Annotated in this window: 58 protein-coding genes, 1 tRNA gene and 2 pseudogenes (2 of these 61 only partly in view); 36 read left to right on the top strand and 25 right to left on the bottom strand. The window is 54.9% G+C overall.

From position 1 onward, the window contains the following. From EXW94_RS23570 to EXW94_RS23525, 10 genes are all read left to right on the top strand, one after another. Positions 1–1,188: the 3' portion of a phage tail tape measure protein gene (locus tag EXW94_RS23570; protein WP_174341148.1), read on the top strand. The gene continues 1,179 nt to the left of window position 1, outside the view; the window shows 1,188 of its 2,367 coding nt (coding positions 1,180–2,367); the start codon falls outside the window, past its left edge; it ends in the stop codon at positions 1,186–1,188. Then, the gene (locus EXW94_RS23565; protein WP_174341147.1) at positions 1,188–2,540 is read left to right on the top strand and encodes a DNA circularization protein; all 1,353 of its coding nucleotides are present in this window, start codon (positions 1,188–1,190) and stop codon (positions 2,538–2,540) included. Before EXW94_RS23570 ends, EXW94_RS23565 begins: the two co-directional genes overlap by 1 nt. Next, positions 2,524–3,741, top strand: coding sequence for a phage baseplate assembly protein (locus EXW94_RS23560; RefSeq protein ID WP_174341146.1), 1,218 nt, complete (start codon positions 2,524–2,526; stop codon positions 3,739–3,741). The genes EXW94_RS23565 and EXW94_RS23560 overlap by 17 nt, the downstream gene beginning before the upstream one ends. Positions 3,742–3,752: 11 nt before the next feature. Further along, entirely contained in the window at positions 3,753–4,415 is a 663-nt protein-coding gene (locus EXW94_RS23555; protein WP_174341145.1) for a phage baseplate assembly protein V, read from the top strand. Between the two features lie 52 nt (positions 4,416–4,467). Beyond that, on the top strand, positions 4,468–4,818 hold the full coding sequence (locus EXW94_RS23550) for a phage GP46 family protein (protein ID WP_174341144.1): 351 nt from the start codon (positions 4,468–4,470) through the stop codon (positions 4,816–4,818). Then, positions 4,818–5,888, top strand: coding sequence for a baseplate J/gp47 family protein (locus EXW94_RS23545; RefSeq protein ID WP_174341143.1), 1,071 nt, complete (start codon positions 4,818–4,820; stop codon positions 5,886–5,888). Before EXW94_RS23550 ends, EXW94_RS23545 begins: the two co-directional genes overlap by 1 nt. Next, positions 5,885–6,457: a YmfQ family protein gene (locus EXW94_RS23540; protein ID WP_174341142.1), complete on the top strand. Its 573-nt coding sequence runs from the start codon at positions 5,885–5,887 to the stop codon at positions 6,455–6,457. Before EXW94_RS23545 ends, EXW94_RS23540 begins: the two co-directional genes overlap by 4 nt. Continuing rightward, a complete protein-coding gene (locus tag EXW94_RS23535) occupies positions 6,457–7,911 on the top strand; it encodes a hypothetical protein (protein WP_174341141.1) in 1,455 nt (484 codons plus the stop codon). Before EXW94_RS23540 ends, EXW94_RS23535 begins: the two co-directional genes overlap by 1 nt. Position 7,912: 1 nt before the next feature. Next, entirely contained in the window at positions 7,913–8,335 is a 423-nt protein-coding gene (locus EXW94_RS23530; RefSeq protein ID WP_174341140.1) for a tail fiber assembly protein, read from the top strand. Positions 8,336–8,438: 103 nt separating this feature from the next. Continuing rightward, a complete protein-coding gene (locus EXW94_RS23525; protein ID WP_174341139.1) occupies positions 8,439–8,588 on the top strand; it encodes a hypothetical protein in 150 nt (49 codons plus the stop codon). A 163-nt stretch (positions 8,589–8,751) separates the two neighbouring features. Here EXW94_RS23525 and EXW94_RS23520 read toward each other — a convergent pair whose 3' ends face one another. The 4 genes from EXW94_RS23520 to arcA form a co-directional block, all read right to left on the bottom strand. Then, the gene (locus EXW94_RS23520) at positions 8,752–10,155 is read right to left on the bottom strand and encodes a YfcC family protein (RefSeq protein ID WP_174341138.1); all 1,404 of its coding nucleotides are present in this window, start codon (positions 10,153–10,155) and stop codon (positions 8,752–8,754) included. 46 nt (positions 10,156–10,201) lie between these two features. Then, a complete protein-coding gene (gene argF / locus EXW94_RS23515; protein WP_100165603.1) occupies positions 10,202–11,206 on the bottom strand; it encodes an ornithine carbamoyltransferase in 1,005 nt (334 codons plus the stop codon). A gap of 115 nt (positions 11,207–11,321) precedes the next feature. Continuing rightward, positions 11,322–12,233, bottom strand: a complete 912-nt coding sequence (gene arcC, locus EXW94_RS23510) for a carbamate kinase (RefSeq protein ID WP_047346185.1) — start codon at positions 12,231–12,233, stop codon at positions 11,322–11,324. A gap of 10 nt (positions 12,234–12,243) precedes the next feature. Beyond that, positions 12,244–13,464, bottom strand: coding sequence for an arginine deiminase (gene arcA / locus EXW94_RS23505; RefSeq protein WP_174341137.1), 1,221 nt, complete (start codon positions 13,462–13,464; stop codon positions 12,244–12,246). A 675-nt stretch (positions 13,465–14,139) separates the two neighbouring features. On the opposite strand from arcA, the gene EXW94_RS23500 reads away from it, so the two are divergent. The 5 genes and pseudogenes from EXW94_RS23500 to EXW94_RS23480 all read left to right on the top strand — a co-directional run bounded on the left by EXW94_RS23500 (position 14,140) and on the right by EXW94_RS23480 (position 20,957). Continuing rightward, the gene (locus tag EXW94_RS23500) at positions 14,140–14,592 is read left to right on the top strand and encodes a YhcH/YjgK/YiaL family protein (RefSeq protein ID WP_174341136.1); all 453 of its coding nucleotides are present in this window, start codon (positions 14,140–14,142) and stop codon (positions 14,590–14,592) included. A gap of 242 nt (positions 14,593–14,834) precedes the next feature. Then, the gene (yagE, locus tag EXW94_RS23495) at positions 14,835–15,743 is read left to right on the top strand and encodes a 2-keto-3-deoxygluconate aldolase (RefSeq protein ID WP_174341135.1); all 909 of its coding nucleotides are present in this window, start codon (positions 14,835–14,837) and stop codon (positions 15,741–15,743) included. 14 nt (positions 15,744–15,757) lie between these two features. Continuing rightward, positions 15,758–17,726 (top strand): annotated as a pseudogene (gene yagF / locus EXW94_RS23490) (xylonate dehydratase YagF). A 226-nt stretch (positions 17,727–17,952) separates the two neighbouring features. Next, the gene (locus EXW94_RS23485; protein ID WP_134691260.1) at positions 17,953–19,335 is read left to right on the top strand and encodes an MFS transporter; all 1,383 of its coding nucleotides are present in this window, start codon (positions 17,953–17,955) and stop codon (positions 19,333–19,335) included. Between the two features lie 11 nt (positions 19,336–19,346). Next, on the top strand, positions 19,347–20,957 hold the full coding sequence (locus EXW94_RS23480; protein ID WP_174341249.1) for a glycoside hydrolase family 43 protein: 1,611 nt from the start codon (positions 19,347–19,349) through the stop codon (positions 20,955–20,957). A gap of 4 nt (positions 20,958–20,961) precedes the next feature. On the opposite strand, the gene xynR is transcribed toward EXW94_RS23480, so the two are convergent. The 5 genes from xynR to EXW94_RS28100 all read right to left on the bottom strand — a co-directional run bounded on the left by xynR (position 20,962) and on the right by EXW94_RS28100 (position 24,074). After that, complete coding sequence (gene xynR / locus EXW94_RS23475; RefSeq protein WP_174341134.1) at positions 20,962–21,720, bottom strand: DNA-binding transcriptional repressor XynR; 759 nt, start codon at positions 21,718–21,720, stop codon at positions 20,962–20,964. 208 nt (positions 21,721–21,928) lie between these two features. Next, on the bottom strand, positions 21,929–22,363 hold the full coding sequence (locus EXW94_RS23470) for a DUF3828 domain-containing protein (protein WP_023334327.1): 435 nt from the start codon (positions 22,361–22,363) through the stop codon (positions 21,929–21,931). 1 nt (position 22,364) lies between these two features. After that, positions 22,365–22,727 carry a CHAP domain-containing protein gene (locus tag EXW94_RS23465; protein WP_174341133.1) on the bottom strand — a complete coding sequence of 121 codons (363 nt, stop codon included), beginning with the start codon at positions 22,725–22,727 and terminating at the stop codon, positions 22,365–22,367. 277 nt (positions 22,728–23,004) lie between these two features. After that, entirely contained in the window at positions 23,005–24,009 is a 1,005-nt protein-coding gene (argF, locus tag EXW94_RS23460; RefSeq protein ID WP_174341132.1) for an ornithine carbamoyltransferase, read from the bottom strand. Continuing rightward, positions 23,979–24,074, bottom strand: a complete 96-nt coding sequence (locus EXW94_RS28100) for a hypothetical protein (protein WP_213014347.1) — start codon at positions 24,072–24,074, stop codon at positions 23,979–23,981. Before EXW94_RS28100 ends, argF (EXW94_RS23460) begins: the two co-directional genes overlap by 31 nt. Before the next feature lie 99 nt (positions 24,075–24,173). Between EXW94_RS28100 and rraB the strand changes: the two genes are divergently transcribed. From rraB to EXW94_RS23425, 7 genes are all read left to right on the top strand, one after another. Then, positions 24,174–24,599, top strand: a complete 426-nt coding sequence (gene rraB / locus EXW94_RS23455; protein ID WP_029739283.1) for a ribonuclease E inhibitor RraB — start codon at positions 24,174–24,176, stop codon at positions 24,597–24,599. Positions 24,600–24,645: 46 nt separating this feature from the next. Further along, positions 24,646–25,404 carry a tRNA isopentenyl-2-thiomethyl-A-37 hydroxylase MiaE gene (gene miaE / locus EXW94_RS23450; protein WP_023293401.1) on the top strand — a complete coding sequence of 253 codons (759 nt, stop codon included), beginning with the start codon at positions 24,646–24,648 and terminating at the stop codon, positions 25,402–25,404. Between the two features lie 30 nt (positions 25,405–25,434). Continuing rightward, positions 25,435–26,157: a topoisomerase II gene (locus EXW94_RS23445; RefSeq protein WP_174341131.1), complete on the top strand. Its 723-nt coding sequence runs from the start codon at positions 25,435–25,437 to the stop codon at positions 26,155–26,157. A 106-nt stretch (positions 26,158–26,263) separates the two neighbouring features. Beyond that, a tRNA-Leu gene (locus tag EXW94_RS23440) sits at positions 26,264–26,348 on the top strand. Between the two features lie 156 nt (positions 26,349–26,504). Next, positions 26,505–26,981: a hypothetical protein gene (locus EXW94_RS23435; RefSeq protein WP_174341130.1), complete on the top strand. Its 477-nt coding sequence runs from the start codon at positions 26,505–26,507 to the stop codon at positions 26,979–26,981. Between the two features lie 70 nt (positions 26,982–27,051). Beyond that, positions 27,052–27,630, top strand: a complete 579-nt coding sequence (locus tag EXW94_RS23430) for a hypothetical protein (protein ID WP_174341129.1) — start codon at positions 27,052–27,054, stop codon at positions 27,628–27,630. Between the two features lie 59 nt (positions 27,631–27,689). Further along, positions 27,690–28,534 (top strand): IS5 family transposase gene (locus EXW94_RS23425; protein WP_127353137.1). Its coding sequence is split into 2 segments (ribosomal slippage): positions 27,690–28,035 and positions 28,035–28,534, totalling 846 coding nucleotides; the frame shifts between segments, so codons are not numbered across the junction. A 10-nt stretch (positions 28,535–28,544) separates the two neighbouring features. Here the strand turns inward: EXW94_RS23425 and EXW94_RS23420 are convergent. Next, a protein-coding gene (locus tag EXW94_RS23420) for an IS1 family transposase (RefSeq protein ID WP_174340542.1) occupies positions 28,545–29,239 on the bottom strand; the annotation gives its coding sequence in 2 pieces (ribosomal slippage) (positions 28,545–28,993 and positions 28,993–29,239; 696 coding nt in all). 47 nt (positions 29,240–29,286) lie between these two features. Here EXW94_RS23420 and EXW94_RS23415 point away from each other — a divergent pair. Both EXW94_RS23415 and EXW94_RS23410 read left to right on the top strand, forming a co-directional pair. Then, positions 29,287–29,907 carry a hypothetical protein gene (locus tag EXW94_RS23415; protein ID WP_174341128.1) on the top strand — a complete coding sequence of 207 codons (621 nt, stop codon included), beginning with the start codon at positions 29,287–29,289 and terminating at the stop codon, positions 29,905–29,907. Next, a complete protein-coding gene (locus EXW94_RS23410) occupies positions 29,904–30,836 on the top strand; it encodes an HNH endonuclease domain-containing protein (RefSeq protein WP_174341127.1) in 933 nt (310 codons plus the stop codon). The genes EXW94_RS23415 and EXW94_RS23410 overlap by 4 nt, the downstream gene beginning before the upstream one ends. Here the strand turns inward: EXW94_RS23410 and dndE are convergent. From dndE to dndC, 4 genes are read right to left on the bottom strand one after another with little or no spacing between them, the layout of a single operon-like run. Next, on the bottom strand, positions 30,823–31,185 hold the full coding sequence (gene dndE / locus EXW94_RS23405; RefSeq protein WP_014068702.1) for a DNA sulfur modification protein DndE: 363 nt from the start codon (positions 31,183–31,185) through the stop codon (positions 30,823–30,825). The two genes, EXW94_RS23410 and dndE, sit on opposite strands and share 14 nt — an antisense overlap. A 1-nt stretch (position 31,186) precedes the next feature. Continuing rightward, positions 31,187–32,302, bottom strand: coding sequence for a DNA sulfur modification protein DndD (dndD, locus tag EXW94_RS28345; RefSeq protein ID WP_254797878.1), 1,116 nt, complete (start codon positions 32,300–32,302; stop codon positions 31,187–31,189). 32 nt (positions 32,303–32,334) lie between these two features. After that, on the bottom strand, positions 32,335–33,162 hold the full coding sequence (gene dndD, locus EXW94_RS28340) for a DNA sulfur modification protein DndD (RefSeq protein ID WP_254797877.1): 828 nt from the start codon (positions 33,160–33,162) through the stop codon (positions 32,335–32,337). 1 nt (position 33,163) lies between these two features. Then, complete coding sequence (gene dndC / locus EXW94_RS23395) at positions 33,164–34,819, bottom strand: DNA phosphorothioation system sulfurtransferase DndC (protein ID WP_174341126.1); 1,656 nt, start codon at positions 34,817–34,819, stop codon at positions 33,164–33,166. 388 nt (positions 34,820–35,207) lie between these two features. Between dndC and dndA the strand changes: the two are divergent. After that, positions 35,208–36,327: pseudogene (gene dndA, locus EXW94_RS23390) on the top strand (cysteine desulfurase DndA). Next, entirely contained in the window at positions 36,327–36,653 is a 327-nt protein-coding gene (locus EXW94_RS23385; RefSeq protein ID WP_174341125.1) for a hypothetical protein, read from the top strand. Before dndA ends, EXW94_RS23385 begins: the two are co-directional and overlap by 1 nt. A gap of 3 nt (positions 36,654–36,656) precedes the next feature. On the opposite strand, the gene EXW94_RS23380 is transcribed toward EXW94_RS23385, so the two are convergent. Then, positions 36,657–37,462, bottom strand: a protein-coding gene (locus EXW94_RS23380) for an IS5 family transposase (RefSeq protein WP_174339605.1) whose coding sequence is annotated in 2 segments (ribosomal slippage) — positions 36,657–37,109 and positions 37,112–37,462 — 804 coding nt in all. Because the reading frame shifts where the segments join, the coding sequence is not laid out codon by codon here. Between EXW94_RS23380 and EXW94_RS23375 the strand changes: the two genes are divergently transcribed. Together EXW94_RS23375 and EXW94_RS23370 are read left to right on the top strand one after the other, a co-directional pair. Next, positions 37,449–38,009, top strand: coding sequence for a restriction endonuclease (locus tag EXW94_RS23375; protein WP_254797876.1), 561 nt, complete (start codon positions 37,449–37,451; stop codon positions 38,007–38,009). The genes EXW94_RS23380 and EXW94_RS23375 overlap by 14 nt on opposite strands. A gap of 446 nt (positions 38,010–38,455) precedes the next feature. After that, positions 38,456–38,929: a SymE family type I addiction module toxin gene (locus EXW94_RS23370; protein ID WP_174341124.1), complete on the top strand. Its 474-nt coding sequence runs from the start codon at positions 38,456–38,458 to the stop codon at positions 38,927–38,929. 77 nt (positions 38,930–39,006) lie between these two features. Here the strand turns inward: EXW94_RS23370 and EXW94_RS23365 are convergent, their stop codons facing one another. The 5 genes from EXW94_RS23365 to trpS all read right to left on the bottom strand — a co-directional run bounded on the left by EXW94_RS23365 (position 39,007) and on the right by trpS (position 42,187). After that, positions 39,007–39,378, bottom strand: coding sequence for a hypothetical protein (locus tag EXW94_RS23365; RefSeq protein WP_174341123.1), 372 nt, complete (start codon positions 39,376–39,378; stop codon positions 39,007–39,009). Between the two features lie 115 nt (positions 39,379–39,493). Continuing rightward, positions 39,494–39,973 carry a type VI secretion system tube protein TssD gene (locus EXW94_RS23360; RefSeq protein ID WP_047726434.1) on the bottom strand — a complete coding sequence of 160 codons (480 nt, stop codon included), beginning with the start codon at positions 39,971–39,973 and terminating at the stop codon, positions 39,494–39,496. 2 nt (positions 39,974–39,975) lie between these two features. Then, on the bottom strand, positions 39,976–40,323 hold the full coding sequence (locus EXW94_RS23355; protein WP_174341122.1) for a hypothetical protein: 348 nt from the start codon (positions 40,321–40,323) through the stop codon (positions 39,976–39,978). Next, positions 40,316–40,999: a hypothetical protein gene (locus EXW94_RS23350; protein WP_063405459.1), complete on the bottom strand. Its 684-nt coding sequence runs from the start codon at positions 40,997–40,999 to the stop codon at positions 40,316–40,318. The genes EXW94_RS23355 and EXW94_RS23350 overlap by 8 nt, the downstream gene beginning before the upstream one ends. A gap of 186 nt (positions 41,000–41,185) precedes the next feature. Further along, positions 41,186–42,187 carry a tryptophan--tRNA ligase gene (gene trpS, locus EXW94_RS23345; protein WP_174341121.1) on the bottom strand — a complete coding sequence of 334 codons (1,002 nt, stop codon included), beginning with the start codon at positions 42,185–42,187 and terminating at the stop codon, positions 41,186–41,188. Positions 42,188–42,386: 199 nt separating this feature from the next. On the opposite strand from trpS, the gene fosA reads away from it, so the two are divergent. Further along, positions 42,387–42,812, top strand: coding sequence for a FosA/FosA2 family fosfomycin resistance glutathione transferase (fosA, locus tag EXW94_RS23340; protein WP_174341120.1), 426 nt, complete (start codon positions 42,387–42,389; stop codon positions 42,810–42,812). Here the strand turns inward: fosA and EXW94_RS23335 are convergent. Further along, positions 42,798–43,805 (bottom strand): LacI family DNA-binding transcriptional regulator, encoded by a 1,008-nt coding sequence (locus tag EXW94_RS23335; protein ID WP_050859706.1) that lies wholly within the window; start codon positions 43,803–43,805, stop codon positions 42,798–42,800. The genes fosA and EXW94_RS23335 overlap by 15 nt on opposite strands. A gap of 185 nt (positions 43,806–43,990) precedes the next feature. On the opposite strand from EXW94_RS23335, the gene EXW94_RS23330 reads away from it, so the two are divergent. Further along, positions 43,991–45,079 carry a cellulase family glycosylhydrolase gene (locus tag EXW94_RS23330; protein ID WP_174341119.1) on the top strand — a complete coding sequence of 363 codons (1,089 nt, stop codon included), beginning with the start codon at positions 43,991–43,993 and terminating at the stop codon, positions 45,077–45,079. 50 nt (positions 45,080–45,129) lie between these two features. Further along, on the top strand, positions 45,130–46,524 hold the full coding sequence (locus EXW94_RS23325) for an MFS transporter (RefSeq protein ID WP_063428687.1): 1,395 nt from the start codon (positions 45,130–45,132) through the stop codon (positions 46,522–46,524). Between the two features lie 41 nt (positions 46,525–46,565). Here the strand turns inward: EXW94_RS23325 and EXW94_RS23320 are convergent, their stop codons facing one another. The 4 genes from EXW94_RS23320 to EXW94_RS23305 are packed head-to-tail and all read right to left on the bottom strand — an operon-like array spanning position 46,566 to position 51,312. Beyond that, a complete protein-coding gene (locus EXW94_RS23320) occupies positions 46,566–47,387 on the bottom strand; it encodes an alpha/beta fold hydrolase (RefSeq protein ID WP_174341118.1) in 822 nt (273 codons plus the stop codon). Positions 47,388–47,417: 30 nt separating this feature from the next. Further along, a complete protein-coding gene (locus tag EXW94_RS23315; RefSeq protein WP_174341117.1) occupies positions 47,418–49,037 on the bottom strand; it encodes an MFS transporter in 1,620 nt (539 codons plus the stop codon). After that, the gene (locus EXW94_RS23310) at positions 49,034–49,441 is read right to left on the bottom strand and encodes a DoxX family protein (RefSeq protein WP_121424926.1); all 408 of its coding nucleotides are present in this window, start codon (positions 49,439–49,441) and stop codon (positions 49,034–49,036) included. Before EXW94_RS23310 ends, EXW94_RS23315 begins: the two co-directional genes overlap by 4 nt. Further along, entirely contained in the window at positions 49,441–51,312 is a 1,872-nt protein-coding gene (locus EXW94_RS23305) for an amidohydrolase (RefSeq protein ID WP_174341248.1), read from the bottom strand. Before EXW94_RS23305 ends, EXW94_RS23310 begins: the two co-directional genes overlap by 1 nt. 218 nt (positions 51,313–51,530) lie before the next feature. Here EXW94_RS23305 and EXW94_RS23300 point away from each other — a divergent pair, with 218 nt between their 5' ends. The 5 genes from EXW94_RS23300 to EXW94_RS23280 all read left to right on the top strand — a co-directional run. Beyond that, positions 51,531–52,217 (top strand): hydrolase, encoded by a 687-nt coding sequence (locus EXW94_RS23300; RefSeq protein ID WP_008501349.1) that lies wholly within the window; start codon positions 51,531–51,533, stop codon positions 52,215–52,217. A 61-nt stretch (positions 52,218–52,278) separates the two neighbouring features. Continuing rightward, positions 52,279–52,497 (top strand): DUF1427 family protein, encoded by a 219-nt coding sequence (locus EXW94_RS23295; protein WP_023334357.1) that lies wholly within the window; start codon positions 52,279–52,281, stop codon positions 52,495–52,497. Next, entirely contained in the window at positions 52,494–52,754 is a 261-nt protein-coding gene (locus tag EXW94_RS23290) for a XapX domain-containing protein (protein ID WP_023334358.1), read from the top strand. Before EXW94_RS23295 ends, EXW94_RS23290 begins: the two co-directional genes overlap by 4 nt. Positions 52,755–52,777: 23 nt before the next feature. Beyond that, positions 52,778–53,158 carry a response regulator transcription factor gene (locus tag EXW94_RS23285; protein ID WP_108417197.1) on the top strand — a complete coding sequence of 127 codons (381 nt, stop codon included), beginning with the start codon at positions 52,778–52,780 and terminating at the stop codon, positions 53,156–53,158. A 9-nt stretch (positions 53,159–53,167) separates the two neighbouring features. Beyond that, positions 53,168–56,265 carry the 5' portion of an ATP-binding protein gene (locus EXW94_RS23280; RefSeq protein WP_174341116.1) on the top strand. It continues 2,485 nt past the right edge of the window, so 3,098 of the gene's 5,583 nt are visible here — the first part of the coding sequence; the start codon lies at positions 53,168–53,170; its stop codon lies off the right edge, out of view.

The following is a 56,265-nucleotide window of genomic DNA, read 5'->3' as shown; positions in this document are numbered from 1 at the left end:
ACCGCAAGAAAAACGCAGTACAACGGCAAGGGGATCGACCTTCCCGGCAGCCTCGCCTCCGCCCGCGAGCGTAACATCGATCCGATTGAAGCCTTCTCCCGCATCGTGGACAAGGTTGCCTCCTCCAGTCCACAGTACCAGGCCATGCAGAAGCGTCTGAGCGAGGCTGAGGGGGATATTGAGAAACAGCGGATTCTGGAACAAATGGCGACAATTATTGAAGGGGGCACGGTCGGTAAAATCGTCCCGGACCGCCAGGCGCTGCTGGCGTTTCTGGGGTATCGCAACGCCCCGGAATACCGAAAGGAAGTCGAGGAGAAACTGAACCAGCAGAAAACCCTGCCGGAAGGTCAGCGCGAGGGCGATATTGACTATGAGTTCATGACTGGCTCGACAAAAGAAAAGCTCGCCAAAGCCAGCAACGCGCACGATTTTGCGCAAATCGACAGCGTCAGCAAACAAACGGTGATGGTCGGTAACATTGCCGAAAGCCTGGCAGAGCTGGAAACGCGCTTTCCGAAACTGGCCTCCGTCGCTGAAAGCGCCACCACGGCCATTCAGGCAATGACCGCCGCTGCGGTGGCGTTTGCGGGCATCAAATTTCTGACCAGCGGTGGCGCGGGTGCTGCCGCGTCGGCGGCCTCGGGGGCGACGGGGGCAGCCGGTGCCGCTGCGGGCGCGGCCGCAAAAGGCGGCGGCGTGTTAAGCGCGCTCGGCAGGCTCACGGGGATTGCAGGTGCTGCGACGGCGATGGCGACCTTCACCACGGATGAAGAAGATGAGGAGGTCATGAACGGCAAGGCCAGATGGAAGGCCATCCGGGAAAAATATCCGCAGCCGGTTATTGATGCCGCGCGTAAAAAATACCAGCCGTGGTATCAGTTCGGTGAGGGCTATTCAGGTGAGAACGAACGCTGGATAGCGCAGTATCTGGAAGACCAGAAAAAAAATGGCATCAGCAACGCGATGCCAGCCCCGGCTCAGGTTATGCCCGCCGTCACGCCGGGGGCGACGCCGTCAGGCGCACCGCAGCAGGACCTGACCGCACCGGCGTATCTGTCTGCGCCACAGCCTGCGCTCGCGCCCATCAATCTCACCACGCAGCTGGTGATTGACGGGCAGACGATTGCCGAGGTGGTGAACCAGCACAACGTGCTGGATGCTAACCGTGGTACGGGAGGTGGCTGATGGGCTGGGCTGAAAATCTTCAGGACGCGTCCTTCCGGGGCGTACGGTTTGACGTGCTGGCAACGCGCGAACAGGTGAGCCGCGACCACGCGGTCTATGAATACCCCAACGTTGACGGGGGCGACGTGCGGGATTTGGGGCGCAAGGCGCGCCCCTTCACGCTCACGGCGTTTTTATGGGGTCATACCTACGAATACCAGCTTCAGCAGCTGGTAGCCGCCCTCGACACGCCGGGTGACGGGGAGCTTATTCATCCGATTTACGGTTCAGTACCGTCCGTTATTGTGACGGGCTACAGCATCGGCCATGAAGCTGACAATATTGACAGCTGCACCGTTGAAATGAATTTCCTGGAGAACCGGCTGGGTACGGCGCTTTTCAGTAAGCCCCTGCCGGAGCTGTTCGGACAGGCGCTGTTTGACCGCCTGGATGAACTGACGCGCGAGGTGGCCGATTTCTTTGATTCGCTGACGGCGTATTTAAACACCGTTAATTCGCTGATTAAACAGATTAAAACCATCGAGTCAACGATGATTAACACGCTGCTGACGTTCAAAAGCGACGTGCTGTATACCGCTGAACAGCTGGCCGGACTCGCGGACGATCCTGCCGCGTTCATTTATGAACTCAGCGAGGTGCTGACCATTCACACCGCAAACGTTGCCAGTGCGATCCCCTCCCTGACGCTTGCAGAGTCCTCCACCACGCGCGGGCTTGCTCCCGCACCGGTGGAGGCCGCCAGTGCGACCACCGTCATTTCATCATGGGGTGAGATTGTGGCCGATATGGAGGAGCTTGTCGCCCTGCCGGACGCGCTGGTCAGCGGCAGCGTCACGCCAGCGGTCTCGATGCCGGTCAATGCCTCGCCTGATGATGTTCAGGACCTCCGCGCAGCCTACAGCGTACTGGCGGCGGCAGAGCTTGCCTCTGCTGCGTGTTCCTTGCTGACGGATGACGACCAGGCCAACGCCATGACGCCGGTCGATGTTGATCGCCTGGTCAGTGATGTACGGATACACATTCAGTTCTCGCTTGACGTGCTGCGCGCGCGTTACGAGCCACAGCGTCCGTTGGTCACCACGACGTCATCACCGGGTGCCATCAGCTGGCTGGCGCAGGCCGACCTGCTCAGAACCGTGGCGCTCGATGTGCAGACGCTGGGCCTGCTGGTTCTCTCCAGACGTCCGCCACTGACGCGCAAAACCCTCGAACACGACAGCTCCCTGCGCCTGCTGGCCCATAAGTGGTACGGCGATCACAACCGCGCGCCGGAGCTGCAACGCCTGAACCCGGATATCCGGGATCCGAACATGCTGATAAAAGGGATGGTGCTCAATGCCTATTCAAGATGACGGGCAGGATCGCGATAAAATCAGCCTGGTGATTGCGGGGCGCTCGCATTCTGACTGGAGCAGCTACCGCATCGACAGCGATTTTCTGAAGGCTGCCGACGCCTGGCAGCTGATGCTGGGTCTGCCCGACAAGGCTTTCCCCACGGATATTGTCAGGGGCGCGGTTGTGCGCCTCATGTGCGGCGATGATACGGTGCTGAGCGGGCGTATCGACCGTGTCAGCCGAAACGTTGCCCGCGACAGCGTGTCGCTGTCTCTCAGTGGCCGGGATGATGCGGCCATTCTGGTTGACTGCGCCGCGCCTGTCTTCAGTGCTAACCAGATAACCCTGGATGAGGTTATCGAGCGGATTGTCCGCCCGCTGGGTATCCGCAATATACGCATCCAGGCACAGGACGCCCCACGCAACGACAAAGTGACCATTGAGCCGGGCATGCGGGCGTGGGATGCGCTCGAAAAAGCCGCCGCCGGTCGCGGTCTGTGGCCGTGGTTCGAGCCGGACGGTACGCTGGTTGTCGGCGGGCCTGATTACACATCACAGCCGGTTGATACGCTGGTCCTGCGCCATGACGGCAACGGGAACAACGTGTTATCCCTGAGCGATACCCGCTCTGTTGACGGCTGCTTTTCCGAGCTGACCGCGCTGTCTCAGGGCCACGCCCGCCACGAGGACAGCAAAAAAGACGACGTGGCTATCGTCACCCCTGACCGGTGGAACGAGGACGGCAGTTTCCGCTTCCTGCGCAATGATGACGATGACGATGATACGTCAGGTCAGACCGGTAAGCATAACCTCAGCGCGGTGGCGAAAGACCCGACGGTCAGCTACTACCGCCCCCAGATTATCACCCTTGGCGATACCGGAAACCTTGAACAGCTGAACTACCAGGCAAAAAAGGCGATGAGCGATGCGCGGCTTTCCGGGCTTGATATCACCGCAGAGGTGCGGGGACACAGAACGGCCAGCGGCATCGTCTGGACGCCGGGGCAGCGCGTGCGGATCGTCAGCGAGCATCACGGGTTCGACGAGATATTTTTCCTGATGGGGCGTCAGCTCAGCGGCGGCAGGAACGGCCAGACCACCACGCTGCGCTTTAAAGAGGATGGCGTCTGGATCCCCGACGCGTTCCCGCGCGAGAAAAAACACTGCCGCCGTCGCGGGAAGCGCAAAAAAGACGACGTGGCAATCGTGGAAGTATAGGAACGAAGACTATGTGGCACAAAGTTAATCAGCGCATCGCGCAGGCGCTCCAGAACATCCGTCAGACGTTCCGGGCCGTGATCAGCACAGCGGATGCATCAACCAAAGTGCAGCGCGTACAGATGACCGGCCTTGCCGGAGAGCCCCTTGACGGGGCGGAGTACTTTCAGCACTATGGCTTCACCTCAACCCCGCATCCCGGCACGATGGCCATCGCGGTTCCGGTGAACGGGAAAACGTCCCACAGCGTCATCGTGGCGACGGAGCACGGCGCGTATCGCCTCGCCGCGCTCAAAACCGGCGAGGTGGCGCTCTACACCGACGAGGGCGTCAGCATTGTGCTGAAGCGCGGTAAGATTATCGAGGCGACCTGCGACGAATACCGCGTGAAGTGTAAAACCTACAGCGTCGAGGCAGAGCAAAGCGCAGACTTTACCACCCCGCAGCTGACGGCCAGTGAGGAGGTCATCGCCACCGGCAAAATCAGCGGCAATGGCGGCATGGCTATAAAAGGTGGCGAAGGTGGCGCGACGGCCACCTTTGAGGGTACTCTCCGCCAGACCGGCGGCCGCTATGAGACTGACGGCGACGTCGTCGCCGGTAGCGTGTCGCTCAAAGGACATGAACACCCTAACGGTGACGGCGGTCGCCCGACCGGTGCCCCGACAGCCTAACCGCTGAACTCCCTCAGCAACTCTCTTTTTGCCATGCTGCCATTATGGCGGCATGGACCAGACTCTCTCCCCCCTTACCGGCGATTATGAAACAGGCCGGACCCGAACCCTTCAGAACGCGGTTTATCTGCGTCTGAAAACCCCGCTCGCCAGCTACTGGGCTGACACGAAAATGGGTTCACGACTTCATGAGCTGAAGCGGGAGAAAGACCTGCCGCGCGTTCATATGCTGGCAAAACAGTATGCGCAGCAGGCGCTCCAGCCACTTCTGGATGATGGCAGAGCGCAGGCTATAACCGTTGACACCTTCGACGACAGGCCCGGCTGGCTTCTGCTTCTCATCACCGTGACCGATGGCAGAGGAACGCCGCAGACATTCACGCATCCGGTGAGGATCAAATAATGCCGTTTCCCGTTCCCTCATTAGACGACACCACAGAGCAGCAGCTGCGCGATATCCAGAACGCGCTGCCGGATGAAAGCGTTGATACCAGCTCTGACAGTGATTACGCGGTACGCGCCCGAGCGGTGGCTGGTGTCGCTGACGGGCTGTATGCGCATCAGGGCTGGATGGTCCGCCAGATTTTCCCCGACACCGCCGACCCGGAATATCTGGAGCTGCACTGCCGCCAGCGCAACGTATACCGCAAGAAGGCGACTAGCGCAGCGGGAGAAGCTGCTATTACCGGCACGCCCGATAAGGTGCTGCCGTCCGGCTCGCAAATCCGTATTGACAATATCAGCGTCGTCACAACCAGCGCCTGCACCACAGGCGCGGACGGCAGGGCGACCGTCCCGGTTAAAAGTACATCGACGGGAAGCGCCAGCAATACGGCCTCCTCTGTCACGGCAATGCTGGTCAGTCCGCCCGAGGGCATCAACAGCAGCGCGGTCCTCTCGCCCCTGACCGGCGGTACGGACACGGAGACGGATGCCAGCCTGCTGGCCCGCTACCTCGAAATACTGCGTCGTCCTCCGGCAGGCGGAAACAAGTACGACTATAAGCGCTGGGCGCTGGAAGTCGACGGCGTGACCTCTGCTTACGTTGAGCCGCTGCGCCGGGGTCTTGGCACCGTCGATATTGCGATCACATCGAACAACGACCTGCCGCCGCAGACGCTGATTGATACCGTACTGGCGCACATCGAAGACGTCAGGCCGGTTACGGCGAAAGATACGCTGGTTGTCGCTCCGTCCCGTAAAGCCGTTGATTTTCTGGTGAGGGTACGGCTCAGCGGTATCTCACTTGCTGCGGCAAAAAATGCCATCACCGACACCATTACGGACTTCATGAACCGGCTTGAGCCAGGGCAGGAGCTGGTCATCTCCCAGCTGGAAACGCAGATATCGCTTATCCCCGGCATTACCGACCGCAAGATTGTGCTGCCGGAGTCAAACGTTCCGGCAGTGATTGACGAGACGACGTGGGAGTGGCTTCGCCCCGGCACCATCGACGTGGAGCAGTTTGCATGAACACGGTTGATTTGTTCCGGGCGATGATGCCTCCGGTCAGCTATGACCCGAACGCGAAGTTCCTGTCCGCTGAACTGGGGGCTGAAGCAGCTGTTATGGACACCGTGCGGGCATCCGCCCGCCGCGTTCTGGATTCCATCACGCCATTTTACGCCACCGTCACGCTGTCAGACTGGGAGAGGATTTATGAGCTTGCCCCGCGTGATGGTGCGACGATTCAGGAGCGCCGCCAGAACGTACTGGTCAGGATGGCCGCCACCGGCGGGCTGTCGATTCCGTACTTTATCAATCTTGCAGCAAGCCTTGGCTACACCATCACCATCACCGAGCCGCGCGCATTTCAGACGGGGATAAACCGCTGCGGGGATCGCCTTTACGTCGAGGGGATGCGCTGGGTCTGGCAGGTCAATGTGCTGGGAGCCAGCACGCCACGATACCGCTTCCGTTGCGGCTCCTCAGCGGCGGGCGAGCCGTTGCTGGCATTCGGTGAATCTGTTTTAGAAACGACTTTTAAAGACCTTAAACCCGCGTTTACGGACTGTTATTTTACGTATGAGGATGAAACATAATGCGCCCTTTAATGCCATCGGTTGACACACCCGATAAGCTCTTTCACGACGGCGATCCGACTCAGGGTATTGAGGGGACGATTGTCGAAGCGGAGTTCATGAACAATCACCAGGCGGCAACCCAAAGTGTGCAGCAGGAGCTGATTAACGTTCTGGCGGCTGCGGCCATGCAGCCGGACCCGGCCAAACAGGATCAGCTTGTAACCGCCATCAGGGCCATCATTAATGCCCCGGAAAAAGGCTGGGTTCAGACCGTAAACGGCTTAAGTCCCGACGCGAACGGTGCGGTCAGTATCAAGATTGACAATATTAGCGATGCAGGAACGGCTGCAAAAGCGACAGTCGTCACATCCCCTACAGATACAACAGCAGGAAGGGTGCTGGCAGTTGGTTATGGCGGGTGGGGCATTAAAAATGGAACAGCGCCTTACCTTGCCAGTATTTTCGATATAGCGTGCAGCGGAATGTATGCGGCACTCGGGAAGGGGGCAACAACACCGACAGAGGGTATGCCAGATGATTCTGGTAATACCCGCTACGGTGTTCTTGCAGCAAACATTTATACAGACCAGTACTGGGTAACGCTAATCAGCAACCGGGAATATTACGTCGGGAATGTTAACGCAGCCAACAGGAGTGTTACGTGGTATCGGTTTTACAACACGGCTTGCAAGCCTACGGCTGCTGATACAAATGCAGTTTCTAAAACTGGCGACACGATGACAGATAAGCTCACCATGAACGTTGATGGTGAGGCAATCAGGTTAAAGCCCAAAACGGCGGGTTATGCCAGCTATATCATTTGTTCTGACTCTGCTAATGCCAACCACTGGTATGTGGGTGCAGGTTCAGCCACGAATGCTAACGTTACGCTTCTTAATTACAAAGGGGCAAACAACAGCATCACTTTAAACTCTGACGGTACCGTTAACCTGAACCCTACCCAGGGGAAATCCGCAATAGTTAACGGTCCCCTTCAGGTTGGCACGGTTGGCTCTGCAATTTTGAACATCGGTGACGGCGATTCAGGTTTGCGGAGTTCAGTTGATGGGGCAGTTGACCTGTGGGCTAACAATCAGAAACGCGGCTACTGGAATACCACAACATTCTCATTCGTAGGGCAGATTATCCCGTCCGATTACGCCAACTTTGATGCGCGTTACGGCGGCGGAAAGACAACGACCGGGACCAACAACGCCTACTACACGCATGCAAACGGCGTTGTGTTTATGCAGGCGGTCAGGAGTATTGCAGTCGGTAATAACGCCACAGTGACGGTAACACTGCCAACATCTTTCCCTAACGGAATTCTGGGGGTTGGGGCAAGCTTTTACGGTACCGGGGGTCAAGACCAGGACTCCTATTATCTGTGCACACCAGTCGGTAAAAACCAGGTGACCATCAACACCCACAACTGCAACGGCACGTTCTCACTAATCGTTTCAGGTTATTAAAATGAAAAAATACTTTAGTAATTCAGAGAGCAGCTTTTACGTCGAAGAGACGGTGATTGCCTATCGTGAGAATGGGCTTCCTTTGCCGCCAGACCTCTTTGAGGTAACGGAGGAGGAGTACGAGTCTTTCATGGTATCGCCTCACGGAATGACGCCGCACTACAACATCAAAAATAAAGCCATGGAATGGGCTGCCGTTGCTCTGCCTGAGCCTGATTATGTTGACGAGGCTGAAAAGCTAAAAGCCCGATTAATGCGGGATGCTGAAGCGATTATTGCGCCCCTGCAACGTGCTGTTAAGTATGGCATTGCTACTGACGAGGAAAAAGCCCTGCTGGAGAGCTGGGAGGTTTACACCGTCCTGCTTAGCCGGGTTGATACGTCAAAAGCCCCGGATATTGAATGGCCATCCCCTCCCAATTGATCGGCTCAAACGATCAATGCAGAGATATTGATCTGTAGCACCTATTTGAATAGTGCGGCTATTAGAAGAAAACTATCCCCTTATTTCATAATGGGGGGTTGTAGTGGAGCTAACAGAGCTTGAACGCGAGGTTTTGACCTGGTTTATTGGCGAGAACTGGCAGGATTTCGCCGAAAAGGCAGAAGAGTTTTTAGGTGTGAATGGCTTGCACAGATTGGCTGAGAAGTTAAACCTTCAAACACAGACAAGTTAAGTAATAAACCCCGGCGCTAAACCGGGGTTATTTTTTACCCACAATTTAACGTTACAATCAATTCTGGACAGTCCAAAAACGCTAAAAATTCTAGCTTCCCACAGTCCAGAATTGACTGCTAAACAGTCTAGAAAATTTCGCCGCGCTACAGCCATCCGGCAAATCACAACATGGCACCCAGGCTTAACGCCACCATAATCACCACCGTTAATATCCCCAGCAGCGGCGCCACCCATTTCAGATAACGCACGTAAGGCACGCGGGCGATAGCCAGACCGCCCATCACGACGGCTGAGGTGGGAGTGATCAGGTTAACGATGCCGGACGCCGACTGGTAAGCCGTGACCACCAGGTCGCGGTTGACGTTAGCGAAATCGGCAAGGGGTGCCATGATCGGCATCGTCAGAACGGCAAGGCCGGACGAAGAAGGCACAAGAAACGACAGCACCACTTCCAGCCAGTACATCACGTTGATGAACGCCACCGTCGATAACCCGGTAACCATCCCCTCGGCGCTGTGCAAAATGGTGTGGGTAATCATGCCCTTATCCATGATGACTACGATACCGCGCGCAATGCCGATAATCAGCGCGACGCCCAGCAAATCTCGCGCGCCGTTGATAAACGTCGACGTCAGCTCTTCTTCGCTCATGCGGGCGATCAGCCCGACGATAATCGCGCTGGCGAGGAACACCGCCGAGATCTCCGCCATCCACCAGCCCAGCACCGCCACGCCGTAGATCATCACCGCGAAGGCGAGGGCAAAAATCACCAGAATGATTTTGCGCACCGGGGTAAATTCCAGCGACTGTTCGCCCTTGTCGCCGAGGAAATGGGCGCGGTTCTCTTCCTGCTTGTCGGCAACGATCGACAGCGACGGATCCTGACGCACCTTACGGGCGTAACGCATCACCCACGCCACGCAGATGATCCAGCCGATCACCAGCAGCGCGATGCGCAACATGATGCCGTTGGTGAAGGGGATCCCGGCGGCGTTGGCGGCGATCACCGTGGCAAACGGGTTGATGGTGGAGCCGAGCGTGCCGATCCCCGCGCCAAGCAGCACGGTGGAGGCGGCGACCACCGGGTCGAACCGCGCGGCCAGCATTACCGGCACCAGCAGGGTGTAGAACGGCAGCGACTCTTCGGCCATGCCGTAAATCGTGCCGCCTGCGGCAAACAGCGCCATCAGGATCGGGATCATCCACTCCTCGCGGCCGCGAAGCCGGGTGGTGACGCGCTCGATCCCGGCGTCAATCGCACCGGTTTTGGTGACGATCCCGAGAAATCCCCCGATGATCAGGATAAACAGCGCCACGTCGATGGCCCCGGCCTGGCCGGACTCCGGATCGTACAGCCCGGCAATCGGCGCCATCAGGACGGAAACCAGCCCCTGTGGTTGCGCCGCCACGTGCGCGTAGGTTCCGGCAACCGGCACTTCTTTGCCGAGCGCCTCGTTCATTGCCATATGGTACTGCCCGGCCGGTACAACCCACGTCAGCACGGCTACAACGGCAATCAGAAAAAAGAGGATGGTGTAAGCGGAGGGAAACTTGAACTTGCCCATGATGTTCTCCTGAACCCAGCGCACCCCGCGGCGCGCCGGGCGGTGATTAGTCGCCGAGTGTCGCCACCATGACCGCTTTAATGGTGTGCATGCGGTTTTCTGCTTCGTCGAAGACGATGGAGTTCGGTGATTCGAAGACCTCTTCCGTCACCTCCAGTCCCTTCAGCCCGTACGCCATCTCGATCTCGCGGCCCACTTTGGTGTGCTCGTTGTGGAACGCCGGCAGGCAGTGCATGAACTTGACGTTCGGGTTGCCGGTTGCCTTCATCACCTGGGCGTTAATCTGATACGGCTTCATCAGGCTGACCCGCTCGGCCCAGGCGTCTTTCGGCTCGCCCATCGAGACCCACACGTCGGTGTAGAGGAAGTCGGTCCCCTGCACGCCTTCTTCCACGTCGTCGGTGAGGGTGATGCGCGCGCCCGTCTCTTTGGCGATGGCGCGGCACTGCTCAACCAGCCCCGCTTCCGGCCAGAAGGATTTCGGCGCGACGAGGCGGATATCCATCCCCATCTTGGCCGCACCCACCATCAGGGAGTTGCCCATGTTGTTGCGCGCGTCGCCGAGATAGGCAAAGCTCAGCTCCGGCAGGGTTTTGCCCGGCGCGTGCTCCAGCATGGTCATCAGGTCGGCGAGGATTTGGGTGGGGTGGAACTCGTCGGTCAGGCCGTTCCACACCGGCACGCCCGCGTACTCGCCCAGTTCTTCGACGATGGCCTGGCCGTAGCCGCGGTATTCGATGCCGTCATACATGCGGCCCAGCACGCGGGCGGTGTCTTTCATCGACTCTTTATGGCCGATCTGCGATCCGCTTGGGCCGAGGTAGGTCACCTGAGCGCCCTGGTCAAACGCGCCCACTTCGAAGGCGCAGCGGGTGCGGGTAGAGGTTTTTTCAAAGATCAGGGCGATGTTTTTCCCGACCAGGGTTTGCTTCTCGCGCCCGGCTTTTTTGGCCGCCTTCAGCTCGATGGCGAGGTCGATCAGGTACTGGATCTCCGCCGGGGTGTAGTCCAGCAGTTTCAGGAAGTTGCGGTTTTTCAGGTTGATGGTCATGGGTAAATCCTTTTTAAAATTTGTGCTGTCTGATGCCCTTACCCCGGCCCTCTCCCACGGGGAGAGGGGGGCTTACATTCCCTCTCCCTCCGGGAGAGGGTTAGGGTGAGGGGGGTTAGTTACGAATCAACGTGCCTTTCTCGCCCGCCAGGATCTCCGCGCCGTCGGCCAGTGCGCCGATCCCGGCAATGCCGTTGCAGGCTTCAACGAACTCGCGGCAGGCGGCCACTTTCGGCCCCATCGATCCGGCGTCGAACTGCATGCCCCTGAGCAGTTCCGGCGTCACCTGCGCCAGCGGGCGCTGGGTCGGTTTGCCCCAGTCGAGGTACACCGCGTCGGCATCGGTCAGGATCAGCAGGGCATCCGCCTCAATCTGGCGCGCCAGCAGGGCGGCGGAGAGGTCTTTGTCGATCACCGCCTCAATCCCGCGATAGCCGTTGGCGTTTTCCACCACCGGCACGCCGCCGCCGCCGTTGCAGATCACCAGGTGGTCGCGCTGAATCAGCGCCGTGATGGCGTCGCTCTCGACGATGCGCTTCGGCTGCGGAGAGGGCACCACGCGGCGGACGTAGCTGCCGTCGGCCTTGAACACCCAGCCTTTTTCCGCCGCCAGCGCTTTTGCCTGGGCTTCGCTGTACACTGGGCCGATGTACTTGGTCGGGTTGCGGAAGGCCGGGTCGGCGGCGTCAACTTCCACCTGGGTGAGCAGGACGCTCACCTCGCGCTGGGGCAGGTTGTTTTTCAGCGCCTGCTGGAGCATGTAGCCGATCATCCCCTGGCTTTCGGCACCGAGAACGTCCAGCGGGTAGGGCGTCACTTTGTCATAAGCGCTGTTCTGCAGCGCCAGCAGCCCGACCTGCGGCCCGTTGCCGTGCACCAGCACCACGCGCCACTGTTCCGTCAGCCCGGCGATGGTGCGGGCGGCCTGCTCGATGTTCTGGCGCTGGATCTCCGCTTCCAGCGGCTCGCCGCGCTTGAGCAGCGCGTTGCCGCCAAGCGCCACAACCAGAGTGGGTTTTCGTTCCATGATGGCTCCTTTAAATTCCGTCGCGTTCCAGCGGGCAGCTCATGCAGCGCGCGCCGCCGCGGCCGCGTCCGAGTTCGTCGCCAGGGATGGGCAGTACGGTGATGCCCGCTTTGTCGTACTTCTCGTTGGTCCAGACGTTGCGCTCGTAGCCGATCACTACGCCCGGGCGGATGGTCAGCACGTTGTTGGCGTCGTTCCACTGCTCGCGCTCGGCCTCAAAGGCGTCGCCGCCGGTGGTGATCAGGCGCACCTGGCTAATGCCGAGCGCCTTCTCGATGGCGTGCAGCAGGTCGGTTTCCTGGGTGCGCAGCAGGCCGCCGCGTCCGTCCGGGGTGAGCGTCCAGCACTGGGCGTCTTTGCGCACCACTTCCGGGTAGACGGAGAAGGTGTCCACGTCGATGTGGGTCATGACGGTGTCGAGGTGCATGCAGGAGCGGTGTTTTGGCAATTCAACGGCGATCACGCGCTCTGCCTGGCGGTGTTTGAACAGGCTGTTGGCGAGAAACTCCACGCCCTGCGGCGTCGTGCGTTCGGACATGCCGATCAGGACCGCGCCGCGGCCAATCACTAATACGTCGCCGCCTTCTAAGGTGGCGTGGTCGTAATTAATATTCTCGTTGCCGAAATACTTAATAAAATCGCCGTCGGCAAACGCCGGGTGCCAGCGATATATTGCCCGCAGGTTATTGGTTTCACGCTGACGGGCCGTTTTCGCCATCGGGTTAATAGAGACGCCGTTATAAATCCAGCACGAGGTATCGCGGGTAAATAAATGGTTCGGCAGCGGCTTCATAATAAAATCATTCGCCGTGTGGGTATCGACCACCATATTTTTAATGGCTGCCGGAATTTCACCGTAGGTTAATCCGCCGCTTAATCTGCGCGCCAGTTCGCGGTGCGGCATATCCGCCAGCCAGCCGCGGACGTCGCCGGCAAAGGTGGGGCCGAGGCGGTAGTCGGAGATTTGCGTATCCAGCAGCCAGGCCTTCGCCTCTGCAATATCAAGGGTTTGTGTCAGAAGGTCGGTCAACAGCAGGACTTCCACACCCTGCTCGCGCAGCGTGTTTGCGAAAATGTCATGCTCCTCACCCGCCCGTTCAACCGAGAGCACGTCGTCAAATAGCAGCTCCTGACAGTTTGACGGGGTTAAACGTTTAAGACTTAAATTTGGGCGGTGCAGCATAACGCTACGCAATTGACCAATTTCAGAACCGACGTAATGCTTTTCCATAATTATTCCTTTAACTGTTTTTCAGAATAAAAAGGGCATGCGCCATGTGATTTATTTAATTGCATGGCGGCTAAGCTCAATTGATTTCGTGATTCATACTAGGCAGTTAAATAATCCGTAATGTGATATTGCTCACGCGAAACCGGATATTAAGGGGTTTGTTTTCATTTGCATGATTCGCATCAGATAATGATTAATTTCATATTATTGAGGGGTGAATAGCTAAGCAGGATCCGGTGGCATTATTTGAGGTTGTTATTATTTTGTAGATTTTAATCTTTTGAAACATCTTGTTATGTTGCTGATTTTAAATAATAAATATTATGCATAAGAATGGCTATGCAATTAACGTAATTAACTATTTTTGACTTAAGAAAAATCAATAAATAATTATGGTTTTTTAGAGCAAATTATCAAAACAGTAAAGTGTGAGGCGGTAACGGGTTTTGTTAATTAGAGAGCATGATCAAGAGGTTATAACAGCCGTGCGATAAGCACGGATCGAGGTTATGCATAACCCCTGCATAAATGCCTGGGCAGGGTTAACAGCAAATTAACACCATTCCCGATAAACATGCGCTCGCGCAAACCTCTTCCAAAAAGGGCTGGTATGGCAGCCGGGATTCTCGTATAAGAGATAAAAATGAAACATTGTTTTATATTGAGGGTTAAAACATGATTATTGGCAACATCCACCATCTGCAGTCCTGGCTGCCTGACGATCTTCGTCAGGCCATTGAGCACGTCAAAGCCCATGTCACCGACGCCACGCCGCTCGGGAAACACGACATCAACGGCAACAGCCTGTTTTATCTGGTCTCGGAAGACGTGACCCAGCCGTTCGCCGAGCGCCGCGCCGAGTTCCACGCGCGCTATCTGGACATCCAGATAATTATGAAAGGCCAGGAAGGGATGACTTTCAGCACCCTGCCGCACGGCACGCCGGACACCGACTGGCTGGCGGACAAAGACATCGCGTTCCTGCCGGAAGGCGAGCAGGAGAAAACCGTGGTGCTGAGCGAAGGGGATTTTGTGGTGTTCTGGCCGGGCGAAGTGCACAAGCCGCTGTGCGCCGTGGGAGCGCCGGCGCAGGTGCGTAAGGTTGTGGTGAAGATGCTGGTAGAGTAACCCTTACCCCTCACCCTAACCCTCTCCCCAAAGGGGAGAGGGAACTGCACCGAGCCATCTTTTCCCCCTCGCCCCTATGGGGAGAGGGCCGGGGTGAGGGGCAATATGTGATCCAGCTTAAATTTCCCGCACTCCCTCTCCCCTTCCCATTTACCTGTGCTTTTTCTGCGTCATAGTATGATCGTTAAATTAATGAACGCTGTTCTATAATGTAGAACAAAATGATTCAGCAAGGAGATCTCATGCCGCAGTCCGCGTTGTTCACGGGAATCATTCCCCCTGTCTCCACCATTTTTACCGCCGACGGCCAGCTCGATAAGCAGGGCACCGCCGCGCTGATCGACGATCTGATCAAGGCAGGCGTCGACGGCCTGTTCTTCCTGGGCAGCGGCGGCGAGTTCTCCCAGCTCGGCGGCGAAGAGCGTAAAACCATTGCCCGCTTTGCTATCGATCATGTCGATCGCCGCGTGCCGGTGCTGATCGGCACCGGCGGCACCAACGCCCGGGAAACCATTGAGCTGAGCCAGCACGCGCAGCAGGCGGGCGCGGACGGCATCGTGGTGATTAACCCCTACTACTGGAAAGTGTCGGAAGCGAATCTGATCCGCTACTTCGAGCAGGTGGCGGACAGCGTCACGCTGCCGGTGATGCTCTATAACTTCCCGGCGCTGACCGGGCAGGATCTGACCCCGGCGCTGGTGAAAAACCTGGCCGACTCGCGCAGCAATATTATCGGCATCAAAGACACCATCGACTCCGTCGCCCACCTGCGCAGCATGATCCACACCGTCAAAGCCGCCCATCCGCACTTCACCGTGCTGTGCGGCTACGACGATCATCTGTTTAATACCCTGCTGCTCGGCGGCGACGGGGCGATTTCGGCCAGTGGCAACTTTGCACCGCAGGTGTCGGTGAATCTTCTGAAAGCCTGGCGGGATAAAGACGTGGCGAAAGCGGCTGAGTATCATCAGACCTTACTGCAAATACCGCAGATGTATCAGCTGGATACGCCGTTTGTGAACGTCATTAAAGAGGCGATAGTGCTCTGCGGCCGCCCGATTTCCACGCACGTTCTGCCGCCAGCCTCGCCGCTGGACGCGCCGCGCAAGGCGCAGCTGAAAACTCTGCTGCAACAGCTCAAGCTTTGCTGAGCCGGACGATAACGATGACCATTGAGAAAATTTTCACCCCACAGGATGACGCGTTTTATGCGGTGATCACCCACGCGGCGGGGCCGCAGGGCGCGCTGCCGCTGACTCCGCAGATGCTGATGGAATCTCCCAGCGGCAACCTGTTCGGCATGACGCAGAACGCCGGGATGGGCTGGGATGCCAACAAGCTGACCGGCAAAGAGGTGCTGATTATCGGTACTCAGGGCGGCATCCGCGCCGGAGACGGACGTCCGGTCGCGCTGGGCTACCACACCGGGCACTGGGAGATCGGCATGCAGATGCAGGCGGCGGCGAAGGAGATCACCCGCAACGGCGGGATCCCGTTCGCGGCCTTCGTCAGCGATCCGTGCGACGGCCGTTCTCAGGGCACGCACGGCATGTTTGATTCCCTGCCGTACCGCAACGACGCGGCGATCGTGTTTCGCCGCCTGATCCGCTCCCTGCCGACGCGGCGGGCGGTGATCGGCGTGGCGACCTGCGATAAAGGGCTGCCCGCCACCATGATTGCGCTGGCCGCGATGCACGACCTGCCGACCATTCTGGTGCCGGGCGGGGCGACGCTGCCACCGACCGTGGGGGAAGACGCGGGCAAGGTCCAGACCATCGGCGCGCGCTTCGCCAACCACGAATTGTCATTGCAGGAGGCCGCCGAGCTGGGCTGTCGCGCCTGCGCGTCGCCGGGCGGCGGGTGTCAGTTCCTCGGCACGGCAGGTACCTCGCAGGTGGTCGCGGAGGCGCTGGGTCTCGCGCTGCCGCACTCCGCGCTGGCGCCGTCCGGGCAGGCGGTGTGGCTGGAGATCGCCCGCCAGTCGGCGCGTGCGGTGAGCGAGCTGGATAACCGCGGCATCACCACACGCGATATCCTCACCGACAAAGCCATCGAAAACGCCATGGTGATCCACGCGGCATTCGGCGGCTCCACCAATTTACTGCTGCACATTCCGGCCATCGCCCACGCGGCGGGCTGCACGATCCCGGACGTTGAGCACTGGACGCGCGTCAACCGCAGGGTGCCGCGCCTGGTGAGCGTGCTGCCCAACGGCCCGGACTATCATCCGACCGTGCGCGCGTTCCTCGCGGGCGGCGTGCCGGAGGTGATGCTTCATCTGCGCGATCTCGGCCTGCTGCACCTGGACGCCATGACCGTGACCGGCCAGACGGTGGGCGAGAACCTCGACTGGTGGCAGGCGTCCGAGCGCCGGGCGCGCTTCCGTCAGTGCCTGCGCGAGCAGGACGGCGTGGATCCGGATGACGTGATCCTGCCGCCGGAGAAGGCAAAAGCGAAAGGGCTGACCTCGACGGTCTGCTTCCCGACGGGCAACATCGCGCCGGAAGGGTCGGTGATCAAGGCCACGGCGATCGACCCGTCGGTGGTGGGCGAAGATGGCGTGTACCGCCACACCGGCCGGGTGCGGGTGTTTGTCTCGGAAGCGCAGGCGATCAAGGCCATCAAGCGGGAAGAGATTAAGCAGGGCGATATCATGGTGGTGATCGGCGGCGGGGCCGTCCGGCACCGGTATGGAAGAGACCTACCAGCTAACCTCCGCGCTCAAGCATATCTCGTGGGGCAAAACGGTATCGTTAATCACCGATGCGCGCTTTTCGGGCGTGTCGACGGGCGCCTGCTTCGGCCACGTGTCGCCTGAGGCGCTGGCGGGCGGGCCGATTGGCAAGCTGCGCGATAACGACATCATCGAGATTGCCGTGGACCGCCTGACCCTCACGGGTAGCGTGAACTTCATCGGCACGGCGGACAACCCGCTGACGCCGGAAGAGGGGGCGCGCGAGCTGGCACGGCGGCAGACGCATCCGGACCTGCACGCCCACGACTTTTTGCCGGACGATACCCGGCTGTGGGCGGCGCTGCAGTCGGTGAGCGGCGGCACCTGGAAAGGCTGTATTTATGACACCGATAAAATTATCGAGGTAATTAACGCCGGTAAAAAAGCGCTCGGCATTTAATTATTTTTAGAGGTAAAACCGTCTGCGGGAAATATTCCGCTGACGGCTTTGTCGTTTTTGTTATTTAATAATATAAACAATGGCTTGAGATATATCGGTGGCGTCACAAAAGCAAAATAACGTAATTCAGAAATAAGATATGACCATTGCTGGTTAATTGAACAGCTCATTACACTCCATTAACACGATGTTGTAATTCAGCACACTACATAAGGGTGTAATTCTGATGACGCAATTAACCATGAAAGATAAAATTGGCTACGGGCTGGGTGACACCGCCTGCGGCTTCGTCTGGCAGGCCACCATGTTCCTGCTGGCCTATTTCTACACCGACGTCTTCGGCCTGTCGGCGGGGATTATGGGCACGCTGTTTTTGGTCTCCCGCGTGCTCGACGCCGTGACCGACCCGCTGATGGGGCTGCTGGTAGACCGCACCCGCACGCGGCACGGCCAGTTCCGCCCGTTTCTGCTGTGGGGTGCCATCCCGTTCGGCATCGTCTGCGTGCTGACCTTCTACACGCCGGACTTCTCCGCGCAGGGCAAGATCATCTACGCCTGCGTGACCTACATTCTCCTGACCCTGGTCTATACCTTCGTTAACGTGCCGTACTGCGCCATGCCGGGCGTCATTACCGCCGACCCGAAAGAGCGTCACGCCCTGCAGTCCTGGCGCTTCTTCCTGGCCGCGGCGGGCTCGCTCGCCATCAGCGGCATCGCGCTGCCGCTGGTCAGCATCATTGGCAAAGGGAACGAGCAGGTGGGCTACTTCGGCGCCATGTGCGTTCTGGGGCTGAGCGGCGTGGTGCTGCTCTACGTCTGCTTCTTCACCACCAAAGAGCGCTACACCTTTGAGGTGCAGCCGGGCTCGTCGGTGGCGAAAGATCTTAAGCTGCTGCTGGGCAACAGCCAGTGGCGGATCATGTGCGCGTTCAAGATGATGGCGACCTGCTCTAACGTGGTGCGCGGCGGGGCGACGCTCTACTTCGTCAAATACGTAATGGATCACCCGGAGATGGCGACCCAGTTCTTACTCTACGGCAGCCTCGCCACCATGTTCGGCTCGCTCTGCTCCTCCCGTCTGCTGGGCCGCTTCGACCGCGTTACCGCCTTCAAGTGGATCATCGTCGCCTACTCGCTGATCAGCCTGCTGATTTTCGTCACCCCGGCGGAGCATATTGCGCTGATTTTTGCCCTCAACATTCTGTTCCTGTTCGTCTTTAACACCACCACGCCGCTGCAGTGGCTGATGGCCTCTGACGTGGTGGATTACGAGGAGAGCCGCAGCGGTCGCCGCCTCGACGGGCTGGTGTTCTCCACCTACCTGTTCAGCCTGAAGATTGGCCTGGCGATTGGCGGGGCGGTGGTGGGCTGGATCCTGGCGTACGTGAACTACTCCGCCAGCAGCAGCGTGCAGCCGGTCGAGGTGCTGACCACCATCAAAATTCTGTTCTGCGTGGTGCCGGTGGTGCTCTACGCGGGCATGTTCATCATGCTGTCGTTTTATAAGCTCACCGACGCCCGCGTGGAGGCCATCAGCCAGCAGCTGATCAAACACCGCGCGGCGCAGGGCGAGGCCATTCCCGACGCAGCGACAGCCGCATCCCATTAACCGGAGGCACTATAGAAATCACCAACCCAATACTCACCGGCTTCAACCCGGACCCGTCCCTGTGCCGCCAGGGCGAGGACTACTACATCGCCACTTCGACCTTCGAGTGGTTCCCGGGCGTGCGCATCTACCACTCCCGTGACCTGAAAAACTGGTCGCTGGTCAGCACCCCGCTGGACCGCGTGTCGATGCTGGACATGAAGGGCAACCCGGACTCCGGCGGCATCTGGGCGCCGTGCCTGAGCTACGCCGACGGTAAATTCTGGCTGCTCTATACCGACGTGAAGATTGTCGACTCGCCGTGGAAAAACGGCCGTAACTTTCTGGTAACCGCGCCCTCCATCGAGGGGCCGTGGAGCGAGCCAATCCCGATGGGCAACGGCGGGTTTGACCCGTCCCTGTTCCACGACGACGACGGCCGCAAGTACTACCTCTACCGCCCGTGGGGGCCGCGCCACCATAGCAACCCGCACAACACCATCGTGATGCAGGAGTTTGACCCGCAAACCGGCACGCTCTCGCCCGAGCGCAAAACCCTGTTTACCGGCACGCCGCTCTGCTACACCGAAGGGGCGCACCTCTATCGCCACGCGGGATGGTACTACCTGATGGTCGCCGAGGGCGGCACCAGCTACGAGCACGCGGTTGTGGTGCTGCGTTCAAAAAACATCGACGGGCCGTACGAGCTGCATCCGGAGGTGACGATGATGACCAGCTGGCACCTGCCGGAGAACCCGCTGCAGAAGAGCGGCCACGGCTCGCTGCTGCAGACACACACCGGGGAGTGGTACATGGCCTACCTCACCAGCCGCCCGCTGCGCCTGCCCGGCGTTCCGCTGCTGGCCTCCGGCGGGCGCGGCTACTGCCCGCTGGGGCGCGAGACCGGCATCGCCCGCATTGAGTGGCGCGACGGCTGGCCGTACGTGGAAGGCGGCAAGCACGCGCAGCTGACCGTGAAAGGCCCGCAGGTGTCGGAGCAGCCCTCAGCCGTTCAGGTCAGCTGGCGGGACGATTTCGACGCCAGTTCGCTTGACCCGGAGCTGCAGACCCTGCGCATCCCGTTCGACGACACCCTCGGCTCGCTCACCGCGCGGCCCGGCTATTTACGGCTCTACGGCAACGACTCGCTCAACTCGACTTTTACCCAGTCGACCGTGGCGCGCCGCTGGCAGCACTTCGCTTTTCGTTCAGAAACGCGGATGCAGTTCTCGCCGGTCCACTTCCAGCAGAGCGCGGGGCTGACCTGCTACTACAACAGCAAAAACTGGAGCTACTGCTTTGTGGACTACGAGGAGGGGCAGGGGAGAACCATCAAGGTTATTCAGCTCGACCACAACGTGCCGTCATGGCCGCTGCACGAGCAGCCCATTCCGGTGCCGGAGAGTGCGGAGAGCGTCTGGCTGCGGGTAGATGTGGATACGCTGGTCTACCGCTACAGCTACTCGTTCGACGGCGAGACGTGGCACGCCGTGCCGGTAACGTATGAGGCGTGGAAGCTATCGGACGACTACATCGGCGGGCGCGGCTTCTTCACCGGCGCATTTGTGGGGCTGCACTGCGAGGACATCAGCGGTGACGGCTGCCACGCGGACTTCGACTACTTCACCTACGAGCCGGCCTAACGGCTCAGGCCGGGTAGCCCAGCGCGCGTGAGAGCTGGAGCCCGGCCTGCTGAAGCTGTTCGCGGAAGTTAGCCAGCTCTGCATCGTCCACGCGCGAGGTCAGCGTCGACAGGCTCAGGGCGGCAATTACCCGGGACTCGTGGTTCCACAACGGCACCGCCACGCAGCGCACGCCCTGCTCGTTCTCTTCGCTGTCCAGGGCATAGCCCTGCTCGCGGGTCTGCGCCAGGGCGCTCATTAAGGCTTCGCGAGAGGCGAGGGTAGCGGGCGTAAAGGTGGTGTACTGATAGCCTTCCAGCAGGGCGTTCAGCTCGGGTTCGCCCAGCCAGGCAATCAACACCTTGCCGATGGCGGTGGCGTGAACCGGCAGGCGGCGGCCGATGCGCGAATAGGCGATGGCGGCCAGCTTGCCTTCAATCTTCTCGATATAGACCCCTTCACGCCCGTCCAGGATCCCCAGATGGGTCGTCTGCCCGGTCCGCTGGGACAGCTCCGTCAGCCAGCCTTTCGCCTTCTGCCGAATATCGATAGAGCCCACGACAAAATGACCGCGCTCGACCAGCTTCATGCCGAGGCGATACTTGCCGTTCTCCGGATTCTGATCGATATAGCCGTGAAGCTGCAGGGTTTTCAGCAGCGAGTGGAGGGTACTTTTGCTCAGCCCCATCAGTTTGCTGATGTCGGTGATCTTAAGCTCGGTGGCCTGCTCGTTGAACAGGTCGAGGATCTGCAACGCACGTTCAACAGACTGAATAATCGGCATAATGCTGGTATGTCCACGCTGGAATTAAGGCGAAAACGTACCTTTTTCGGGGTGAAAAATCAATTGAGTAGAGCGGGTTGTGGGAGAAAGGGCATCAGGCCGCATCGTCACCTGATTTGCCCGGCGGCGCTTCGCTTGCACGGGCCTACGGGTTGTGTAGGTCGGGTAAGCGCAGCGCCACCCGGCTACATTATTGTTAGCGGGGGCATCAATTATTATCCCGAGCGGCGACAGACTGAATTTTCCAGATCCCATCTTCTTTAACCATGCAATCAATGACTGTGTGCTGGGTCTTTTTGCCAAACGTGATATTCACGTTTACACAGACCGGGTCTGAATCATACGAATCAATAGCCACATTCTCAGCCCAGTCCTCGCCGATATACTGCGATTTCATAAAAAAATCAGCCTCGTAAAATTCAGCATCGGCATAACGGGGATCGTCTGCATGACGTAATTTTTTCATGGTACTGGCCGTAACGAACTTATCGATTTCGTTTCCCTGTTGAATAGGATAACGATCGTTGTTCACCTGTTTGACGTACCAGCGATTGAATTCAAGGGCGCGCTGCATCGGTATCTGAAAATCTTCGGCCCCCAATGCGGCTGTGCTGAATAACACAATTAAGATGAGCTTATTCATATTAATAATGCCTGTATAAGATGACGGCTGGCTGGAGTTGGCGATACGTTGGCCCCGGGTACAGTGTTCTCTGTTTAAAATCTGAATACCAGGTTCCAGCGCCATCGTAAATACAGACATGCCCGTACTGATTCTGGCCGGGCAAGGCATCAATCACCGCGATATCCCCCTCTATGGGGGTGCCATAGACTTTTGAGAACCCCGCTTTTTCAAGAGAACGCCAGAAATCCTTAGCGTTTGCCCCTTCGATTTTAAGCCCTCCGGCTCGAATGGCGGCGGCGATTGCTCGAGCGCAATAGTGTCCAGTATGGGTTAGTGCGTGGCTACGGGCGTATGACACAGCTTCATGCTTATTCCATGACATGAATAATCCTTATTAACGAAATGCAGCAATAAGGAAATATTACGCCGATAATATACGGTGTTTTGTAATTGATAATGACCTGATATTAACCATTATCTACTCAATAAACAATGGTTAATAAAAACATAAATTCTTATTATGGTTAATGCGTATCTGAGAAAGCGTCAGTAAAATGAATTTTTCTGCCTGACAATAATACTGTTGTCGTTTTTAGTGTTTTCTCCCTCTCCCCGTGGGAGAGGGCTGGGGTGAGGGCACCAGACCGCAGAGGAGTCAATCACTCCCCAAGCGTCGCCACCATCACCGCTTTAATCGTATGCATCCGGTTTTCTGCCTGGTCGAACACGATGCTCGCCGACGACTCAAACACCTCGTCCGTCACTTCCATCCCGCCGTGCAGGTCGAACTCTTTCGCCATCTGCTTGCCGAGCGTGGTCTGGTCGTCATGGAACGCCGGCAGACAGTGCAGGAACTTCACGTCCGGGTTGCCGGTCAGCGCCATCATCTGAGCGTTCACCTGATACCCGCGCAGCAGCGCAATCCGCTCCGCCCACTTCTCTTTGGCTTCGCCCATCGAGACCCACACGTCGGTATAAATAAAGTCCGCGCCCGTCACGCCCGCCGCCACGTCTTCCGTCAGGGTGATCTTCCCGCCGTGCTTCTCCGCCAGCGCGCTGCACTCCGCCACCAGGCTCTCTTCCGGCCAGCAGGCCTTCGGAGCCACCAGACGCAGATCCAGCCCGGTCAGCGCCGCCGCTTCCAGCATCGTGTTGCCCATGTTGTTGCGCGCATCGCCCGCGTAAACCAGCGTCATCTCGTTAAACGCCTTGCCCGGCAGGTGCTCCTGCATGGTCAGCAGGTCCGCCAGCAGCTGGGTCGGGTGGAACTCGTTGGTCAGCCCGTTCCACACCGGCACGCCCGCGTACTGCGCCAGCGTTTCAACCACTTCCTGGCCGTGACCGCGATACTGAATGCCGTCGTACATCCGCCCGAGCACGCGCGCGGTGTCCTTAATTGACTCTTTATGCCCAATCTGGCTGCCGCTCGGCCCTAAATAGGTAACGCGCGCGCCCTGGTCAAATGCGGCAACTTCGAAAGAGCAACGTGTACGGGTCGAGTCTTTTTCGAAGATGAGCGCGATGTTTTTACCGGTAAGCTTCTGTACTTCCTTGCCATTTTTTTTATCGGCTTTGAGCTGTGCGGCAAGGGTCAGCAGAGAAGTGAACTGTGCAGGGGTAAAATCGAGCAATTTCAGAAAGTGTTTCTTGTACAGATCAGACATTTTATCCTCACATGGCGAACGCCACTTATTGAATTAAAATTCACTTTATATGTGTAATTATTCATTTGCAACCCCGTTTCACAATTCTTTCTTACAAAGGTGGAGGCAAACCCGTCCGTGTGTGAAAATAGAAGTATCTGCCGCACTTTAAAGAGGATTGAGCCATGGCAAACCCGGAACACCTGGAAGAGCAACGCGAAGAGACGCGTCTGATTATTGAAGAACTGCTGGAAGACGGTAGCGATCCGGACGCGCTGTACACCATCGAGCACCATTTCTCTGCGGATGATTTCGACGCGCTGGAAAAACTGGCCGTGGAAGCCTTCAAGCTGGGTTACGAAGTGACCGAGCCGGAAGAGCTGGAAGTGGAAGAGGGCGACACTGTCATCTGCTGCGACATCCTGAGCGAAGGCGCGCTGAAGGCGGAGCTGATCGACGCGCAGGTAGAACAGCTGATGAACCTGGCCGAGAAGTTTGAGGTGGAATACGACGGCTGGGGAACCTACTTCGAAGATCCGAACGGTGAAGACGGCGAAGAAGGCGACGACGAAGATTACGTCGACGAAGACGACGACGGCGTGCGTCACTAAGCGTTTCAGGCGGTGGCGCTCGCCACCGCTTTTTCAAGGCAGAACCATGGATTACCCGCAGATACTCGCCCCCGTACTCAACTTCCTCCAGTGCCCGACCCCGCAAGCATGGATTGATAAAGCCCGCGACCCGGCGAACCTGCCGCTGCTGCTCACCGACCACATGGTGTGCGAGCTCAAGGCCGCCCAGACCGCGCTGCTGCTGGTGCGTAAATACGTCGCCGACGAAAGCGGTGCCGACGCGCTGCTCGACTGGCTCAAACCCTACGAACAGTTCACCTTCCGCGACGGCCCGGAGCCGGACTTCATCGCCCTGCATAAGCAGATTGGCAAAAGCGTGATGCCCAAAACCGACGACCCGTGGGGCCAGGCGCTCATCGACAGCATGGTGCTGCTGATTAAAGAGGAGCTGCACCATTTCTGGCAGGTGCGTGAGGCGATGCTGGCCCGCGACATTCCGTACGTCAAAATCACCGCCAGCCGCTACGCCAAAGGGATGCTGAAGGAAGTGCGCACCCACGAACCGCTGACGCTGATCGACAAGCTCATCTGCGGCGCCTACATCGAAGCCCGCTCCTGCGAACGCTTCGCCGCGCTTGCCCCGTTCCTCGACGACGACCTGCAGAAGTTCTATCTCTCGCTGCTGCGCTCGGAAGCGCGCCATTATCAGGACTACCTGACGCTGGCACAGCAGGTGAGCGACGACGATATCTCACCGCGCATAAAGCTTTTTGGCGAAATTGAAGCCACACTTATCTCGACACCGGACAACGAGTTTCGCTTCCACAGCGGCGTGCCGGTGTAAACCGGCATAACTCAAGGATAAGGATGCGAGATGAATAAAACGTGGACCCGTATTGTGATTGTCGTCATTGCGGCTGCCGCCGTGGCGTTCTGGGTGTTTTTCGACAGGCAGCGCGCCCCTGAACGGCAGATGGATTCCGCCCTCAACGCGATGCCCGCCTGGCAGGTGATTAAGGAGCAGGAGCCCGCGCTGCATCAGCGCATCCTCGACCAGATGGCCGCCCTGCAAAAAGCGGGCGAGCCGGAGCAGCAGATTATCGACACTATCCAGCCGCAGATCCTGCATCTGCAGATGTCGCGCCTGCAAAACGCCCCGGACGCCAACGTGGTGAACTACATGACCATCAACATGGAGCAGACCGCCGCCATCCAGAAGGTGAGCGACGACGCCTGCTTCCGCTTCCTCTACCCGATGGTGAAGGGCGGCATCAACCCGATGCGTATGCTGGATAAAGATTTGATGGCGCGGCGCATGCAGGCCGATGCCGACATGATGCGCGCGGCCTACGGCAAAAACCGCCACACCGTGACCGCGGCCGAACGCGAGGCGGCCGTCGAGGACGTGCGGCCGATTATGAAGGAACTTGCCGATAAGTACGGCGAGGACATCCAGCTGCTGCAGATGCCGGAGAAGGCGGCGGGCAAAGAGAAGCTCTCCTGCGATATGGTGCAGGAGATGTGGGCGAAGGTGCTGGCGCTGCCGGAGCAGAAGGCGGCGGGGGTGATTCGTCTGGCGGTGTCTGAGCTGGAGTGACGAAGGGCGCTGGTTTTTTGGGCACTTAGCGCGGGTTTCGCGCGTCGTCGCTTGCATGGCGGCGCGCGACAGGTATAATCCACAACGTTTCCGCATCCCCTTCAGTGCCGAAGTGGCGAAATCGGTAGACGCAGTTGATTCAAAATCAACCGTAGAAATACGTGCCGGTTCGAGTCCGGCCTTCGGCACCACACTATCTTAGTCTGTTACAATCACTAGACTGCTTTTCAATATCCTAATTATTGGGTAAAGTACTCCCTATCTAAAGCTATGCTCATAAGCAATCTGAGAAGTTAAGTTTTGAGAATAGCTTAATTGTTGGACGCCCAAAACAATTAGGGAATATTATGACTATCAGATTTAGTTATCCAGGTATAAAAATTAAGCAAACAAAAGAGTCAAATGAGATTGTTTTGTTTGGTGCATCTGCCTATGAAATAAGTCGATGGGCAGGTGTCCCGCAGAAAACAAAATTTGATGTTGTTGAGTCCGTTGGTTTTCAAAGGGTTAAAAACGAAAAAAGATTAACTGAATTAAAACGGTTTTATACGAATGGTCATAATGTTGTGCAGAATACATTAATTTGCGCAATAAGAAACATTGATGAATGTAAAATTATTTTCGATGGTGAAGATACTGGGAATATTATTATAGAATTCCCGGATTTTTATAAAATGCCCTTAGTTGAGCTTTTCGGAATTCTCAGGAAAAATCTTGAAGAACGTGTTACTGATAAGACTTTACTAAAAACAAGTCTCTTAGATATACAGAAAAAAAAGAGCTCTTTCGATCTCAGGAGATTATTATCAAGAAGAGTTTCTTGATGAATCAGCGAATAATGATGAGCGCTTATCATTAAACGACACTGAATCTGATTCGAATGATTCAAATGAAGTGGTACTTGATGAATCACATTTTTTTGATTTTATTAAAGAAGTTGCTTCAAGGCATGAAGTATTGAAAGAACTTGGGGAACAATATAATAGTAATGATTCGTTCTTGGGATTTGATAGAGACGCTCTTATATCCTTTATCTTACCCGTTAGCCTTGTTGATGGGCAACACAGATTAGCTGGTGCTATTGAAGAGACGCAAGCCAAAATAAATGAAGGATATTATGCGGATGAAATTGAAAGTTTGTACGCGAAAGATATTCCTGCTGATGAAATAAATGAAAAACTCTTAACTAAATATTCTAGAAAGTTGCCTGTTTCTTTACTTCTCTCATCGGATCCGGCGGAGCAAGTTTTTCAATTCGTGGTAATTAACCAAAAAGCAACTCCTATTGAAAGATCATTATTGGGAACGATTGTCTCGACAACGCTCACTAATGATGAGATGGAGCAGGTATCGGAACGTTTACGCTCATCTGGTATACAGTTAGAGGAGGCTCGAGCTATTACCTGGATGGCAAGAAGCGAAGAAAGCCCATTCTGTAGATTAGTCGAGCGTGGTGGTAGCGCATCCAATTAGGCTGTGTCCCTTAATCGTATGAGCTATAGTAACTGTATGTTTCCACAACGTATTGAACTATGGCTCGCTACGATCTTCCCGATGAAGCATGGGCTATCATCCAGCCCTTATTACCTGCTGAACCAGCAACACCACGGGCCGGACGTCCATGGGCAGAACATCGAATGATCATCAATGGCATGTTCTGGGTGCTGTGTTCAGGTGCGCCATGGCGCGATTTGCCTGAGCGATATGGTCCATGGAAGACCGTTTACAACCGTTTTAACCGGTGGTCAAAGTCGGGAGTAATTAATATTATTTTCAACAGGTTACTATCATCTCTTGACGCTCATGGCCTCGTTGACTGGTCAGCGACGGCGCTGGATGGCAGTAATATCCGTGCGCTCAGATGTGCCGCCGGAGCGCAAAAAAACATCCCGATATCACCGGAGATAACAGCCTGGGTCGCTCTCGAGGTGGTTTTGGCACCAAAATCCATCTGGCTACAGACGGAAGTGGCCTGCCGTTAAACATCGTGCTGAGTCCCGGGCAGGCTCACGAAAGCCAGTTTGCACAACGTCTTCTGGACGGCATTGGTGTCCAGCGCCAGAACGGCAGCATGAAACGTCGTGGTAATGCGGTACTGGCCGATAAAGCCTATTCAGGGCATGCTTTACGTAACGAACTGAAAAGAAAGGGTATAAAAATAGTCATTCCCCGAAAATCCAATGAGAAAATGGCGTCGGACGGTCGTTCAGTACTCGCTCGTGATGCGTACCGAAATCGCAACGTTGTTGAACGGTGCTTTGGCCGCCTGAAAGAATACCGTCGTATCGCTACCCGTTACGACAAAACGGCGAGAAACTATCTGGCGATGGTGAAACTGGGCTGTATACGGCTTTTTTACCAACGGTTATGCAATTAAGGGACACCGCCTAGTAGAACATGTGTTTTTCGATAAACGCTCCGATCACTTTTTCGTGGATCTCAACTGAGCGTGAGAAGCAGATTGTTTTACGAGCCAATCGCTTAATGCGGGTGCGGAGCGTCAGGTTATTACGCTCAATGCGTTGGGTGAATATTTTGCCGGTCAGATGCTTATCCTTCGGCACCTCCCGGCCATAGCTGCCCCAGTCGTCGCTGGTGATCATGCCGATGTTGAATGGTGTAAGCAGTGCCAGTAGCTCCCGGCAAGTTTCATCGGTTCGAGGACCGAAAGTGTAGGCCAGTACACCGCCTGTTTTGGTGTTGTACGCGTACCAGAGCCAGTGCTGCCGGGCTTTACTGCCAACGAAGCTCCATTGCTCATCAAGTTCGCAGATAAGCGCCACATCAGCATGGGCAACAGGCGAAGACGTTATTCGCTTTGGCGCGAGTTTTTTAAAGTCCGGATGACGGTGTTAATGCCAATTTTCAGTGTTCTGGCGGTATCGCGAACCCCGGCACCATTGAAGGCCATTTCAGTGATCTGCTCTTTAATACCCGGCTTACGCGCTTCATAAGCATAAGTGAGCTGAAACACACGGTGGCAGTCACGGCAGCGAAATCTGTCATGGCCTTTAGGGTTCTGACCATGGCGGTAGACCTGTGCAGACTGACAACGGGGACAATGAACGTTAACGCTGGCCATGAGATAACCTCAAAAGCCCGTATTATACATCAGATTCAACTAATTAGATGCATCACCAGCGTGGTGTAGAAGATGAAAAAAATGATCTACTACAGTGGTCAGTAATGGGTAAAATAATTGCTATCTTTAAAGAACTTTCTGGCGGAACTAGATTTGGGGAAGGTAATGATTATGCAAGAAGGTGGAAAGATAAATTCTTAGCTAACTCTGAAATTGTAGCTGATTATGCTAATCAAGGCTACGAAACACCATTCGATTATTGGCATTCTCTTGAAGGCCCATGGCGTGAAATATTTATAGAATTTTGGAACTGTATTAAAAACTTCTTCTCACAGGATGTAAATCCGGAAAGATTTAACTTCTGGGGTAAACCAAGAACATCCAATTTATTTAACAAAATATCTTTGACAATTTTGGCAGCTGATTTCTTTGAATATTTAGTTGTTGCGAAGATAGAGCTATCTTCTAAAGAACAAATAAAGCATCTTGTTAATGAATGGCTTACGGATGTCAGCCCAGAGTACTTCGATCGCGACTGGCAACTTTCAGGTGTTAAGAAAGATGCAAAAGGAATACGAGAACAATGGGCATATCTTTGGGCGGAATATCGTAAATCACCGGATACTTTACCAAGATATACGCAATATAGAATTTCTAAAAAATCATGATGCAATATCAATCAACAGATATCGCTGCCCTAATAGGCAGCGTATTAAACCAAGATGATGTTTGGAATACAACATCCCAAGCTTCAATTTCTTCAATGAATTTCCCTGATCAACTTTTGGGAAGACGAAAAGAAATCTTACGGGGGGATATACATCGTGAGTGGGGTCGTTGGTTTATAGAGCAATTTATGGATGAACGATATTTCATCGAAAATATTAATTATCCAAAAGTTTTTTTAGAAGTAAACGCGATTTTGAAGAATATATTAAGTTGGGATTTTGAAGATGATAAAGTTAAAACACTAGCGAGAATTATAACAAAATATGTTTTGGATCAGGTTCAATTTGTTAAATCAACAAGGAAACGTAAGGTATTAGATAATAAAGATAAATCTTTCTTATTATCATTATATAGTAGCCAACCGAGATGTTGGTTAACGGGGTTGCCTTTTTCTGATAATGCGATAGACCTCTTCTTAGGTTACGAGCCTGGTCCTATAATACTTCCAGAGTTTGTGGATAAATACTTACCTATCGGCCTTTTGCAACAACATTTAACAATTGAAATCGATCATCTTTATCCTTTTCATTGTGGAGGTGACGATGATTTTGCAAATTTCAAATTGATTTGTGGATGGGCAAACAGAGTCAAAAGCTCTCAAATATCCTTTTATATGAAGGGTACTGGAAATGTTGGAAAATCGAATATCGGTCTAGATAACTATTATTGGGCTTTGCGTGCAATAGGGATGCGGAGAAAATGTGAGCATCCTAACTGTACTGCAACATTAGAAAACTCACCACTAACAATTGAATCGTATCATGGTGAGGGAAAAATCATTAACCCTATAAGTATGAAGGTATTATGTTATGATCATATTCAGGATAAAGAGCGATTTATCAAACGGGAGAAATTCATAGCTTCTTAATATCATCAAGACTATATACCTTGTTTAATAAATATGAAATACCTCGATGCAAATGTAGCTTGAAAGATTGGTTCAAAATATCGTCATCGAGGTTATTAAAATCTTGGAAAGTACGTTGACGAAGCATCACCATGTATACATCTGAGAAATCACCACCGAACGTTTTCCAAGACATTTCAATATTGCTATTTGTTATTATATCCTCATGAGGGGGAATACTTTCCTCTGCAAGTGACAAACAAAAAGCCCATCGACATAATATGTTCCAGTGATCTATTCCTGTACGTTTCTTCAATGTGATTAGCTGTTGTTTAGCTTTTTCAGAAACTCTTATTATCTCAATAGTCATTTTATTTCTTTACCTTCAAATATCCTTTATGAAATGCGGAGCTATTGCATTCTTCACTATAAATTATAGTGTATTGTTGTGCTAATGCCGGAGCAAGATCGTCATAATATTTACCGTAAATTTCTTCATCGGTAGATAATAAAATTACTTGTGAGGCTGCTCTTGGAAAGTAATTTTTGATTAAGCGAGTTCTATGCACGCCATCAAGCCTTCCCATTGGAGTATCAATTATAGTTGGTAGTTCTTTTCCTGAGCAATCGGCCAAACCCCATAGTATTGATATGGCAAATAGCTGCCGTTCACCAGCAGAAAGGCGATCAGCTGATAAAATTTGATAATCATGTGTGTATAAAGTTATATTAAAATCACTAGGATCAATTGTAAGTCTTTCAATCAAACTGTCTTTTCTTTTCAACTGATCAAATTTTGATTTAATTCTTCCTTCAAGTCGCTTAATGTTTTCTTGTACCATCTGTGCATTAAATTCATTTACAATTGTTTGTAATGAGTCTATATGATTAATGATCTCATGCTGTCTTTCATGCTCGAATGTTTCGGAATTAGACTTATGAAGTAAAGATTCATATTTTCGCGTTAATGTATCTAATTTTCCATTAAGAATGTTTATTTCATCATTAAGTGTATTTTTTTGATTCGTAATGGTATTTTTTTTCTCATTGAGAAGAGCGTTTTTTTCGATTAAATGCTTAACGTCATCTAGGTTTGGAATTATAGCCATTTTCTGATGACAAAAAGCAAGCTCTTCTAATATCTCTGCTTTCTTGTCAATAAACTCTTTAAACTCTATATCTTCAACTTTCAATTTTTCCTTTATGAAGTCGAAATTAATTTCTGGCGAGTTTAAATAACAGCAGAAATTTTCATCCATAGCTGGCGACACATTGTTTCTATCAAAAATATCACAGATGTCTTTTTTTATTTTAGAATCAGTAATTACTGATAAAATAGCCTCCATTAATGAGTTCTGATTTTCTATGATAATTTTTTCAGCATTTTTATATTGATTGAATTTAATCTCTGCTTTCAATTGTACATTGCATTTGTTTATTAGATCGCTTACAAGTTTTAGTGGTAATACACTTGCAGCAAGTTTCAATTGCGAATGCTCTATTTCAAACCGTTGTTGATTTAAATCGAATATTTTTTTTCGATTTCTTTACGTAAGGATAATTTATCAGCCCCACTAGATGTTAGCTCACTCTCTAATAAGCTTAATTCTGCATTGACACTTTCTAACTCAATATTTCGAGTGTTTAATTCTTCATGTAACTTATCTCGGTTAGTAGTAAGTTGCTCTAAATTATTCTTCAGAGTTAGGAGTTCATAATTATCTTCTTTATTTAGTAATTTTTCTTGCTTTCGTCTTTTGATAACTTTTAGGTTATTAGAAAGTTGACTTAAATTTTCTAGCCCCAGTAATGCTTCAATTCCTGTTTTGAGAAATTCAGCCGAACGCTTAGGGTCTGCGATGTTTTCAATTTTTTCGCCGTCAAAGAAAAATAATTCTGAAAGGGATTGTGGAATAAATTCATTAACAATTTCATCCCAATTTTCACTAAGAAGTAAGTCATGTACTCCATTATAAAAAACAGTTATCTTTTCTTTACAATCTTTTTTATCTGTTTTTTCCCAGCTTCGTTCTATTTCATAAACATGAGGTTTAAAAGTATTATCATTATGACGAAATCTAATAGTTACGGATGCAGTTTTTTGTGCTGCAAAGTGATTAATGTTTTTTTCAAGGAATGCAGAATAGCTTAATCTTCCTCGATTAGAACATTTAGCGAATTTTCCATATAAAGCTAATTGAAGAGCGTCTAAAAATGTAGTTTTTCCTGCACCGTTTAGAGCCCCGATAAGAATTACCGGCTTTAACGGATCGGAGCTATCAAGGGATATCTCATGCATCCCTTTGTATATTCCAAAATTATTAAGTTTGAGTTCTTCTAAAATCATACTATAGCTCTTGAATGTCAATATGTTCTAATTGAAGGTGTTTATTTTGGCTCAATGTGCTTTCGATTATTTCTTTTTCCCAAAGAAGCTTTTGCTTTTCCTCAACATCTAAATCTTGGTTGTCAAGCTTTAAAATATTTTCAGACAATCTTTTTCTTAATGCAAACTGCCTTGCTTTAGTAATATTTTCAAAAGCACCTTTGTCTAAGGAATTTTCTATTTCTTCAAACAACTTAGCTCGGCGAAAAGGGCTCTTGTGATTACTTACGATAGATAGAAGTTCACGAACTTGTTCATATTTCAATCCATCCTCATCGCCGACATTCTTACATTTTTCTTTTAATTTTGACAAAACATAACTATTTAACAAGGGATGACTTTTGTGCTTTGCACCTGGGTAAACTCTTCCTGTTGTTTCAAAATATATAGCAGGAAGGTTATCCTCCACTTCATTTTTTATTTCTATCCATATTTTTCGAATGGCTTCAAGATCTTCAAGCGAAACAAGTTCAATATTTCGGACTTCTTCTGGGCCCATTTGGCGGACTTTTTCCTGCGCCTCAAGAACCTTCCTAAGCATGTATTCACGGAAGTTTTGGCGATAGGGGCCTCGAACTAGATCTGCTCCATATTCATTTATATGAACCGTTAAAGAACCGTTCATTCTTCTAAAATCTCGACGATCTTTATCGGCCTTTAATTTTGCAGATTTTTTATCCTTGTTTGAATCATTTACATCAATTTCGCTACGTAAGTTCAAAAGAGGAAGCATCCAGTCCTTTTCAGAATCATTCTGAATCATCGCAGCCATAGATTTATCTTCACCAACCATCGTACAAACATAGCAACCAAAGCGGCTATCACCACAGCTAGGTGTCGATTTATCAACAACTAAAGGACATTCACCATCTTCAGTGGCTCCTTGATACATAGTTAAAAGTTCTTGGTTTTTAAAACCCCACGGGTTTTTGACCTGCATGAGATATTGCCAAACATCATCATTGCTCCACTCAGCAATAGGTGTATATACCCAAACTCGATCTAATTCTTTATTTACACTTAATCCCGCAGCTCGGCGAGTATTATCTGCTCGATTTTCATATACTTCCATCGTTGCTGAACGAGTTGAGCTCTCAGCTTTGCGTGTTCCAAGTACAAGTATTGCTTCGCCATTATTCTGAACAACACTTTTTATGAAGTTGTTTGACGGACTAATTTTTAATCTATCAGTACACCATCTAAATTTATAACGTGGTGCAGGATAACCACGGCCAATAAGATTAACCCAGAAACGGTCATTAACTGCAGGCGTTAAACGGTGTGCCTCTAAAGGTATACCTTGCTCTTTGACTGCAGCTTCCATCTGCTTCAATGAGCGTGTTACCCACAAAGCAACAATAGGATTCTCGACAAGAGTATCGGTACTAATCACATGGACTTTTTTATGAGCTTTTTTCTCTGCTGCTAGTTCCTGAAGCGCCTGCCAAACAATTTGTAAGATAGCGGTGGAATCTTTACCTCCGCTGTAGCCGATCACCCAAGGGATGTCATCACTCAAGTAAAGTTCTTTAGTTTGCTGCACCAGCTTACCTACCGTCTCTCTAAATCCGTGAGAGTCAAAGGCTGAACGTGCTGGTTGATTGTCTTGTACTGTCATTTTCTACCTTTGGTTAATCGGATAGCCTTAGAAAGGCGTTGGGACATCTGGTGTAAAATTAAACCGATCATTTTACTATGTAAGGAGTGTTTTGTCTCTCACTAGCAATGTATGAGGTCCAGAGGGAGTTACTCAAGAGGGGCGCTTGAACATTATGTGCGCCTAGCCGGTTACAACAAGATGTATCAAGATTAAGATGGCTAGCTTAGCTGTACTTCATGGTGATTATCTTAAGGTTATGGCGCCCTACGTCAAGTACAAAACCGTAAAAAACACTGTTTACATGTACAGTGTCCAATATGGTTACGGACAAACAGTAACTTGCCGTGTTCTGGCCAGTATGTCAGCATACTTGTGGGCTTAAACAAATTTTGCGAATGGGAATTCTATGAGCGTGTATCTGGATTGCAATGCAACTACACCAGTATCTTCTTCTGTTGCACAAGTAGTTACACATTTTATAAATGAAGAATTTGGTAACGCAGGTAGCCGTACACATGAGTTCGGACTGGTTGCAAAACAGGCAGTTGAAAAAGCTCGCAGCCAAGTTGCCTCATTAGCTAATGCGGATAAGTCCGAGGTGGTTTTCACTAGTGGTGCTACCGAGAGTAATAATATTGCTATTCTTGGCCTACAAGCAGAAGCACGAAAGTCTGGTAAAAAGCACATAATTACTACTCGTATAGAACATAAAGCTGTCCTTGAGCCTATTGAATATCTTGCATCAAATGGTTTTGAAGTGACTTATCTTGATATCGGAGAGAGTGGAGTATTAGATCCTGTCACACTCAAAAATTCATTGAGAGAAGACACTATCCTCGTCTCGATAATGCATATAAATAATGAGACAGGGTCAATCCAACCGATCAATGCTATATGTAATGTCTTAGAGAATCACGATGTTTCATGTTGATGCCGCTCAAGGATATGGTAAGTACCCTGAGGATTTAGTTAATCCTCGTATAGATATGATTAGCATAAGCGGCCATAAATTATACGCCCCAAAAGGAATCGGTGCACTTATAATCAGACGAAGAGGTTTTTCAAAAATTCCGCTTGTGCCTTTAATGTTTGGTGGTGGTCAGGAAAAAGGATTGCGTCCAGGCACTTTGCCTGTCGCATTAATCGCCGGTTTAGGTCAGGCATGCTTAGATGCAAAACAGAATTATTTAATTTGGCGTTCTAAATGCGAAAAGATTAAATGTTCTATTATAGAGCTTTTTGACTCTTTAGGCGGTGAGGTTAATGGTTCAAATACTGCTAGCCATGTGTTGAACGTGTCTATTCCTCATGTTAATTCCGAGGCGGCCATGGTTGCCTTGAAAGGACTAATCTCAATTTCAAATGGTTCAGCCTGTACATCGCAAAATTACACAGCAAGCCATGTGCTTGCTTCGATGGGACTTGATGATGAGCGGATAGAAAATGCAATTCGTATTTCTTGGTGCTATATGACAGAAAACATTCCGTTTGATTTGATCTATGAGCGAATCAAAGGGTTGATGTGATGTCTAACACAATAATTGATGCTGCTATTAAAGCCTCGACGATAATTGGAAAAGCTGCATCGATAGATGAGTTATACGAAACTATCATAAATAATAGTTTATACGTGTTTGGTGCAAAAGACCCAAAGTCTGTTTTGAGGATAACCCTAGATAGACACTGCATTAATAAAAATCTGGGGATTATGCATCAGAAAAGATTTTATAAAAAAATTATAGATGGCTGTTATGAATTACTTGTGAACTCCTCTTCCACTGAAAAGAGTCTTTTGGAAGAGAGCATGCAGAGCAAAGCTGATGAAGTTGAGAGCTCAATGCGAGATATTTAGAGCCTATCTCAATAGGACTTTATTCCAGACAATAAGACCACAGGCAAAATGCAACATGGCCTCGTAATTTTCAGTCTTCTTTTCCCATCGTGTCAGAACCCGGCGAAAGCGATTCATCCAGCTATGAGTTCTTTCGACAACCCAGCGATGGGCTTTGAAGTCCGTGTTTTTACTGGCATCTGACTCTTCTTTACGGGACTGGATATGCGGCTCGTAGCGGCGGCTCTGCAGATATGTTTTCAGCCAGCCTGCATCGTAACCTTTGTCCAGGCAGAGTCTGAGTTTTTGCCCCGGACGACCCGTCTGAAGGGCATCGAGCGTATCCGCAACCAGTTTGATGTCGTGCGTGTTCGCTGCTGAGACAACCAGCGACAGAGGAAGCCCGCAGGCGTCCGTCAAAAGGCTGCGCTTTACGCCTTGTTTCCCTCTGTCAGTGGGGTTACGGCCTGTTTTTTTGTTCCTGACAGCGGCGATTTGGTGATACAGCCGTCCATTGACAGCCAGGACCAGTCAATGCTGTCCAGATGCCCGCAGGCAAGCAAACCGTTCTGCCAGAAGCGCTCGAAGACTCCGGCATCGCGCCATTCCTGAAAGCGCCGGTGTGCAGAACTCGATGAACATATCCCGGTGGCGTTCAGGGCGTTCCACTGGCAACCGGTCCTGAGGACGAAGAATATGGCGTCCATGGCAGCGCGGTTATCAACGCGTTTCCGGTGCGTACCGAGTGGATGGCAGGTTTTGTGCTCAGGGATAAGCGGTGCCATTTTTTCCCAAAGTTCATCGCTGATCCGCCATTTGCTGCCTGTCATCTTTTCACCTTCAGAAATTATCAGTTACGACATTCTGACAATCCCTTCTGGGATAGGTTCTTATTCTTTAGCCTCTGAGCAAAGGGATAAAGTTAAAAGCGAGATTTTAGAATGCCTTGTTCAACTTCATCCGGACCGGTTTGAAGAGTTTTGCCGGATCTTTCTAACGAAATATGGCTTTCTTGAAATGGAATTGACGAGCAGAGGCCGTGACGGTGGTATAGATGTCAAAGGAGCTCTGAAAGTTGGCTTATCCTATATGCGTGTCGCAGTTCAATGTAAAAAATACTCACCGACAAATAAAGTTGGTAGACGCGCTATTTCTGAGTTCAGAGGGAATATTACTGGTGAATTTGAACAGGGTATTTTCATAACAACGAGTAGTTTCACCAAAGAAGCCGCTGAGTTATCTTTTAAGCCATCATGTGTTCCAATAGTTTTAATCGATGGACAGCAACTCACTGATTTCATGATTGAAAAAAAGATTGGCGTTGAAAGAGAGCTTGTTGAATTATATAATTTTGAACAAGATCTTCTTTGGGTTTAATACCTCATTCCTGAGGCCTTTGTTAATTTTCAACTTGAGATCTGGCTATTAGTTTATAAGCCTAATTGTTGAGCGGATACCATAATTCGCTTTTCGTATTTTTAGAAGTGTTGCTATTTTTTAGTGGCAAAGTTTGGAAGTAAGTTTTACTTGTTGCTTTTTTTCATGTTACTTACTGATTTTGTATTGATTGCTTTCTGTTCAATATCCTCTTACACAGCTGGAGACTATTCTCCTTTGTGTCTATTTTCTGAACCTCTCTCGCATTTTTTTAATTTCCCCCACCCAAAACCGCTGTATTTATATTCAGCTCTGTATAATGAGCACTAGAACTTAAGCCGAACGGCAAAGTGAGTATCAAAAAGAATTTAACCGAGAATTCGCGATATGAAGGTGCTGCAACACCCCCATACCGCTAACCACAAACAACTTACAAGGAGTTGAAAATGGCTGCGACGAATTTTAAGCCAGAGTTTACTGTTTGCAAAACAGAATCAGACGCTTTCACCGGCATGATTGAAAACCGCGAGCTGGTACGCAAAAACAGCGCCCGCCGTCTGCACGGCAACCAGCCCGATACCGCGCCCGTTCATCCCCGCGCAGAAACGCCGCAGGACAGTGCCGCCTGTTGCGAACTGTATGCACGCATAGACATGAAATACCTTCTTCTGGGCGGTGACTGGCTAACCCGCGCAGGCTTTATCAACGGCATGCCCGTGAAAATCCGCGCAATGAAAGACTGCATTGTGATTACGCCGCAGCATACAAGAGAATTATGGGGATGCCTGGAAGGAATGAGCGTGGTGAATATAAATAAGCAGAAAGTCGCCCAGTGGCTGAAGACGTTTCCGGGAGCGCTAAATGATACCGGGGATATACCCGTTGTGAAGCGGGGAATCGGGCAAGCGATGCCTGAGTAGTTCTGGCTTCCTGCCTTATATTCCTGGAGCAATAAAACAATACGGGCATGTCATCCCATGCCCGTTTTAAGTAAAAATCACTCGTGCTTTACCTGTTCTTTCATAGCCTTAACCAGCACAGCGTGAAGTTCGCCAACGGTTAAATCGCGTATCACAGGTTCGGGTATGCCACGCACACAGCGCATAAACCTACAGATGCCAAAAAAATCTATACCCTCACCCGTAAACAGATACTCGTTCTCAGCAAGAGAGAACGTTTTCATATAGCCATCTTCTTCCGTGGCAAGCTGAACGCCAAACGCTTCTTCGCAGTCTTCCAGTAGGTCTTCGCCGTCGTTACCGCAAATATGCAAATCGGCCTCAATCAACGTATTGCTATCAATAGGTTTACGATGCTCACCTGAGGAATTTCGAACAACCTCAATGACTTGAGAGAGAGTGGGTTCCATAATGATGCTCTCCGTTAAAGCGGTAGAAATAATCGCTAGCGCTTCCCGGCGGCGTTCCGCTTGGTCGGACCGACAAGCACAACGTTACCTCGGCCCGAGAAATTTTAAAGTCGGTTCAGGCTATCGCCATATGATTCCAGGCATCTCTGTAAACTATATTCCCGTCACAGTGTTTCCAGGTTATTGCCTCATATCTTAACTCGATCGTCTCTGTATGCGTTCCTGTTCCAGAACCCGGGAACAGATTTGGCGTAATACCCGTGATTTTTACATTCTCCAGGATAATGTTGAAATATTCTCTCTCGATTCCGGCATCATCAATTTGATACATTTTGATCGTAGCCGATTTTAGCGTTTGGTTTTCACACAGTGCCCTAATGAGAACCGGTGTTGTTTTATCAAACTCTTTCTGAACGGCAATTGGTGTATGTACACGAGTACCTGTTAGTCGGCCTGTATTTCCACTCACAGGAATGGTGAGGTGATGAGCGACCGCCTTTAATTCAATAGCGCCTAACCTACCGGACACCATGGAACCTCCTACGACTGGTGAGCCATTAGCATCGGTTAACCAAAGATATGCTGGATTTGACATAATTATTCCTCATCTATTTTTATAAAAGAAGGTAGGTGCAACATCGCTACAACCCATATGAATAAACCGATAAGTTTCAGAGGCCATGGTTCAAGGACAGCTATACAAGCAAATGCACCGATGATCAGTAAGGGGCCTGATAACACATCCAGGATCCCGCCAAAAATATGTATCTTTCCTGGCAGGAATTTATTCATTACTAATGAAATAATGTAAGCGCTTATGGTAATGATGCAAAAGGCGATTGTTTTATCATGCCAGGTTTCGAATTCAACCCAGCTAAGGATATAGGCTAAAACTAAATATGAGCAAAGAAGCAGGTTTATAATTGGGGTGATAAACTTACTCATACGCGCCTGCCGTAGTGTGTGCAGTTAGTTTTTTATTAACTTTCTTTATGATTTGATTAAATACAGGTTTTCCTTCTGAATAACCTGCATGGATAGCATCTACGAAAGGCTGGACGGCATCAGCGAACAGAAAATAAAGTAAGTCATAGTCTCTTGGTCTCAGAAGTTGATATACTTCTGGGGCTTCTGCTTCGAGTCTGTCAGATGTTCTAATTGATCGCTCAGCCATTCCCCCAAACAAAAGGAGTGTGCTCAGTGCCGTGATTGGGTTACTTTTCCCTTTGAAAACAACAAACGTGAAGGATGTTCTTTCAATAACATGCTTTGCGATTGTTGATGCGATAATATTGGTTGATATTCTACCTGCAATTGAAGTCATTACAGATCTGTATATTTTATCCTGCACATCCTCGGTTAAATATCTATTGAACACTTTAAAAATAATTTTAACTGCGTTGACAATGTTCTCGTAATTCAAAATGTCGTTTTTTATGGCAGTCATCATTCTTATACGTTGAGTTTCACGAGCATACCTGGTATCCGTATCAAAGATTCCATAAACCAGATATCCATAATCTAGCGGTACAGATAGTCCTCCATTTATAAGCCCAGTAACTGTATCAGGAGAAGCGATTATGTTGCATAATCTCCGGGCTATATCTTCTACATCAGCCATAGTATCCCTTCAAATGTATTATAAAGGGTAATATCAATGTGATATTAATGTAGATAAAGCAATTAATTATATCTAAACGACGAATTAAGAATTATTGGCGGAATTAATATTATATTAAATGAGATAATAAGCGGCTTTGTGCTAACAGCACGCACTCCACCGCCCAACCTCAATCAACTCACCTCATCAAAACACCGGCACCCCCAACCCAACCTTCACCTCCCTCAACGTCGCCTGCGTCACCCCCTGCGCCCGTTCCGTGCCACGCTTCAGCATCGCCATCAGCTCCCCCTTATCCTGCATATACATCGCCCTCCGCTCCCGCATTGGCGCAATTAGCTCCTGCAAACACGCCTCCAGTTCGTTCTTACACACCCGGTCGCCCAGCCCGCCCGCCTGATAGTGCGCCTTCATCGCCGCCACTTTCTCCTTGTCCGGATGAAACGCGTCGAGATACGTAAACACCACGTTCCCCTCAATCTGCCCCGGGTCGCTCACCTTCAGGTGGTTCGGGTCGGTGTACATGGCGCTGACCGCACGATGAATGGTCTCTTCGCTGGCCGAAAGGTGCAGCGTGTTGCCCAGCGATTTCGACATCTTGGCGCTGCCGTCGATGCCGGGCAGGCGGCTGGTGTCGCTCAGCATCGCCTTGCAGTGGCGCAGCACCGGGGCAGGCAGCAGGCTGTTCATCTTGTGCACAATCTCGTTGGTCTGCTCAATCATCGGCAACTGGTCGTCGCCGACGGGCACGCACTCGGCCTTAAACGCGGTGATGTCCGCCGCCTGGCTAATGGGGTAGGCCATAAACCCGACCGGCAGCGAGCGGGCGAAGCCCTTCTGCGCAATCTCGTTTTTGACCGTCGGGTTACGCTCCACGCGGGCGACGGTGACGATGTTCATATACAGCATCGTCAGCTCGGCGAGGGCGGGCAGGGCGGACTGCAGGCAGATCGTGGTCAGGTTCGGGTCGATGCCGGCGGCGAGGTAGTCGGCCAGCACTTCGGGGATGTTGTCGCGGATCTTCTGCGGGTTGCTGCCGTTGTCGGTCAGCCCCTGCAGGTCGGCAATCAGCACAAACTGGTTGTGCGTCTGCTGCAGCGCCACGCGCTGGCGCAGCGATCCGACGAAGTGGCCGAGGTGCAGCGGGCCGGTTGGGCGGTCGCCGGTGAGGATGGTGGGTGCGTTCATAAAGACTCCTTAACGTTGTAATGCCGAAAGGGGTCTTAGATGTGAGAAAGCCGCCTTTCGGCGGCTATCTGAAAATAGGAAAAACTACTCCGCGCCGCCTTTACGAAGGCAGCCACCAGTGGTTTACGGTGAGGACGGCGTGGTTTATGTTCATGCTTTTACCGTACCACGTCCGGCGCGAAAAACAAAAGGGCACGTCATGCTGCAATCTCTCAACCACCTGACCCTCGCGGTCAGCGACCTGCAAAAAAGCGTCACCTTCTGGCACGAGCTGCTGGGGCTTGCGCTGCACGCCCGCTGGAATACCGGGGCCTATCTCACCTGCGGCGATCTGTGGGTGTGCCTGTCGTACGACGAGGCGCGCCAGTACGTGCCGCCGCAGGAGAGCGACTATACCCACTACGCGTTTACCGTCGCGGAAGAGGATTTTGAACCGTTCTCGCAACGGCTGGAGCAGGCGGGCGTCACCGTCTGGAAGCTGAACAAAAGCGAGGGGGCGTCGTTCTATTTTCTCGACCCGGACGGGCACAAGCTGGAGCTGCACGTCGGCAGCCTCGCCGCGCGGCTGGCGGCGTGTCGCGAGAAGCCCTATGCGGGCATGGTGTTTACCTCAGACGAGGCTTGAGGCGCGCACCTTCAGCCTGCCCGCCAGCGTCACGTGCGTGGCGGCATCTTCCTGATTGCACAGGTACTCCACCGCCAGCCGTCCCAGCTCGCTGTAGGGCAGCTGGATGCTGGTCAGCGGCGGGGTGAGCTGCTCGGAGATCTTCTGGTCGTCGTAGCCCGCCAGCAGCATGTCCTGCGGGATGCGCACGCCGTTCACCGCCAGCGCCTGATAGCAGCCAATCGCCAGCCAGTCGCTGGCGCAGAAGATGGCGTCCGGGCGCTCGGCCAGTTCCAGCAGCGAAGTGGTGGCGGTAAAGGACTCGCTGAACTGCCAGTTGGTCTGGCGCACCAGGTCGTCGTCGCATGCGAGTCCGGCCTGCTGTAATGCCGCCTGGTAGCCCGCCAGACGCTGGCGGGAGGCCTCCATCCAGCTCTCGCCGGTGATGTGGGCGATGCGCGTGGCCCCGCAGGCGATGAGGTGTTTAGTCACCTGGAAGGCGTTGGCGTAGTCGTCCGGGATAAACGACGGCAGCAGCGGCGAGCCGGGGTCGCGCTGGTTGAGCAGCACCAGCGGGATGCGGGTGCAGTCCTGGAAGGCCGTCATGTCCACCAGCGTGGTGACCGGAGACGCGAGAATAATCCCGATGCAGTTGCGCTTCTCCAGCTGGCGGATGATGTTCAGCGCCAGCTCGATGTCGTCGCCGTAGTCGTAGACGGTGAGCAGGGTCTCGTTGCGCCACGCAGCTTCCCGCGCCTGGCTGATGGCGTCGATAAACGGGTCGAAGCTCTGCATGGAGCTGACCAGCAGGGCGATCTCCTCCTGGTTGCGCGGGGCGTGAACGGCGGGGAGGCGGTCGTAGCCGAGCTCGGTGGCCACATTAATCACCCGCTGGCGGGTGTCGTCGCTGAGCTTGATGTTGCGGGACTGGTTAAGCACCAGCGATACCGTCGCCTGCGACACGCCCGCCGCCCGCGCAATATCGTTCATCGTCACTTTCGTTTTTCGCTTCATCCGTCCTCTCCCTTTCGCGACTTCGCATCATACCCTAACCGCACGCTTTAGCGCCGTCGATCACGTTTCTCATTCGTCGAAGCGTGAACTTTGTGAGAGCCGTCGCTTTTCTAAACGCCGCGATTTGCGCATTTATCCCGCAGCTAATATTTATTAGCTAAATATTATCAGTAAGAGGACGCGTAATGAAAGAGCAGTGGAGCAGGGAGCAGGCCCAGGCGTGGTATGAGCAAAAAGGCTGGCTGTGCGGGTTTAACTATCTGCCGTCGACGGCGGTGAACTGGACCGATATCTGGCAGGAAGAGACCTTCGATGCCGCCACCATCCAGCGCGAGCTGGGCTGGGCGGCGGACGCGGGCTACAACACCCTGCGCATCAACCTGTCGTTTATCGTCTGGGAGCACGACCGCGACGGGCTGATGGCGCGCATCGACCGGTTTTTGACGATTGCCGACGACCGCGGGTTCAGCACCATGCTGACCCTGATGGACGACTGCGGCTTCTCCGGCGACGAGCCGTACCTCGGCCCGCAAAAGCCGCCGGTGCCGGGCAAGCACAACAGCCAGGCGGCGGCCAGCCCGGGGCGCGACAAAGTGTGCGATCCCGACTGCTGGGCAGCCATTGAGCGCTATATCCGCGACGTTGTCCGCCAGTTCCGCGAGGATAAGCGTGTCCTGCTGTGGGATCTCTATAACGAGCCGGGCAACCGCGGCATTTTCGCGACCGGCACGCAGGAGGTGCAGTACGACGCGAAGCTGGAGACCTGCGCCCACGAATTGATGAAGCTGGCGTTCCAGTGGGTGCGTGAAGAAGACCCTACCCAGCCGCTCACCGTCTGCGCCTGGCGTCTGCCGCCGGAGGAGGAGGGCGAGACGTTCTTCCAGCATCCGCTGGACCAGACCGCGCTGGCGCTCTCGGACGTGGTGAGCTTCCACGCCTACACCCACACCGGGCGCATGACGGCGATTATTCAGCAGCTGCAACAGCTCGGTCGTCCGCTGTTCTGCACCGAATGGCTGGCGCGCCACGTGGGCAGCACCATCGAAGAGCAGCTTCCGCTGATGTACGCGGCGAAGGTCGCACCGTACCAGTGGGGGCTGGTGCGCGGCAAAACCCAGACGTGGCTGCCGTGGCCGGTGGTGATGAAGGAGTCCACGGACTACTGCCGCCTCTGGTTCCACGACGTGTTCGAGGAGAACGGCATCCCGTTCTCGCGCCGTGAAATCGCCCTGATGCAGCAGCTGCGCAAGATCGCCCCGAAGGCACAAGGCTAATAATATCGACCCGGCGGCCGACCGCCGGGCAACCAGGCAGGCATATATCAATGGCAACGACAATGAAAATACCGTCTCGCGAGCTGTGGTCTTATTTTGGTTATGGATTAGGTCAGTGTTTTAGCTTTGGTTTAGTGGGTTCGTTTATTAACTATTTTTACACCGACGTGCTGGGGATCTCGGCGCTGGCGGCGAGCACCATCTTCCTGATTGCCCGCGCGTGGGACGCGGTTCACGATCCGCTGTTTGCCAGCATTATGGACACCATTAACAGCCGGTTCGGCAAGTTTCGCCACTTTTTGCTGATTGCCCCGCTGCTGATCACCGGCGTCACGCTGCTGTCGTTCTATAAAATCGAAGCGGACATGACCACCAAAATCCTCTACGCCGGGGTGACGTATATCCTGTGGGGGACGCTGTACGCTATCTCCGATATCCCGTTCTGGTCGATGTCGTCGGTGATGACTAACGACTCCGCCCAGCGCACCCGCGCGGTGACGGCGGCGATGCTCGGGGTGAACGCGGGCATTGCCTGCGCCAATATCTTCTTCCCGAAGCTGGCGGCGTTCTTCGCCCAGTACAGCAACGATAAAGGCTACTTTATGGCGGCGCTGGTGATGATGCTGGTGGGCCTGCCGCTGATGCTTAACGGCTTTATGCAGATCAAAGAGCGCGTGCCGCCGAGCCCGGAGAAGGTGACCATCCGCGACACCTTCCACAACCTGCGCCAGAACAAGCCGCTGTTTATCGTCCTGCTGTCGTTCTTCTTCTGCGTGTTCCACAACGTGGCGGGCGGGCTGTATATCTACTTCTTTATCAACAACCTGGGCGACGGCAGCCTGCAGATGGCGATTGGCGTGATGGGGATTGTGGCGGCGGTGCTGTGCCTGGTCGCCCCGATGCTGACGCGGCGGATGCAGAAGCGGAAGCTGTTTATGATCCTCTGCGGGCTGGACGTGGCGGTGCGCGTGGTGATGTGGTTTGTCGGGTATCAGCAGGTGACGATGCTGTTTATTCTGCTCGGCCTGAGCACGCTGTTCGTGATGATGACCAACATCCTCACCTCGTCGATGATTGCCGACACCATCGAGTACGCGGAGTACCACACGAACAAGCGCTGCGCGGCGATCACCTTCTCCGGCCAGACCTTTACCGGCAAGATGTCGGTGGCGGTGGGCGGCGGGTTAATCGGCGTGTTCCTGACGATGATCGGCTACGTGCCGCAGGCGCAAATCCAGAGCGAGGGCGTGCTGTCGGGGCTGTTCTTCGGGATTTGCCTGCTGCCGGCGATAGGGTCGCTGATCCGCATCGTGTTTATGTCGCGCTTTACCTTTACCGAGGAGAAGCACGCGGAGATTTGTCGGCTGCTGGCGGAGCGGAACGCGTCTGCGAAAGCGCCGGGTGGCGGCTGCGCCTTACCCGGCCTACAGGACCAGCCCTTGTAGGCCTGATAAGCGAAGCGCCATCAGGCTTCGCATTTAAAGAGTTACAGTGACTTCACAAACGCCAGCAGATCTTCGTTGAGCTGGTCCTGGTGGGTCAGCGCGAAGCCGTGCGGCGCGTTGTCGTACACCTTCAGCGTGGCGTTTTTGATCATATCTGCCGCCAGCTTGCCGGTGCTTTCAAACGGCACGATCTGGTCGTTGCTGCCGTGAATCACCAGCGTCGGCACGTCGATTTTCGCCATATCCGGGCGGAAGTCGGTTTCGCCGAACGCGGTCACGCAGTCGATGGTGCCCTTCAGCGACGCCAGCAGGGCGATGTTCAGCGTCTGGGTCAGGGCGCCGTCAGAGACGGTCTGCCCGGCGTTGATGCCGTAGAACGGGGTGGCGAAGTCACTGATGAACTGGGCGCGATCTTTACGCAGTCCGTCGCGAATGCCGTCGAATACGCTCTGATCCACGCCCTGTGGGAAGGAGTCGGATTTGCCGAAGATTGGCGTCACCGCGCCCAGCAGCGCCAGACCGGCGACGCGCGCGCTGCCGTAGTTGCTAATGTAGCGCGTCACGTCGCCGCCGCCCATGGAGAAGCCCACCAGCGTCACATCGTGCAGATCCAGGGTGGTAATCAGGTCGTTGATGTCGGACGCAAAGGTGTCGTAGTCGTAGCCGTTCCACGGCTGATCCGAGCGGCCAAAGCCGCGACGGTCAAAGGCGATGGCGCGGAAGCCGCGCTCGGCCAGGTAGTTCAGCTGGCTGTCCCACATGTCGCCGTCCAGCGGCCAGCCGTGGCTGAAGAGAACCGGTTTGCCCGCGCCGCCGTCTTTGTAGTAAATCTGCGTGCCGTCTTTTGCCTTAAACGTTGCCATAGTGTGTTCCTGTGCAGGTGATGATTATGGTTATACCGGCGCGACCAGGTAGCGAATAGCCGGTGATGTTGTGCCCTGATGAAAAGCCAGAACGCGGCTCTGCAGCAGGAGGTCATTCATGGTGTGGCGTTCCTGCTGGCGGAGATGCTCAATCCACGAGCCCATCAGGAAGGTCTCGATAAACAGGCCGGGACGCTCAATATCTTCATATACCGCCCAGCTCATCGCCCCGGCGCGGCGGCGGACCCGGCGCAGCTCGTGGACCGCCTCCAGGAAGGCCTTGGTGTTCTGCGGGTCGATGATGTACTCGTGCGACACCAGCACCGGGCCGCGCTCGTTCGGCAGGTCGATCTCCACGCCGTCCAGCGGCTGGCCGCTGAGGTCGAGGTTCAGGTCCGGATCTTTCCCCAGCTTCCAGCGGAACACCGTCGCGCTAGCCAGCACCATCCCCAGCGTGGCGACCACCAGCGAGGTCGGGGTGCCGAACCGGGAGGCAATCTGCCCCCAGATGGCGCTGCCCGCGGTCATCGAGCCGAAGAACACCGTCAGGTAGACCGCCAGCGCGCGGGCCTTCACCCAGCGGGCGGCGCTGCGCTGCGCGCCAAGGTTGAGGGTGGAGAGCACCGCAATCCACGCGAAGCCGGTGAAGAACTCAAACAGATTCAGCAGCCAGAAGTGGCGAACGAACGCCAGCGCCAGCATGGTGAGAGCAAACGTCAGGCTGGCGGCCACCATCAGGCGGTCGGCGTTCAGCCGCTGGCGCAGACGCGGCAGCAGGATGGCCCCGGCAATCGCCCCCAGGCCAATGCAGGCCAGCATCACGCCGTAGCCCGCCGGGCCTAAGCCCAGCTCGCGGCGCGCCACCAGCGGCAGGAGTGCCCAGCCCGCGCTGCCGAAAACGAAGAAGGCCACGGTGCGCACCAGCACGTTGCGCAGCACCGGCGCGGCGTGCACGTAGCGAATACCGGAGCGCACCGCAGAGAAGAAGTGCTCCGGCGGCAGGCGCTGTATGGACGGGGCCGGACGCCAGCGCCACAGTACCCATGCCACGCCGACCACGGAGAGCGCGTTCAGGGCAAACACCATCCACGGCCCGGCGAGCGACAGCAGAAAACCGCCCAGCGCCGGGCCAATCGCCCGGCTGATGTTCACCCCGAGCGAGTTCAGCGCCACGGCGGCGCCCAGCTCCGGCTTGCTCACCAGATCGGGCACCACGGCCTGGAACGGCGGCGAGCTCATCGCCGCGCCCACGCTCAGCAGGAACGTCGCCACCAGCAGCACGGTGGGGGTGACGTGTCCGGTGAAGGAGAACACCGTCAGCCCGGCGGCGGCGATGAACACCCACAGCTGGGAGAAGAGCAGGTATTTACGTCGGTCGACGATGTCCGCCATTACCCCGGACGGCAGGGCGAAGAGGAACATCGGCAGGCTGCTGGCCGCCTGCACCAGCGCGATATCCAGCGGGTCAGCGCTCAGGGTCAGCATGCTCCAGTTGATGCCGACGTCGCTCATCCATGAGCCGACGTTAGAGACCACCGTGGCGATCCACAGCATACGGAACACCGGCTGGCTCAGCGGCTGCCAGGGCGAAACCGTCGATGCGGGCGTCGTCTCGACGTGTGCGTCGCGAACGTCGTTAACCTGAGTCATGCGAACCTCTCCGCTGCCTTACGCTGCAGCCGCCACTGGCCCGGCCCGGTGAGGGCAAGGGTGGTGAAGATAATCAGCAGCAGCCAGCCAAACTGCCCTTCGGCAATCGACCAGTTCGGGTGGACCGCCAGCATCGCCACCAGCAGCACGGCGATAATCGGCAGGCACGCCAGGCGGGTGTACACGCCCGCAATGATAAACAGCGGGCAAACCACCTCGGCGACAATCGCCGGGATCAGGCTGGCGTAAGGCCCGAAGCCGAACGGATCTTCAATGCGCGTCAGCTCTTCGCTGAAGTGCAGCACCTTCGGCAGGCCGTGCACGTAGAGCAGCAGCAGGCTGCCGGTCAGGCGCAGGAAGAACAGCCCCAGGTCGACCCGGGGCGGAGCAAAGGTGTTTTTCATCAGAATGCAAAGCAGCTGCAGCCCAGCGCCCCCCAGAAAGCGTTATCGTCGGACACCGGCATCTCTGACGTGCGAGCGAAATCATGCTGGTGGCTGTGAACCCCGCACGGGCCGCTGCAGTGGTGGATAGGGCTCAAGCCGACGCGTGCGGCCTGCGGCGGCGCGCTGCGGTAGTGGCCCGGCACCTTCACCACCGGGGACCACTCGGGCAGGACCGGAATGGCCGGCGGCGCGAGCGGGCCAAAGCTGCCTGCGGCGTAGACGATGTCGCCGTTCACCACCGTCAGGACGGACTCGATGCCCTTGATCTCCTCTTCCGGCACGCGGAAGTAGTCTTTGCTCAGCACCGCCAGGTCGGCGAGCTGGCCGACCTTGATCTGCCCCTTCTGGTTCTGCTCGCTGGAGAACCACGCGCTGCCCTGGGTCCAGAGCATCAGGGCGGTATCGCGATCCAGGCGGGCGCTGTGATCGTACATCTGCATCCCGCCGACGGTGCGGCCGGAGACCAGCCAGTAGAGCGCGGTCCACGGGTTGTAGCTCGCCACGCGGGTGGCGTCCGTCCCTAAGCCCACCGGCACGCCGGTCTCGAGCATTTTTGCCACCGGCGGCGTGTGGCGGGTAGCTTCGATGCCATAGCGCTCGGCAAAGTACTCGCCCTGGAAGGCCATGCGGTGCTGCACGGCAATGCCGCCGCCCAGTTCTTTGATGCGGTCGATGTTGGCCTGGGTAACGGTTTCCGCGTGGTCGAAGAACCAGTGCAGGCCGTTGAACGGAATGTCGCGGTTCACCTTCTCGAAGACGTCCAGCATGCGGCTGATGGATTCGTTGTAGGTGGCGTGCAGGCGGAACGGCCAGCGGTGCTCCACCAGATGGCGCACCACGCGCTCCAGCTCGTCCTCCATGCCCGGCGCGAGGTCCGGGCGCGGCTCGAGGAAGTCTTCAAAATCGGCGGCGGAGAAGACCAGCATCTCGCCCGCGCCGTTGTGGCGGAAGAAGTCGCTGCCCTGGCCCGGCGTGAGCATGTCGGTCCATTTTTCAAAGTCTTCCAGCTCGTGGCCCGGACGCTGGGTAAACAGGTTGTAGGCGATGCGGATGGTCATCTGCTTTTTCTCGTGCAGCTCGGCGATCACCTCGTAATCTTCCGGGTAGTTCTGGAAGCCGCCGCCCGCGTCGATGGCGCTGGTCAGCCCCAGACGGTTCAGCTCGCGCATGAACTGGCGCGTGGAGTTGACCTGCTGCTCCAGCGGCAGCTTCGGCCCTTTCGCTAGCGTGGCGTAGAGGATCATGGCGTTCGGACGGGCAATCAGCATCCCGGTCGGGTTACCGTTGGCGTCGCGCTGGATCTCCCCGCCCGGCGGATTCGGCGTGTCTTTGGTGTAGCCGACCACCTTCAGCGCGGCGCGGTTGAGCAGGGCGCGGTCGTACAGGTGCAGAATGAAGACCGGGGTGTCCGGCGCGGCGTCGTTAATTTCGTCGAGGGTCGGCATGCGGCGCTCGGCAAACTGGAACTCGGTCCAGCCTCCCACCACGCGCACCCACTGGGGCGACGGCGTGCGCAGGGCCTGCTCTTTCAGCATCCGCAGGGCATCAGCCAGGGACGGCACGCCTTCCCAGCGCAGCTCGAGGTTGTAGTTCAGCCCGCCGCGGATCAGGTGCAGGTGCGAGTCGTTCAGGCCGGGGATGGCGGTGTGGCCTTTTAAGTCGACCACTAAGGTGGCGTCGCAGTGGTGTTGCATCACCTCGGCGACGGTACCCACTTCCAGAAATTTTCCGTCGCGCACGGCAACGGCTTCCGCGACGGGGTTCTCGCGATCGACGGTGTGAAACTGGCCGTTAACCAGAATGAGATCGGCTTTACCGAGGGTAACCATAAACTGCTCCTGACTGAGAGGGGGATGGTCAGGATTATGGGAACCGGTTTCGGCAAAGATCCAGTTATACAATAGGATAGGTATACCAAAGTATAACTATACCTAAGGTTAACTATACGAAGAGATAATTACGCGCAGAGACGGAAAACCGCAGGATGAGGGTGACTTTATCGTCGCGGCGCTCGCGGCGATTTCACCCTTAACCACTGGAAAATGCTATGACCTCTTCAAAGCTCGAAGTGTTAACCCCTGCGAACTGTCAGATCATCTTTATCGATCACCAGCCTCAGATGGCGTTTGGCGTGCAGTCGATTGACCGCCAGGTGCTGAAAAACAACACCGTGGCGCTGGCGAAAGCGGCCAAAGTGTTCAACATCCCGACCATCATCACCACCGTTGAGACCGAAAGCTTCTCCGGTAACACCTATCCGGAGCTGCTGGACGTGTTCCCGGGCCAGGACATTCTGGAGCGTACCTCCATGAACTCCTGGGACGATCAGAAGGTGCGCGACGCGCTGAAGGCCAACGGCAAGAAGAAGGTGGTGGTTGCCGGCCTGTGGACCGAAGTGTGCAACAACAGCTTCGCCCTGTGCGCGATGCTGGAAGGCGACTACGAAATTTATATGGTGGCGGACGCGTCCGGCGGCACCTCCAAAGAAGCCCACGACTACGCGATGCAGCGCATGATCCAGGCGGGCGTGATCCCGGTGACCTGGCAGCAGGTGATGCTGGAGTGGCAGCGCGACTGGGCGCGTAAAGAGACCTACACCGCGGTGATGGATATCGTGCGCGAGCACTCCGGCGCGTACGGCATGGGCGTGGATTACGCCTACACCATGGTGCACAAAGCGCCGTCTCGCCAGAAGAGCGAGCACCGCACCTTAGCGCCGGTCCCGGCTCGCTAAGCCCCGCTGGCGGGCTGGTCCCTCATCCGGCTCGCCGCTGCCTCTTTCTCTGGAGTTCACAATGAGTACTGGGCTGATATCCCTTGCCGCAGGCGTGCTGATTGGCCTGATGTATGCTGTGCTGAAGGTGCGCTCCCCTGCGCCGCCCGCGCTGGCGCTGATTGGCCTGCTGGGGATGCTGGCGGGTGAACAGGCGACGCGCCATCTGTTATCCCGCGACGCCGCGCCGCCTCAGGTGACCGTTCCGCAGGCGACATCGCAGACGGGAGCGTCATCATGAAAGCGTGGATAATTTCGCTGGTGTGCGGCGTGGCTGCTGGGGTAATTTACGCCCTGCTCGACGTGCATTCCCCGGCACCGCCGGTTGTCGCCCTGCTTGGCCTGTTTGGCATGCTGGTGGGCGAACAGCTCATCCCGGTGGGACGGCGTTTACTGAGTCGCGAACCGCTTACCCTCGCCTGGTTTCGTCACGAATGCGTGCCGAAAATCAGCGGCACGGCGCCCCCTGCGCCCGCGAAGGACGATCGCGACGTTTAATGATTTGTGAGAGGAAAGAGAGCATGACGCTGCCGTGGCGCATTGCCATCATTGATGACGAACGTTCCGTCCGCAGCGGGCTGAGTAATCTCCTGGAGTCGGAAGGGTATTCGACCGATACGTTTGATTCGGCAGAAGTATTTCTGAGCCATCCGTTCGCCCTGTCCGGCGCGGCGCTGGTCATCACCGATATCAAGCTGCGGGGCATGAGCGGCCTGGAGCTGTTTGACAAGCTGCGGCTGTTGGCCGTACCGCCGCCGCCCGTGCTCTTTATCTCCGGTCATGCTGATGAAAATATGCAGCGGTACGCTCTTGATCTGGGCGCCGCTGCATTTTTGCGTAAGCCTATTAACATCGATATTCTGCTGGATCATATTCAGCGGGAGCTGGCCCGCCGACAATAAGGATCGCGGATGAACGAACACGAGCAGCCTGCATTCTGGCCCGCCCAGGGGAATCTTCACCAGGGGCGGGTTTTTGTCCTTAAAGAGGATGTGATTTTTACCGTGCTGGCGCAGGAGGGCGGTATCGCCTGGATGCACGCGCGGCATCCTCATTCCGGCGGCTCGTTCATTATCGCCACCGCGGTGAGCGACGAAGAGGAAGAGCGGGCCACGCGGCTGCTGAAAAACGAGTTTGCGCTGCGCGACGCGCTGCAGGACAGCTGGGCCATCCGCGCCGTCGCGTCCACCCAGTACCGGGGGCGCTTCGCGCTGGTGTATGCCCCGTTTGCGTTTGAGCTGCTGGCGCGGCGCGCGGGCAGGGCGATCTCGGGCATCGCGCGCTTTATCGAGATAGCGATCCAGATCTGCGCTCCCCTGCGCCAGATGCATTTGCAAAACCTGATCCACGGCGACATCAAACCCGGCAGTATTTTTGTTCATCACGATGCCACCTGCCGTCTGGGGAGCTTTGGCCTTTCCAGCAGCCTCTCCGATGCCATCACCCAGACCCGGCTTCCCGTTTCAGGCGGTACGCCCGCCTATATGTCGCCGGAGCACACCACCCGCACCCAGCGCCCGGTCGACGGCCGCAGCGATCTCTACAGCCTCGGCATGGTGCTGTATGAACTCCTGACCGGACGACTGCCGTTTGAGTTGGGGGAGGACGAGCAGACCAACTGGGCGCACTACCATATTGCCTCCGCGCCGCTGGCCCCGGACGCGATCCGCCCGGACGTGCCGGAAATGCTGTCGACCATCATCCTGAAGCTGCTGGAAAAGAATCCTGATAATCGCTACCAGACGGTCGACGGGCTGATTGCCGACCTCCGCCGCTGCCAGGCGACGCTGACCTGCGAGGGCGAGATCGTCGCCTTTACGCCCGGCCAGCAGGACCGCACCCCGGCGATCCACCTAGCGGACTCCCTGTTCGCGACGCATCCGCAGGCGAACGACGTCATTGCTGCGTTTGAGCGGGTGGGGCAGAACCTGGTGCCGGAGCTAGTGACGATCGGCGGGCCGTCGGGGATCGGCAAATCCTCAATTATTGCGACGGCGCTCAAAACGCTGCAGCAGCGTACGGTGCTGCTGGCGGTGGGCAAAGTCGATCAGTTTTCGCCGTCGCTGCCCTACGGCGTATTAAGCTCCGCGTTCCGCACCCTGACGCTGCACCTGCTCGGGCTACCCGCAGAGGACGTGGCGAAGTGGAAAATCCGCCTCTCCCGCGCCCTGGAGGGGCACGAGGCGCTGGCCGTCAGCCTGGTGCCCGAGCTGGGCCTGCTGCTGGAGAGCAAGCCGCGCTTCTCGGCGGATACGTTTTCCATTGATGCCCGGGCGCGCTTCAGCCATATGGTGCTGGCGCTGGTAAAAACCTTTGCCTCGCAGGGCTGCCCGCTGGTGCTGGTGCTCGACGATCTCCAGTGGAGCGACGCCGCCAGCCTGCACACGCTCAAATATCTGCTGATGAACTGCGGCGCTGTTCCGCTGCTGGTGGTCGCGGCCCACCGGGATATCAGCGCCGTGTCCGACGCCGCCCTGCAGGCGCTGCTGGCGAGCCTGCCGGAGGCGGCGCAAAACGTGAGCGAGATTGTCCCGCAGGCGCTTTCCGTGAAAGCGGTGGCGCGCTGGCTGGCGACGGTATTTCGCACCCGCAGCGCGGCGACGACGGACCTCGCCACGCTGATCCACGAGAAGACGGGTGGCAACCCGCTCTTTGTGCACGAGTTTTTCCGCCGCATCGTTGATGACGGCCTGGTGGTGCACAACAAATACCAGGACAAGTGGCACTACGATCTGCAGGCGATCCGCGCCAGGCATTACACCGAAAACCTCGTCACCCTGGTGCTGGAGCAGCTTGAAGATCTGCCCGACGAGACGCGCCGCCTGCTGGGCAGCATCGCCTGCCTCGGCGGCACGGGCGAGATGGAGATGATCTGCCGCGTGGTCGGCATGTCGATGGCGGAAATGCGCTATGCGCTGCACCCGGCGGTAATGGCCCAGCTCATCGTGCTGACGGAAAAAAAATACGCCTTCACCCACGACCGGGTGCAGGAGGCGGCCTTTGCACTGCTCGAACGGCATGAGAAAAGCCATATTCACCTGACGACCGCCAGCCTGCTGGCCGACGCCGCGCGTCAGGCGGCGGGGAACGAGCTGCTGTTCCGCGCCGTTCACCACGTCACGGCCGCGCTCGACAGCATCCAGCCCGCGCCGCAGCGGCAGATGTTCCGCGAGCTGAGCCTGCTGGCCGCCCGACGCGCGAAGCGTTCGGGAGATTACCTTTCGGCGCTCGGCTATATCCAGACCGCCAGAGCGCTGGGCAACGCCGGGACGGTGTCGGACTTCATGCTCGATATTGAAGAGGCGGGCTGCGAGTTTGCGCTGGGGCATCTGGAGCGCACCCGCGAGCTGTGTGATGCCATTCTCGGCTGCCCCGGCGGGCTGACCGAAAAGGCGCTGGCGGCCAACCTTCTGGTGGAGGTGTATATTCGCCAGTCGGACAGCCGCCTGGCGCTGGAGGCGGCGCTCTGCTGGCTGGGGATTTTCGGGATCCAGATTAGCCGCTATCCGGAAGATGCCGACTGCGACGAGGCGTGGGCGCTGTTTTGCAACCGCACGGCCGACGCGCCGCAAAACCTGTTTGCCCAGCTGTCGCGGATGGATAACCCGGAAACCGAAGCGGTGATGAACCTGCTCTACAGCGCCAGCATTTGCGCCAGCTTCATCTGCCCGCGCCTGCACTTTTTGCTGCTCTGCCGCATGATGCACCTGACCCTCGACCACGGCATTACCGGCGCGTCCACCACGGCGATGGCCTGGTTTGGCGTGCTGATTGGCCACCGCTACGCCGAGTACCGCCTGGGGTTCCAGTACGGCACCCTGGCCCGCGAGCTGGTCAATCGCCACGGCTACGATGCCTTCGAAGCCAAAACCCTGCTGCCGCTCGACCAGCTCAGCGTCTGGACCCAGCCTTTATCGTTTACCATCGAGTGCGCGAAGGCCTGCTTCACCTCGGCGGTGACCCACGGGGATATGACCATGGCCTGCTTTGCGGCCTGCCATCAGGTGAT

Source organism: Enterobacter sp. JMULE2 (assembly GCF_013337145.1).
In the GTDB taxonomy this organism is placed as follows: domain Bacteria; phylum Pseudomonadota; class Gammaproteobacteria; order Enterobacterales; family Enterobacteriaceae; genus Enterobacter; species Enterobacter mori.
The sequence above is the reverse complement of the archived record's forward strand: the minus strand, read 5'-3'. Positions and strand labels throughout refer to the sequence as shown.

Excerpts from the sequence above, each read along its gene's own strand:
- EXW94_RS23565 (WP_174341147.1), top strand. The coding sequence starts at position 1,188 with ATGGGCTGGGCTGAAAATCTTCAGGACGCGTCCTTCCGGGGCGTACGG.
- EXW94_RS23560 (WP_174341146.1), top strand. The coding sequence starts at position 2,524 with ATGCCTATTCAAGATGACGGGCAGGATCGCGATAAAATCAGCCTGGTG.
- EXW94_RS23555 (WP_174341145.1), top strand. The coding sequence starts at position 3,753 with ATGTGGCACAAAGTTAATCAGCGCATCGCGCAGGCGCTCCAGAACATC.
- EXW94_RS23550 (WP_174341144.1), top strand. The coding sequence starts at position 4,468 with ATGGACCAGACTCTCTCCCCCCTTACCGGCGATTATGAAACAGGCCGG.
- EXW94_RS23545 (WP_174341143.1), top strand. The coding sequence starts at position 4,818 with ATGCCGTTTCCCGTTCCCTCATTAGACGACACCACAGAGCAGCAGCTG.
- EXW94_RS23540 (WP_174341142.1), top strand. The coding sequence starts at position 5,885 with ATGAACACGGTTGATTTGTTCCGGGCGATGATGCCTCCGGTCAGCTAT.
- EXW94_RS23535 (WP_174341141.1), top strand. The coding sequence starts at position 6,457 with ATGCGCCCTTTAATGCCATCGGTTGACACACCCGATAAGCTCTTTCAC.
- EXW94_RS23530 (WP_174341140.1), top strand. The coding sequence starts at position 7,913 with ATGAAAAAATACTTTAGTAATTCAGAGAGCAGCTTTTACGTCGAAGAG.
- EXW94_RS23520 (WP_174341138.1), bottom strand. The coding sequence starts at position 10,155 with ATGGGCAAGTTCAAGTTTCCCTCCGCTTACACCATCCTCTTTTTTCTG.
- argF (WP_100165603.1), bottom strand. The coding sequence starts at position 11,206 with ATGACCATCAACCTGAAAAACCGCAACTTCCTGAAACTGCTGGACTAC.
- arcC (WP_047346185.1), bottom strand. The coding sequence starts at position 12,233 with ATGGAACGAAAACCCACTCTGGTTGTGGCGCTTGGCGGCAACGCGCTG.
- arcA (WP_174341137.1), bottom strand. The coding sequence starts at position 13,464 with ATGGAAAAGCATTACGTCGGTTCTGAAATTGGTCAATTGCGTAGCGTT.
- EXW94_RS23500 (WP_174341136.1), top strand. The coding sequence starts at position 14,140 with ATGATTATTGGCAACATCCACCATCTGCAGTCCTGGCTGCCTGACGAT.
- yagE (WP_174341135.1), top strand. The coding sequence starts at position 14,835 with ATGCCGCAGTCCGCGTTGTTCACGGGAATCATTCCCCCTGTCTCCACC.
- EXW94_RS23485 (WP_134691260.1), top strand. The coding sequence starts at position 17,953 with ATGACGCAATTAACCATGAAAGATAAAATTGGCTACGGGCTGGGTGAC.
- xynR (WP_174341134.1), bottom strand. The coding sequence starts at position 21,720 with ATGCCGATTATTCAGTCTGTTGAACGTGCGTTGCAGATCCTCGACCTG.
- EXW94_RS23470 (WP_023334327.1), bottom strand. The coding sequence starts at position 22,363 with ATGAATAAGCTCATCTTAATTGTGTTATTCAGCACAGCCGCATTGGGG.
- EXW94_RS23465 (WP_174341133.1), bottom strand. The coding sequence starts at position 22,727 with ATGTCATGGAATAAGCATGAAGCTGTGTCATACGCCCGTAGCCACGCA.
- argF (WP_174341132.1), bottom strand. The coding sequence starts at position 24,009 with ATGTCTGATCTGTACAAGAAACACTTTCTGAAATTGCTCGATTTTACC.
- EXW94_RS28100 (WP_213014347.1), bottom strand. The coding sequence starts at position 24,074 with ATGAATAATTACACATATAAAGTGAATTTTAATTCAATAAGTGGCGTT.
- rraB (WP_029739283.1), top strand. The coding sequence starts at position 24,174 with ATGGCAAACCCGGAACACCTGGAAGAGCAACGCGAAGAGACGCGTCTG.
- miaE (WP_023293401.1), top strand. The coding sequence starts at position 24,646 with ATGGATTACCCGCAGATACTCGCCCCCGTACTCAACTTCCTCCAGTGC.
- EXW94_RS23445 (WP_174341131.1), top strand. The coding sequence starts at position 25,435 with ATGAATAAAACGTGGACCCGTATTGTGATTGTCGTCATTGCGGCTGCC.
- EXW94_RS23435 (WP_174341130.1), top strand. The coding sequence starts at position 26,505 with ATGACTATCAGATTTAGTTATCCAGGTATAAAAATTAAGCAAACAAAA.
- EXW94_RS23415 (WP_174341128.1), top strand. The coding sequence starts at position 29,287 with ATGCATCACCAGCGTGGTGTAGAAGATGAAAAAAATGATCTACTACAG.
- EXW94_RS23410 (WP_174341127.1), top strand. The coding sequence starts at position 29,904 with ATGATGCAATATCAATCAACAGATATCGCTGCCCTAATAGGCAGCGTA.
- dndE (WP_014068702.1), bottom strand. The coding sequence starts at position 31,185 with ATGACTATTGAGATAATAAGAGTTTCTGAAAAAGCTAAACAACAGCTA.
- dndD (WP_254797877.1), bottom strand. The coding sequence starts at position 33,162 with ATGATTTTAGAAGAACTCAAACTTAATAATTTTGGAATATACAAAGGG.
- dndC (WP_174341126.1), bottom strand. The coding sequence starts at position 34,819 with ATGACAGTACAAGACAATCAACCAGCACGTTCAGCCTTTGACTCTCAC.
- EXW94_RS23385 (WP_174341125.1), top strand. The coding sequence starts at position 36,327 with ATGTCTAACACAATAATTGATGCTGCTATTAAAGCCTCGACGATAATT.
- EXW94_RS23370 (WP_174341124.1), top strand. The coding sequence starts at position 38,456 with ATGGCTGCGACGAATTTTAAGCCAGAGTTTACTGTTTGCAAAACAGAA.
- EXW94_RS23365 (WP_174341123.1), bottom strand. The coding sequence starts at position 39,378 with ATGGAACCCACTCTCTCTCAAGTCATTGAGGTTGTTCGAAATTCCTCA.
- EXW94_RS23360 (WP_047726434.1), bottom strand. The coding sequence starts at position 39,973 with ATGTCAAATCCAGCATATCTTTGGTTAACCGATGCTAATGGCTCACCA.
- EXW94_RS23355 (WP_174341122.1), bottom strand. The coding sequence starts at position 40,323 with ATGAGTAAGTTTATCACCCCAATTATAAACCTGCTTCTTTGCTCATAT.
- EXW94_RS23350 (WP_063405459.1), bottom strand. The coding sequence starts at position 40,999 with ATGGCTGATGTAGAAGATATAGCCCGGAGATTATGCAACATAATCGCT.
- trpS (WP_174341121.1), bottom strand. The coding sequence starts at position 42,187 with ATGAACGCACCCACCATCCTCACCGGCGACCGCCCAACCGGCCCGCTG.
- fosA (WP_174341120.1), top strand. The coding sequence starts at position 42,387 with ATGCTGCAATCTCTCAACCACCTGACCCTCGCGGTCAGCGACCTGCAA.
- EXW94_RS23335 (WP_050859706.1), bottom strand. The coding sequence starts at position 43,805 with ATGAAGCGAAAAACGAAAGTGACGATGAACGATATTGCGCGGGCGGCG.
- EXW94_RS23330 (WP_174341119.1), top strand. The coding sequence starts at position 43,991 with ATGAAAGAGCAGTGGAGCAGGGAGCAGGCCCAGGCGTGGTATGAGCAA.
- EXW94_RS23325 (WP_063428687.1), top strand. The coding sequence starts at position 45,130 with ATGGCAACGACAATGAAAATACCGTCTCGCGAGCTGTGGTCTTATTTT.
- EXW94_RS23320 (WP_174341118.1), bottom strand. The coding sequence starts at position 47,387 with ATGGCAACGTTTAAGGCAAAAGACGGCACGCAGATTTACTACAAAGAC.
- EXW94_RS23315 (WP_174341117.1), bottom strand. The coding sequence starts at position 49,037 with ATGACTCAGGTTAACGACGTTCGCGACGCACACGTCGAGACGACGCCC.
- EXW94_RS23310 (WP_121424926.1), bottom strand. The coding sequence starts at position 49,441 with ATGAAAAACACCTTTGCTCCGCCCCGGGTCGACCTGGGGCTGTTCTTC.
- EXW94_RS23305 (WP_174341248.1), bottom strand. The coding sequence starts at position 51,312 with ATGGTTACCCTCGGTAAAGCCGATCTCATTCTGGTTAACGGCCAGTTT.
- EXW94_RS23300 (WP_008501349.1), top strand. The coding sequence starts at position 51,531 with ATGACCTCTTCAAAGCTCGAAGTGTTAACCCCTGCGAACTGTCAGATC.
- EXW94_RS23295 (WP_023334357.1), top strand. The coding sequence starts at position 52,279 with ATGAGTACTGGGCTGATATCCCTTGCCGCAGGCGTGCTGATTGGCCTG.
- EXW94_RS23290 (WP_023334358.1), top strand. The coding sequence starts at position 52,494 with ATGAAAGCGTGGATAATTTCGCTGGTGTGCGGCGTGGCTGCTGGGGTA.
- EXW94_RS23285 (WP_108417197.1), top strand. The coding sequence starts at position 52,778 with ATGACGCTGCCGTGGCGCATTGCCATCATTGATGACGAACGTTCCGTC.